Annotated in this window: 57 protein-coding genes and 1 pseudogene (2 of these 58 only partly in view); 37 read left to right on the forward strand and 21 right to left on the reverse strand. The window is 61.4% G+C overall.

Annotation, left to right across the window (positions count from 1 at the left end; all coding sequences use genetic code 11):
- From DTP52_RS21705 to DTP52_RS21735, 7 genes and pseudogenes are all read right to left on the reverse strand, one after another.
- Nucleotides 1-1,094, reverse strand: partial view of an ATP-binding protein gene (locus DTP52_RS21705; protein ID WP_109755175.1) — the 5' portion only. Its footprint begins 208 nt before the window's first position; only the first 1,094 of its 1,302 coding nucleotides appear in the window; the start codon lies at nt 1,092-1,094; its stop codon lies beyond the left edge, outside the window.
- 4 nt (nt 1,095-1,098) lie between these two features.
- Nucleotides 1,099-1,800: a response regulator transcription factor gene (locus DTP52_RS21710; protein ID WP_109755176.1), complete on the reverse strand. Its 702-nt coding sequence runs from the start codon at nt 1,798-1,800 to the stop codon at nt 1,099-1,101.
- A gap of 211 nt (nt 1,801-2,011) precedes the next feature.
- Entirely contained in the window at nt 2,012-3,196 is a 1,185-nt protein-coding gene (locus DTP52_RS21715) for a pyridoxal phosphate-dependent aminotransferase (protein WP_109755177.1), read from the reverse strand.
- 41 nt (nt 3,197-3,237) lie between these two features.
- Complete coding sequence (locus DTP52_RS31705) at nt 3,238-4,101, reverse strand: methyl-accepting chemotaxis protein (RefSeq protein WP_371925618.1); 864 nt, start codon at nt 4,099-4,101, stop codon at nt 3,238-3,240.
- A pseudogene (locus DTP52_RS31710) lies at nt 4,093-4,863 on the reverse strand (MCP four helix bundle domain-containing protein); the annotation flags it as partial. The gene DTP52_RS31705 and the pseudogene DTP52_RS31710, both read right to left, overlap by 9 nt.
- Before the next feature lie 178 nt (nt 4,864-5,041).
- The gene (locus DTP52_RS21725) at nt 5,042-6,178 is read right to left on the reverse strand and encodes a glycerate kinase (RefSeq protein WP_109755179.1); all 1,137 of its coding nucleotides are present in this window, start codon (nt 6,176-6,178) and stop codon (nt 5,042-5,044) included.
- 339 nt (nt 6,179-6,517) lie between these two features.
- A complete protein-coding gene (locus DTP52_RS21735; protein ID WP_109755181.1) occupies nt 6,518-7,642 on the reverse strand; it encodes a sugar diacid recognition domain-containing protein in 1,125 nt (374 codons plus the stop codon).
- Nucleotides 7,643-7,826: 184 nt separating this feature from the next.
- On the opposite strand from DTP52_RS21735, the gene DTP52_RS21740 reads away from it, so the two are divergent.
- The 3 genes from DTP52_RS21740 (at nt 7,827) to rarD (ending at nt 11,412) form a co-directional block, all read left to right on the forward strand.
- Nucleotides 7,827-9,137, forward strand: coding sequence for an MFS transporter (locus DTP52_RS21740; protein ID WP_109755182.1), 1,311 nt, complete (start codon nt 7,827-7,829; stop codon nt 9,135-9,137).
- A gap of 197 nt (nt 9,138-9,334) precedes the next feature.
- On the forward strand, nt 9,335-10,369 hold the full coding sequence (locus DTP52_RS21745; protein ID WP_109755183.1) for an aldo/keto reductase: 1,035 nt from the start codon (nt 9,335-9,337) through the stop codon (nt 10,367-10,369).
- A 158-nt stretch (nt 10,370-10,527) separates the two neighbouring features.
- A complete protein-coding gene (gene rarD, locus DTP52_RS21750) occupies nt 10,528-11,412 on the forward strand; it encodes an EamA family transporter RarD (protein ID WP_109755184.1) in 885 nt (294 codons plus the stop codon).
- A 175-nt stretch (nt 11,413-11,587) separates the two neighbouring features.
- On the opposite strand, the gene hppD is transcribed toward rarD, so the two are convergent.
- Nucleotides 11,588-12,664 carry a 4-hydroxyphenylpyruvate dioxygenase gene (gene hppD, locus DTP52_RS21755; protein ID WP_109755185.1) on the reverse strand — a complete coding sequence of 359 codons (1,077 nt, stop codon included), beginning with the start codon at nt 12,662-12,664 and terminating at the stop codon, nt 11,588-11,590.
- 250 nt (nt 12,665-12,914) lie between these two features.
- Complete coding sequence (locus DTP52_RS21760) at nt 12,915-13,859, reverse strand: DMT family transporter (protein WP_109755186.1); 945 nt, start codon at nt 13,857-13,859, stop codon at nt 12,915-12,917.
- Between the two features lie 237 nt (nt 13,860-14,096).
- On the opposite strand from DTP52_RS21760, the gene DTP52_RS21765 reads away from it, so the two are divergent.
- The 3 genes from DTP52_RS21765 (at nt 14,097) to DTP52_RS21775 (ending at nt 17,326) form a co-directional block, all read left to right on the forward strand.
- Nucleotides 14,097-14,960 (forward strand): LysR family transcriptional regulator, encoded by an 864-nt coding sequence (locus DTP52_RS21765; protein WP_109755187.1) that lies wholly within the window; start codon nt 14,097-14,099, stop codon nt 14,958-14,960.
- Nucleotides 14,961-15,192: 232 nt separating this feature from the next.
- Nucleotides 15,193-16,737: an EAL domain-containing protein gene (locus tag DTP52_RS21770; RefSeq protein ID WP_109755188.1), complete on the forward strand. Its 1,545-nt coding sequence runs from the start codon at nt 15,193-15,195 to the stop codon at nt 16,735-16,737.
- Between the two features lie 223 nt (nt 16,738-16,960).
- A complete protein-coding gene (locus DTP52_RS21775) occupies nt 16,961-17,326 on the forward strand; it encodes a histone-like nucleoid-structuring protein, MvaT/MvaU family (RefSeq protein WP_058544518.1) in 366 nt (121 codons plus the stop codon).
- Between the two features lie 105 nt (nt 17,327-17,431).
- On the opposite strand, the gene DTP52_RS21780 is transcribed toward DTP52_RS21775, so the two are convergent.
- Nucleotides 17,432-17,959, reverse strand: coding sequence for a DUF4946 domain-containing protein (locus DTP52_RS21780; protein WP_109755189.1), 528 nt, complete (start codon nt 17,957-17,959; stop codon nt 17,432-17,434).
- Between the two features lie 194 nt (nt 17,960-18,153).
- Here DTP52_RS21780 and gloA point away from each other — a divergent pair, with 194 nt between their 5' ends.
- Nucleotides 18,154-18,675 carry a lactoylglutathione lyase gene (gene gloA, locus DTP52_RS21785; protein WP_109755190.1) on the forward strand — a complete coding sequence of 174 codons (522 nt, stop codon included), beginning with the start codon at nt 18,154-18,156 and terminating at the stop codon, nt 18,673-18,675.
- Between the two features lie 240 nt (nt 18,676-18,915).
- Here gloA and ahpF read toward each other — a convergent pair whose 3' ends face one another.
- The 4 genes from ahpF to galU all read right to left on the reverse strand — a co-directional run bounded on the left by ahpF (nt 18,916) and on the right by galU (nt 23,865).
- Nucleotides 18,916-20,478 carry an alkyl hydroperoxide reductase subunit F gene (ahpF, locus tag DTP52_RS21795; protein WP_109755192.1) on the reverse strand — a complete coding sequence of 521 codons (1,563 nt, stop codon included), beginning with the start codon at nt 20,476-20,478 and terminating at the stop codon, nt 18,916-18,918.
- A 124-nt stretch (nt 20,479-20,602) separates the two neighbouring features.
- Nucleotides 20,603-21,166 (reverse strand): alkyl hydroperoxide reductase subunit C, encoded by a 564-nt coding sequence (ahpC, locus tag DTP52_RS21800; RefSeq protein WP_025213143.1) that lies wholly within the window; start codon nt 21,164-21,166, stop codon nt 20,603-20,605.
- A 173-nt stretch (nt 21,167-21,339) separates the two neighbouring features.
- On the reverse strand, nt 21,340-22,698 hold the full coding sequence (gorA, locus tag DTP52_RS21805) for a glutathione-disulfide reductase (protein WP_109755193.1): 1,359 nt from the start codon (nt 22,696-22,698) through the stop codon (nt 21,340-21,342).
- A gap of 327 nt (nt 22,699-23,025) precedes the next feature.
- Nucleotides 23,026-23,865, reverse strand: a complete 840-nt coding sequence (galU, locus tag DTP52_RS21810) for a UTP--glucose-1-phosphate uridylyltransferase GalU (protein ID WP_003182953.1) — start codon at nt 23,863-23,865, stop codon at nt 23,026-23,028.
- Nucleotides 23,866-24,099: 234 nt separating this feature from the next.
- Here galU and DTP52_RS21815 point away from each other — a divergent pair, with 234 nt between their 5' ends.
- The gene (locus DTP52_RS21815) at nt 24,100-24,315 is read left to right on the forward strand and encodes a hypothetical protein (RefSeq protein ID WP_109755194.1); all 216 of its coding nucleotides are present in this window, start codon (nt 24,100-24,102) and stop codon (nt 24,313-24,315) included.
- 114 nt (nt 24,316-24,429) lie between these two features.
- Nucleotides 24,430-24,711, forward strand: coding sequence for a hypothetical protein (locus DTP52_RS21820; protein ID WP_109755195.1), 282 nt, complete (start codon nt 24,430-24,432; stop codon nt 24,709-24,711).
- Between the two features lie 3 nt (nt 24,712-24,714).
- Here the strand turns inward: DTP52_RS21820 and DTP52_RS21825 are convergent, their stop codons facing one another.
- Complete coding sequence (locus DTP52_RS21825; RefSeq protein WP_109755196.1) at nt 24,715-24,945, reverse strand: hypothetical protein; 231 nt, start codon at nt 24,943-24,945, stop codon at nt 24,715-24,717.
- 109 nt (nt 24,946-25,054) lie between these two features.
- The gene (locus DTP52_RS21830; protein ID WP_109755197.1) at nt 25,055-25,408 is read right to left on the reverse strand and encodes a hypothetical protein; all 354 of its coding nucleotides are present in this window, start codon (nt 25,406-25,408) and stop codon (nt 25,055-25,057) included.
- A 202-nt stretch (nt 25,409-25,610) separates the two neighbouring features.
- Here DTP52_RS21830 and DTP52_RS21835 point away from each other — a divergent pair, with 202 nt between their 5' ends.
- From DTP52_RS21835 to ada, 5 genes are all read left to right on the forward strand, one after another.
- Nucleotides 25,611-25,913, forward strand: coding sequence for a DUF1883 domain-containing protein (locus DTP52_RS21835; protein ID WP_109755198.1), 303 nt, complete (start codon nt 25,611-25,613; stop codon nt 25,911-25,913).
- A 28-nt stretch (nt 25,914-25,941) separates the two neighbouring features.
- Nucleotides 25,942-26,112: a hypothetical protein gene (locus DTP52_RS31220; protein ID WP_162893818.1), complete on the forward strand. Its 171-nt coding sequence runs from the start codon at nt 25,942-25,944 to the stop codon at nt 26,110-26,112.
- A 276-nt stretch (nt 26,113-26,388) separates the two neighbouring features.
- Nucleotides 26,389-27,108: a 2OG-Fe(II) oxygenase gene (locus DTP52_RS21845; protein ID WP_109755199.1), complete on the forward strand. Its 720-nt coding sequence runs from the start codon at nt 26,389-26,391 to the stop codon at nt 27,106-27,108.
- Entirely contained in the window at nt 27,095-27,775 is a 681-nt protein-coding gene (gene alkB / locus DTP52_RS21850; RefSeq protein ID WP_109755200.1) for a DNA oxidative demethylase AlkB, read from the forward strand. The genes DTP52_RS21845 and alkB overlap by 14 nt, the downstream gene beginning before the upstream one ends.
- Before the next feature lie 88 nt (nt 27,776-27,863).
- Complete coding sequence (gene ada / locus DTP52_RS21855; protein WP_109755201.1) at nt 27,864-28,937, forward strand: bifunctional DNA-binding transcriptional regulator/O6-methylguanine-DNA methyltransferase Ada; 1,074 nt, start codon at nt 27,864-27,866, stop codon at nt 28,935-28,937.
- Here ada and DTP52_RS21860 read toward each other — a convergent pair.
- Nucleotides 28,901-29,389 carry a GyrI-like domain-containing protein gene (locus DTP52_RS21860; protein ID WP_109755202.1) on the reverse strand — a complete coding sequence of 163 codons (489 nt, stop codon included), beginning with the start codon at nt 29,387-29,389 and terminating at the stop codon, nt 28,901-28,903. The two genes, ada and DTP52_RS21860, sit on opposite strands and share 37 nt — an antisense overlap.
- Nucleotides 29,390-29,536: 147 nt before the next feature.
- On the opposite strand from DTP52_RS21860, the gene DTP52_RS21865 reads away from it, so the two are divergent.
- From DTP52_RS21865 to DTP52_RS21900, 8 genes are all read left to right on the forward strand, one after another.
- A complete protein-coding gene (locus tag DTP52_RS21865; protein WP_109755203.1) occupies nt 29,537-30,610 on the forward strand; it encodes a nitronate monooxygenase family protein in 1,074 nt (357 codons plus the stop codon).
- Nucleotides 30,611-30,960: 350 nt separating this feature from the next.
- A complete protein-coding gene (gene modA / locus DTP52_RS21870) occupies nt 30,961-31,713 on the forward strand; it encodes a molybdate ABC transporter substrate-binding protein (protein ID WP_109755204.1) in 753 nt (250 codons plus the stop codon).
- Nucleotides 31,714-32,394, forward strand: coding sequence for a molybdate ABC transporter permease subunit (gene modB / locus DTP52_RS21875; RefSeq protein ID WP_109755205.1), 681 nt, complete (start codon nt 31,714-31,716; stop codon nt 32,392-32,394). It begins immediately after the preceding gene.
- A gap of 3 nt (nt 32,395-32,397) precedes the next feature.
- A complete protein-coding gene (gene modC, locus DTP52_RS21880) occupies nt 32,398-33,477 on the forward strand; it encodes a molybdenum ABC transporter ATP-binding protein (protein ID WP_109755206.1) in 1,080 nt (359 codons plus the stop codon).
- Nucleotides 33,478-33,686: 209 nt separating this feature from the next.
- Nucleotides 33,687-34,742 carry a DNA topoisomerase IB gene (locus DTP52_RS21885; RefSeq protein WP_109755207.1) on the forward strand — a complete coding sequence of 352 codons (1,056 nt, stop codon included), beginning with the start codon at nt 33,687-33,689 and terminating at the stop codon, nt 34,740-34,742.
- Nucleotides 34,743-34,858: 116 nt separating this feature from the next.
- Nucleotides 34,859-35,422, forward strand: coding sequence for an ATP-dependent Clp protease proteolytic subunit (locus tag DTP52_RS21890; RefSeq protein WP_057450977.1), 564 nt, complete (start codon nt 34,859-34,861; stop codon nt 35,420-35,422).
- 126 nt (nt 35,423-35,548) lie between these two features.
- Nucleotides 35,549-35,728 carry a general stress protein gene (locus DTP52_RS21895; RefSeq protein WP_109755208.1) on the forward strand — a complete coding sequence of 60 codons (180 nt, stop codon included), beginning with the start codon at nt 35,549-35,551 and terminating at the stop codon, nt 35,726-35,728.
- A gap of 141 nt (nt 35,729-35,869) precedes the next feature.
- Entirely contained in the window at nt 35,870-36,340 is a 471-nt protein-coding gene (locus DTP52_RS21900) for an arsenate reductase ArsC (RefSeq protein ID WP_109755209.1), read from the forward strand.
- A gap of 4 nt (nt 36,341-36,344) precedes the next feature.
- Here DTP52_RS21900 and DTP52_RS21905 read toward each other — a convergent pair whose 3' ends face one another.
- The gene (locus DTP52_RS21905; RefSeq protein WP_109755210.1) at nt 36,345-36,878 is read right to left on the reverse strand and encodes a DUF3087 family protein; all 534 of its coding nucleotides are present in this window, start codon (nt 36,876-36,878) and stop codon (nt 36,345-36,347) included.
- A 217-nt stretch (nt 36,879-37,095) separates the two neighbouring features.
- On the opposite strand from DTP52_RS21905, the gene ppnN reads away from it, so the two are divergent.
- Nucleotides 37,096-38,469 (forward strand): nucleotide 5'-monophosphate nucleosidase PpnN, encoded by a 1,374-nt coding sequence (gene ppnN, locus DTP52_RS21910; protein WP_025213122.1) that lies wholly within the window; start codon nt 37,096-37,098, stop codon nt 38,467-38,469.
- 125 nt (nt 38,470-38,594) lie between these two features.
- On the opposite strand, the gene DTP52_RS21915 is transcribed toward ppnN, so the two are convergent.
- Together DTP52_RS21915 and DTP52_RS21920 are read right to left on the reverse strand one after the other, a co-directional pair.
- Nucleotides 38,595-39,242 carry an HAD-IA family hydrolase gene (locus DTP52_RS21915; protein ID WP_109755211.1) on the reverse strand — a complete coding sequence of 216 codons (648 nt, stop codon included), beginning with the start codon at nt 39,240-39,242 and terminating at the stop codon, nt 38,595-38,597.
- A gap of 211 nt (nt 39,243-39,453) precedes the next feature.
- A complete protein-coding gene (locus DTP52_RS21920; RefSeq protein WP_109755212.1) occupies nt 39,454-40,800 on the reverse strand; it encodes an MATE family efflux transporter in 1,347 nt (448 codons plus the stop codon).
- Nucleotides 40,801-41,531: 731 nt separating this feature from the next.
- Between DTP52_RS21920 and DTP52_RS21925 the strand changes: the two genes are divergently transcribed.
- The 9 genes from DTP52_RS21925 to DTP52_RS21965 are packed head-to-tail and all read left to right on the forward strand — an operon-like array spanning nt 41,532 to nt 49,933.
- Entirely contained in the window at nt 41,532-42,443 is a 912-nt protein-coding gene (locus DTP52_RS21925; protein WP_371925619.1) for a methyl-accepting chemotaxis protein, read from the forward strand.
- Nucleotides 42,444-42,454: 11 nt separating this feature from the next.
- Nucleotides 42,455-42,823, forward strand: a complete 369-nt coding sequence (locus DTP52_RS21930; RefSeq protein ID WP_003203044.1) for a response regulator — start codon at nt 42,455-42,457, stop codon at nt 42,821-42,823.
- A 15-nt stretch (nt 42,824-42,838) separates the two neighbouring features.
- Nucleotides 42,839-43,123 (forward strand): lipid asymmetry maintenance protein MlaB, encoded by a 285-nt coding sequence (locus tag DTP52_RS21935; RefSeq protein WP_109755214.1) that lies wholly within the window; start codon nt 42,839-42,841, stop codon nt 43,121-43,123.
- A gap of 36 nt (nt 43,124-43,159) precedes the next feature.
- Nucleotides 43,160-45,262, forward strand: coding sequence for a chemotaxis protein CheA (locus tag DTP52_RS21940; protein ID WP_109755301.1), 2,103 nt, complete (start codon nt 43,160-43,162; stop codon nt 45,260-45,262).
- Between the two features lie 33 nt (nt 45,263-45,295).
- Nucleotides 45,296-46,954 (forward strand): methyl-accepting chemotaxis protein, encoded by a 1,659-nt coding sequence (locus tag DTP52_RS21945; RefSeq protein ID WP_109755215.1) that lies wholly within the window; start codon nt 45,296-45,298, stop codon nt 46,952-46,954.
- 39 nt (nt 46,955-46,993) lie between these two features.
- A complete protein-coding gene (locus DTP52_RS21950; RefSeq protein WP_109755216.1) occupies nt 46,994-47,530 on the forward strand; it encodes a chemotaxis protein CheW in 537 nt (178 codons plus the stop codon).
- A complete protein-coding gene (locus tag DTP52_RS21955) occupies nt 47,527-48,363 on the forward strand; it encodes a protein-glutamate O-methyltransferase CheR (protein ID WP_162893817.1) in 837 nt (278 codons plus the stop codon). Before DTP52_RS21950 ends, DTP52_RS21955 begins: the two co-directional genes overlap by 4 nt.
- The gene (gene cheD / locus DTP52_RS21960) at nt 48,360-48,857 is read left to right on the forward strand and encodes a chemoreceptor glutamine deamidase CheD (protein ID WP_109755217.1); all 498 of its coding nucleotides are present in this window, start codon (nt 48,360-48,362) and stop codon (nt 48,855-48,857) included. The genes DTP52_RS21955 and cheD overlap by 4 nt, the downstream gene beginning before the upstream one ends.
- A gap of 2 nt (nt 48,858-48,859) precedes the next feature.
- On the forward strand, nt 48,860-49,933 hold the full coding sequence (locus DTP52_RS21965) for a chemotaxis response regulator protein-glutamate methylesterase (RefSeq protein WP_109755218.1): 1,074 nt from the start codon (nt 48,860-48,862) through the stop codon (nt 49,931-49,933).
- Between the two features lie 712 nt (nt 49,934-50,645).
- On the opposite strand, the gene DTP52_RS21970 is transcribed toward DTP52_RS21965, so the two are convergent.
- Entirely contained in the window at nt 50,646-51,023 is a 378-nt protein-coding gene (locus DTP52_RS21970) for a cytochrome c (RefSeq protein WP_109755219.1), read from the reverse strand.
- A 370-nt stretch (nt 51,024-51,393) separates the two neighbouring features.
- Between DTP52_RS21970 and DTP52_RS21975 the strand changes: the two genes are divergently transcribed.
- The 5 genes from DTP52_RS21975 to DTP52_RS21995 form a co-directional block, all read left to right on the forward strand.
- Nucleotides 51,394-53,142, forward strand: a complete 1,749-nt coding sequence (locus tag DTP52_RS21975) for an ABC transporter permease subunit (RefSeq protein ID WP_109755220.1) — start codon at nt 51,394-51,396, stop codon at nt 53,140-53,142.
- A gap of 10 nt (nt 53,143-53,152) precedes the next feature.
- A complete protein-coding gene (locus DTP52_RS21980) occupies nt 53,153-54,457 on the forward strand; it encodes an AAA-associated domain-containing protein (RefSeq protein WP_109755221.1) in 1,305 nt (434 codons plus the stop codon).
- 77 nt (nt 54,458-54,534) lie between these two features.
- The gene (locus tag DTP52_RS21985) at nt 54,535-55,578 is read left to right on the forward strand and encodes a sensor histidine kinase (RefSeq protein WP_178082496.1); all 1,044 of its coding nucleotides are present in this window, start codon (nt 54,535-54,537) and stop codon (nt 55,576-55,578) included.
- Nucleotides 55,565-56,203, forward strand: a complete 639-nt coding sequence (locus tag DTP52_RS21990; RefSeq protein ID WP_109755223.1) for a response regulator transcription factor — start codon at nt 55,565-55,567, stop codon at nt 56,201-56,203. Before DTP52_RS21985 ends, DTP52_RS21990 begins: the two co-directional genes overlap by 14 nt.
- Nucleotides 56,204-56,279: 76 nt before the next feature.
- On the forward strand, nt 56,280-56,427 hold the start of the coding sequence (locus DTP52_RS21995; protein WP_109755224.1) for a hypothetical protein. The gene runs 395 nt beyond the window's last position; only the first 148 of its 543 coding nucleotides appear in the window; it begins with the start codon at nt 56,280-56,282; its stop codon lies beyond the right edge, outside the window.

Consider the following 56,427-nt stretch of genomic DNA (forward strand, 5'->3'; position numbering starts at 1 on the left):
TCGTCGTCGACCCAGATCTCGCAGCCTTGCTCACCCACCCGCACGCCGACCTGGATGCGCTTTTCGCAATAACGCATGGCATTGCGCAGCAGGTTCTGCAACGCCCGTGCGGTCAGGCGTGGGTCCAGCACGAAACGCTCCAGGGCCCCATGCAACAGCACGTCGATCACCACGTCCGGTGCCGCCAGGTCCTCGTCGATGCTGCCCAGGATGCTGTCGATGAACTCGTCCAGCGCCACTTCGACCCGTTCGGGCAAGCGTTGCGGGTTTTGCAAGCGGCTATAGGACAGCAGTTCCAACACCAACTCATCCAGCTCGCGAATGTGCGCCACCAGCCCTTGCAGACGCTCGCGACTGGGCGCCGGCAGGTCATCGGACAGCGCCAGGGCCAGGCCGAAGTCGAGCCGCGTCAGGGGCGTGCGCAGTTCGTGGGACACGGCATTGAGCAAATCCCGCTGTTGGTTGAGCAGGTTCTCGATGTCCCCCGCCATCGTGTCGAACACGTGGGCCAGGCTGCCGATGTTCGAACTGGAGGCGATGTGCGTACGCTCCCCCAGATGACCTTTGCCGAAACGCTCGGCGGTGCGCCGCAGGCGTTCCAGGTCGCGCCAGTGGGGCCGCAACCAGAGCAACAGGCAGGCCAGCATCGTCGCGCCGATCAACACGTTGATGCTCCAGTACAACCAGCTGACATCGGCCGGGTCCGGCGGCACGACCATCTTCACCGCCGTGCGCTCATCCAGCGGCGCCGCCGCCAGGGTTCGCCAGGCCCAGTCGCCAAGGCGCACCACATTCTCGCCGCGCTTGAGCCGCGCCTGTTCATCGGCGCTGAAGCCCTGGTCATCGACAGCGGCCAGTTCGATGCGCAGCGGCTCGAACTCCTTGTCCATCTGCGCCGCCAGCACCGGCCACTGCTCGCTGGGCACGGCGCGGAACTGCTTGACCATCAAGGTTTGCAGGCCACGGGAGTAATCGAGGTTGTAGGTCAGGAAACGCTCGTGGAACAGGCGGATCACCAGTTCCGGCATCAGGTAGATCGCCGCGCTGTAGGACACGATGGTGACCAGGTAAAGGCGAATCAGCAGCTTCCACATCGGCTCAGCATTCCCACTCGGAACGACTGAACAGATAGCCCTTGCCCCACACGGTCTTGATCTTGCGGGCTTCGTCGGCGTTGTCGTCGAACTTGCGTCGCAACTTGGAAATCGCCACGTCCACCGAACGGTCGGTGCCGTTGAATTCGATACCCCGCAGGCGTTGCAGGATCTGGTCGCGGCTCAGCACTTCGCCGGAATGCCGGGCCAGCACCACCAGCAGGTTGTATTCGCCGCTGGACAACTCCACCGCTTGCCCGCGCCAGGTCACCGTGCGTTCGGACAGGTCGATGCACAGGTTGCCCATGAGGATGCGGTCGTTGGCCGTCTGCGGCTCGGTGAGGCTGCTGCGGCGCAACAAGGTGCGTACCCGCGCCAGCAACACCCGGGGCTCGCAAGGCTTGGTGACGTAGTCGTCGGCGCCCATTTCCAGGCCCAGGACCTGGTCATGGCTGTCGTCCCGGGCGGTGAGCATCAGGATCGGCAAGGTCGCCGAGTCGGCCCGCAGCAGGCGGCAGACTTGCAAGCCGTCCAGCCCCGGCAGCATCAGGTCGAGGATCACCAGGTCCGGCGGATCGACCCGCGCCCGTTCACGCACATGATCGCCACGGCTGAGCACGCTGACCTGATAGCCGTTGCGTTCCAGGTAGCTGGCGATCAGTTCGGAGAGCGCGGTGTCGTCTTCGACCAGGAGGATGTTGGGCATGGGTGTTTCCAGAAATGTGCTGTGGCGCCGGATAAATCGCTATCGCGAGCAGGCTCGCTCCCACATTGAGTCAACTCAGGTCCCTGTGGGAGCGAGCCTGCTCGCGATGAGGCCCTGCCAGGCGCAGAAAATCTCAAGCTGCCAAGGATATACGCCCTCACTCATCCACGAGCAAAACCCTTACACAATTTCACACAGCCTCTACAAAACTTTACCGCTGGGCCCGCAACAAATCCGCCGCGCACGAGGCGATCCGCTGGCACGCATCCGCCAGTTTCAGTTGATCGACCACCAACCCGATGCGGATATGCCCCGCCGCACTCGGCCCGAACGCCTCGCCGGCCAGCACCGACACGCCGTAGTCGTCCAGCAGCCGCTCGGCAAAAGCCTGGGCACCCAGGCCGGTCTGGCGCACGTCGACCATCACGAACATGCCGCCATCGGGCCGCACCGGCTTGAGGCCCGGGCAGTCATCGAGCATGGCGCAGACCAGGTCCCGGCGCTGGCGATACTCCTCGTGCATCTGCGCCACTTCCGGCAAGTCTCGCTCCAGCGCCACCTGGGCGGCCCGCTGCACGAAGTCCGGCAAGCCGAACAGCATGCACAAGGACAGGTTCGCCAAATGGTCGGCAAGGGACTCAGGGCCAATGACCCACCCGATGCGCCAACCCGTCATGGCGTGGGATTTGGACAGGCTATTGATTGTCGCGGTACGCTCGGCCATACCCGGCAGGCTGGCCGGGCTGATGTGTTCGCCGTCATAGAGCAGATCGCTGTAGACCTCGTCACTGATCAGCCACAGGTCATGGTCAATGCACAGCCGCGCCAATGCTCGCCAGGTGGACATTGGCAGGCTGGCACCGGACGGGTTGTTCGGGCTGTTGAGCAGTATCGCCCGGGTACGCGGGGTCACAAGACGGGCAACGTCCGCAGGCTCGACCCGAAAACCGTTCTCCGGGCGAACCGCCACCGGCACCACTTTCGCCCCGCAGGCACCGAACACCGCTTCATAGGTGACATACATCGGCTCGGCGACGATGACTTCGTCGCCAGGGTTGAGCAGGCATTGCGCGACCGCATACACCGCGCACTGCGCCCCTGGCAGCACGATGACCTGTTCGGCTCCCACCGGCTGGCCGCAGCGCAGGCGATGACGCCGGGCGATGCTGGCCCGCAAGGTGTGCAGGCCGCGGATGTCCGAGTAGTGGGTCTCCCCGGCCCGCAGGCTGGCCACGGCGGCGTCGACAATGGCACGCGGCGTGTCAAAGTCTGGATCGCCCACTGACAGCAACAGCACATCCTCGCCCTGTTCGCGCAGGGCCAGCGCCCGGTCGTGAATCTGCCAGGCGGCGGCGCCATCGCCGGTGATGCGTTGGGTCAAAGCTGAAAAGCGCATGTACGTCTCCTGATTGCGCGATGTCCAGCCTCAACCCTATCTCAAATCACAAACCGCGCCACCATCGCATTCAACCCCACCGCCAGGCGCGACAGTTCGTGGGTCGCGTCGCTGGTCTGTTTCGCGCCACTGGCCGACTGGGTGGCCAGGTCGCGGATGTTGACCAGGTTGCGGTCCACTTCACGGGAAACCTGGGCCTGTTCTTCCGAGGCGCTGGCGATGACCAGGTTGCGTTCGTTGATCTGGTTGATCGACTGAGTGATCTGCTCCAGCGCCACACCAGCGGCCCGGGCCATTTCCAGGGTGCTTTGGGTGCGCTGGTTGCTTTGCTGCATCGACTGTACGGCCTGGCCGGTGCCGTTCTGGATGCCGGCGACCATTTTTTCGATTTCCTGGGTCGATTGCGCGGTGCGATGGGCCAGGGCCCGGACTTCGTCGGCCACCACCGCAAAACCACGTCCGGCTTCCCCGGCACGGGCAGCTTCGATGGCGGCGTTGAGGGCCAGCAGGTTGGTCTGCTCGGCGATGGCGCGGATCACGTCCAGCACCTTGCCAATGTCGCGGCCCTGGACCGCCAGGCCTTCGATCATCGAAGCGGTGGCTTGCACGTCGTGGGTCATGGTCTGGATCGCGTCGACGGTTTCCACCACCCGCGAGCGACCTTCCTGGGCGGCTTGGGTCGATTGGTTCGAGGCTTCGGAGGTAGACACCGCGTTACGGGCAACCTCCTCGACAGCGGCGGTCATTTCGTTGACGGCGGTGGCGGCCTGTTCGATTTCGTTGTGCTGCTGTTGCAGTCCACGGGAGGATTCCTGGGTGACCGCGCTCAGCTCTTCGGCCGCAGCCCCCAGTTGGCTGGCGGAGCCGGCAATCTGCTCGATGGTCTGGCGCAGGCTGCCTTGCATGGCGGCCAGGGCCTGGAGCAAGCGGGCGGGCTCATCCTTGCCATCGTCGGCGATAACCTGTACCAGGTTGCCGCCGGCGATGGTCCGGGCCGCCTCCAGTGCACGATTGAGCGGGGTTACGATGCTGCGAGTCAGCAACAATGCCAGCACGATAGTGGCCAACGCAGCGATGATCGAGACGATGATGATACCGGTGATGGCGCTATTGTAGTTCTCACCCGCCTTGGCCGATGCTTCGCCAGCGCCTGCCACGTTTATCGCGATGAGCTTGTTGAGCTGCTCACCCATCAGGTCGGTGCCTTCCTTGATGCGCGTATTGATGTGGGTGCGCAACTGGTCGACCTTGTCCTGGCGCGACAGCTCCAGCATTTCCTGCTGAGCTTGCAGGTATTTTTCCAGGGTGGCCGAAAAGGCCTTGTACAGCTCGGCCTCCTCCGGTGTGGCCTGCAGTGCGGCGTAGCTGTCATTGGCCTTGTGCAGTTTCTCCACCAGCACGTTGATGCGGGTCTCGGCCTCTTTCAGGCTGGCCGGATCCCGGTTGACCAAAATCCGAAACGAGAGAATTCGCATACGCAGAACGCTTTCCATGACGTTGCCCAGGTACCCGACACTGGGTACTTGGTTCTGCTCCATGTTCAACGAAGCCTGGCGGATGATTGACATGCGATTGGCGGCGAACACGCCGAGGGCGACCACCAGCAAAGCGATGAAGGCGAAGCCTAAAAAGGCTCGGGGGGCGATATTCAGACTGCGTAGAGACATGGGAAGACCTCGCGACGTTGGAGTCGAGCATCCATGCCATCAGCGCACTGGTTGAAATAATTATGGATGCGCCTGACTCGTTATCGGCCGGGCTTTAGGCTTTTAACAGGGGGGACTGTAAAAATATTTCGCGAGGCTTTTGTGACGAGGGCGCCTGCTCCCTCGCCACTGGATCGTGTTACCGGGCGGCCACCCGCCACAGCCGGGCGATGTCCCGGGCGCGCTCGCTCAGCAGGCGCGGGGCATCGACGCAGGCTTGTTGCAAGGTCATCGGCCCGTTGGCCAGGGCAAAGGCGGCATCGATGCCATGGTCGTACAGTGCCTGGTAGCCCTCCCCCAGTGTGCCGGCGATGACCAGCACCGGTACGCCCTGCCGGCGGGCGATGCGGGCCACGCCGAAGGGCGTCTTGCCGCGCAGGGTCTGGGCGTCGAAACGGCCTTCGCCGGTGATCACCAGGTCGGCGCCACTGATCGCATCGGCCAGCCCGGTCAGTTGGGCGACGACTTCCACGCCGGTACGAAACTGCGCCCCCAGGAACGCCTTGGCCGCGAACCCCAGGCCACCGGCCGCGCCGCTGCCCGGTTCGTCGCGTACATCCCGCCCCAACACCTGGGCGCAACGGTCGGCGAAATGTCCCAGGGCCCGATCCAGTTCCTGCACCTGCTCGGCGCGGGCGCCCTTCTGCGGACCGAAGATCGCGGAAGCGCCATGGGGCCCGCACAGTGGGTTATCGACGTCGGCGGCGATCTCGAAACTGACCTGGGCCAGGCGCGGGTCGAGATCGCCCAGGTCGATGCGCGACAAGTTCGCCAGGGCCGAGCCACCGGGTCCCAGGGGTTGGCCGTGCTCATCGAGCAACGCCACGCCCAAGGCCTGCATCGCGCCGGCGCCGCCATCGTTGGTGGCACTGCCGCCGATTGCCAGGATCACCCGCCCGGCCCCTTCGTCCAGTGCGGCACGGATCAGCTCGCCGGTGCCGTAGGTGCTGCTGGAACAGGCATCGCGCTGCCCCGGCGGCACGAGTTGCAGGCCACTGGCCTCGGCCATCTCGATGATCGCGGTGCGGCTTTCGGCCAACCAGCCCCAGCGCGCCTCGACACTCCCCCCCAGGGGCCCGCGAACCCAGGTGTGACGCCATTGACCGTTGCAGGCTGCCAGCACCGACTCCACCGTCCCCTCCCCGCCGTCGGCCATCGGACACTTGATCAACTGTGCATCCGGCCAGACCTCGGCCAGCCCCTGGGCGATGGCATCAGCGACGCCCTGGGCGCTGAGGCTGTCCTTGAACGAGTCGGGGGCGATGATTATTTTCATATTATTCTCCGGTTCCGATGCACAGCATGCTGCCAGTTGACCGCAGCCATGACGCCGGTCCGCCGCACAAAAGACACCGGGCATTATTGTTCAATTTCACAAAGATCGGTTGGCCAAGGGGATTGTGGTCGAAAGTGAGGGCCTCATCGCGAGCAAGCTCGCTCCCACCGTTACGCTGCTCACTCAAGAAAAACGCTGCCCCCCGTGGCGAGGGAGCTTGCTCCCGCTGGGCTGCGAAGCGGCCCTTTCTGTGAGCGCTTCGCACTCAAGCGGGAGCAAGCTCCCTCGCCACAGGTTTGTCGACAACCTTAAGTGAGCGGCATTTCCCACAGTAGGGGGTCACGTGGGTTTATCGGCGGTCTGGGGTAGCAGCTGCACCCCCAGGTACAACACCAGCATCCCATCCAACCGCAACGGATCCACGCCGCTCAGTTCGGCGATGCGCTCCATGCGGTAGCGCAAGCTGTTGCGGTGGATACCCAAGGCTTCGGCGCAGGCCTGGCTCTGGCCGTCGTGTTCGCACCAACTGCGCAGGGTGGCGAGCAACTGGCCGTTGCTGTCCTTGGCGATGACCTTGCGCAACGGGGTCAGCAACTCGTCGAGGGCATCGTCACTGCGATGGCGCCAGAGCAGCACCGGCAGGCGGTAGCGGCTGAGGCTCAGCAAGCGCGATTGCGGCAACACATCGCGCCCGTAGGCCAGCAAGTCCGCCACCCGTCGATAGCAACGCCGCAGGCCCGCCAACCCTTCCGCCTGGCCGCCCACTGCGATGCGCAGGATGTTCCAGCCCAGCCCATCGAGCTTGCCCAGTAGCCGCTCGTTCTCCACCGAGGCGGTGACCGGGCGACACCAGAGCAAGGAAGATTTGGACGAGGTCAGGCACCAACTGTCCGGGTAGCGCGACATCAACCACGCGCTCAACGTCTCGACGGTCTGGCCGGGCCCATGTTCCAGCCCCAGCTCGAACAGATATGGCACCCGCGACAATTGCGGCTTGAGGCCCATTTGCCGGGCTTCGTCCAGCAATCGCGGCGAGTCCCCGGCGTCCCCCAGCAGCAACGCCAGCAAGTCATCGCAGCGCTGACGACGCCATTGCTGCTCGGCCTGCTGGTTACGCTGGCCCACCAGCATTTCGGCGGTCATGCGCACCAGTTCGGCGTAGGTACGCAGTTGCTCAGGCTCGCCGGTGATGCCCAGGACGCCGATCAGCCGTTGATCGAGCATCAACGGCAGGTTGATTCCCGGCTGCACGCCCTTGAGGTGCATCGCGGTGTGCTCGTCGATTTCCACCACCCGACCGTTGGCCAGGACCAGTTGCGCACCCTCGTGCCGGGTATTGACCCGCTCGCGCTCCCCGCTGCCGAGGATCAGGCCCTGGTTGTCCATGACATTGACGTTATACGGTAGGATCGCCATCGCCCGGTCGACGATGTCCTGCGCCAGGTCGTGATCGAGTTCGAACATGGGCGGTGTTCCTTGCAAGCGGCGTGGATTGTTGTTTTAGGCGTGGGTTTGGTCAGGCGCACAGGGTTTGAACGCAGACCCTGTGCTCAGGCACAAAGACACGGGGCCTTGGGCTGGCCGAGACTCAAGGGGCGGTCAACGTTACCCCTTGGCTCGCGAAAATCATAATAAAGAGAGACCCGCCATGTCCCAGAGCGCAATAGCCCTCCTGGCTACCCCCGACGAAAAAAATACCGTCTACAAGTGCATCACCCTGCGCTTGATCCCCTTCATTTTCATCTGCTACCTGTTCAACTACCTCGACCGGGTCAACGTTGGCTTCGCCAAGTTGCAGATGCTCGATGCCCTGAAATTCAGCGAAACCGTGTACGGCCTCGGTGCCGGGATTTTTTTCATCGGCTACGTACTGTGCGGCGTGCCGAGCAACCTGGCCCTGACCCGATTCGGCCCACGGCGCTGGATCGCGCTGATGATGATCACCTGGGGCACCCTGTCGACTTGCCTGCTGTTTGTCACTACCCCCACCGAGTTCTATACCTTGCGCTTGTTCACCGGCGCCGCTGAAGCCGGATTCTTTCCGGGTGTGGTGCTTTATCTCTCGCAGTGGTTCCCGACGTTCCGACGTGGCCGGATCATGGCCTTGTTCATGTCGGCCATTCCGGTGTCCGGCCTGCTGGGCAGCCCGTTTTCCGGATGGATCCTCAACCACTTCGCCGCGGGCCAGGGCGGCCTGGCGGGTTGGCAGTGGATGTTCCTGCTGCAAGGCATTCCGACGGTGATCCTCGGCGCGCTGGCGTTCTTCCTGCTCAGCGACACCTTCGCCAACGCCAAATGGCTGACCGACCAGGAACGCGCCGTGCTCACCGCCGACCACGCCGAAGACCTGGCCAACAAGCCAAAGACTGCCACCGACTCGCTGTTGGCGGTGTTCAAGAACCCGGCGATCTGGGCCTTCGGCCTGGTGTACTTCTGCATCCAGAGCGGCGTGTACGCGATCAACTTCTGGCTGCCGTCGATCATCAAGAACCTGGGCTTCAGCGATAACCTGGTGATCGGCTGGCTGAGTGCGATCCCTTATCTGCTGGCGGCGGTGTTCATGTTGCTGGTGGGCCGCTCGGCGGACTTGCACAAGGAACGCCGCTGGCACCTGGTTGTGCCAATGCTGATGGGCGCCGCCGGGCTGCTGATCGCCGTCAACTTCGCCACCACCCCGGCCATCGCCATCATCGGCCTGTCCATCGCCACCATGGGAGCCCTCACTGGCTTGCCGATGTTCTGGCCGGTGCCCACCGCCCTGCTCAGCGCCGGTGCCGCCGCCGGTGGGCTGGCCTTGATCAACTCCATGGGCCAGATGGCCGGGTTCCTGAGCCCGTACCTGGTGGGCTGGGTCAAGGACGCCACCGGCTCGACCGACGCGGCGTTGTACCTGCTGGCCGGGGTGATTGTCTGCGGCAGCCTGTTGGCGTTGCGCATGACCCGTACCCTGCGGGCCTGACACCCCTGTGCCCCCTGTGGGAGCGAGCCTGCTCGCGATGGCGGTGTATCAGTCGATATAAATGTTGGCTGACCTGACGCTATCGCGAGCAGGCTCGCTCCCACAGTGGATTTTGGTGGGGTTGAGAAAACGGTTGGATCCACGCGACGGTTCTGGTATTTGATTGAGCCTTTCCCCATGGATAAAAGGATCTTGTCATGAGCTACCGCACGCTAGGCCATTCCGGGTTGCAAGTCTCGACGTTGACCCTGGGCACCATGATGTTCGGCGAACAGACCAGCACCGAGGATTCGCTGCGGATCATCGACAAGGCCTGGGACCAGGGCATCAATTTCATCGACACCGCGGACGTCTACACCAACGGCCGCTCTGAAGAGATCGTCGGCGAAGCGATCGCCAGTCGCCGCCAGGAATGGGTGCTGGCCACCAAGGTCGGCTTCGGTCCGGCGGACGGCGTGCCCAACCGCAGCGGCCTGAGTCGCAAGCACATTTTCAATGGCATCGAGGCCAGCCTGACGCGCCTGGGCACCGATTACCTGGACATCTATTACCTGCATCGCGAAGACCACAACACGCCGCTGCATGTCACGGTGTCGGCCATCGGCGACTTGATTCGCCAGGGCAAGATCCGCTACTGGGGCCTGTCGAACTACCGTGGCTGGCGCATCGCCGAGGTGATCCGGATCGCCGACAGCCTGGGCATCGACCGGCCGGTAATCAGCCAACCGCTGTACAACATCGTCAACCGCCAGGCGGAAACCGAGCAGATCACTGCCGCGCAGAACTACGGCCTCGGCGTGGTGCCGTTCAGCCCCCTCGCCCGCGGCGTGCTCAGCGGCAAGTACGCCCCGGACGTGGCACCGGACGCCAACAGCCGCGCCGGCCGCCAGGACAAACGCATTCTGGAAACCGAGTGGCGGGTCGAATCCCTGCGCATTGCCCAGCAGATCCTGCAATACACCCAGGGCCGGGGCGTGGGCATCGTCGAGTTCGCCATCGCCTGGGTGCTGAACAACAGCGCCGTGACCTCGGCCATCGTTGGACCGCGCACCGAAGAACAATGGGATTCCTACACCAAGGCGCAGTCGGTGAAGATCAGCGCAGAAGACGAAGCCTTCATCGATTCGCTGGTGACACCGGGGCATGCTTCGACACCGGGGTTCAATGATGTGAGTCATTTCGTGCCGGGGCGCGTGCCTGTGGGAGCAGGGCTTGCCCGCGATGAACGATAACGCGGTTCACCTGTTGAACCGCGGCGTGGCTATCGCGGGCAAGCCTTGCTCCCACAGGTTTTGCTACCGCAGCAGGCCTTGCTCCCACATGACTCGCTCCCACAATCAACACCCTGCCACAGGTAGGGTGTTGGTTGATCGCCCCCAAGAGAATCACTGTGTCCAAAGGCATCGCTCTATCGGTCTCGGCCTCCGCGCTGTTCGCCGTCATGTACTACTACACCTCGCTGCTCTCACCCCTTACCGGCGTGGAAATCTTCGGCTGGCGCATGCTGCTGACAATGCCGTGCATGACCGCCTTCCTGCTGGTAACGCGGGACTGGAACCTGGTCACGGCGCTGATTCAACGCCTGGTCGCCACGCCACGACTGTTGATCGCAGCGATAGCCTCTTCGGCCCTGATGGGTGCGCAACTGTGGCTGTTCATGTGGGCGCCGCTCAACGGCTACAGCCTGGACGTGTCGCTGGGGTACTTCCTGTTGCCGCTGTCGATGGTTCTGACCGGGCGCATCGTCTATGGCGAACGCCTGTCCTACTTGCAGAAAGTCGCCGTATTCTTCGCCACCCTTGGCGTGTTCAACGAGTTGTACCAGGTGGGTGGGTTTTCCTGGGCGACCTTGCTGGTGGTGATCGGCTACCCGATCTATTTCATCCTGCGCAAACGCATCAAGACCGACAACCTGGGCGGGCTCTGGCTGGACATGACCCTGATGCTGCCCGTGGCACTGTGGTTCGTGCAAAGCGGCGAACAGGGTCTCGGCGTTTTCGATCAGTCCCCATGGCTGTCCCTGCTGATCCCGTTGCTCGGAGTGATCAGCGCCAGCGCGCTGGTGTCCTACATCGTCGCCAGCCGGCTGCTGCCGTTCAGCCTGTTCGGGTTGTTGAGTTATGTCGAACCGGTGTTGCTGCTGGGCGTTGCGCTGTTATTGGGCGAAAGCATCAAGGCCGGTGAATGGCTGACCTACATCCCCATCTGGATGGCGGTGGCAGTGCTGGTGTTCGAAGGGTTCAAGCACCTGGTGCGGCAGCAGCGCCGGAATTAAGGTCACCACTTAACCCTGTGGGAGCGAGCCTGCTCGCGATGGCGGTGGCACATGCCCCACTGATGTACCAACCAGATCGCAATCGCGAGCAGGCTCGCTCCCACATTTTGATCTGCGTCTGGCAACAAAAAGCCCGCCTGGCAATGACCTCAGGCGGGCTTTTTGGTCTCAGGCTTTACTCGGTAGCAAGCACGCCACGACGCACCTGGTCACGCTCGATGGACTCGAACAACGCCTTGAAGTTGCCTTCGCCGAAACCATCATCACCCTTGCGCTGGATGAATTCGAAGAACACCGGCCCCATCAGGGTTTCCGAGAAGATCTGCAGCAGCAGGCGCTTGTCGCCTTGCTCGGAAGCACCATCCAGCAGAATGCCCCTCGATTGCAGTTCCGCCACGGGCTCACCGTGGTTCGGCAGGCGGCCTTCGAGCATTTCGTAGTAGGTGTCCGGCGGCGCGGTCATGAAGCGCATGCCGATGCTTTTCAGCTTGTCCCAGGTCTTGATCAGGTCATCGGTGAGGAAAGCCACGTGCTGGATGCCTTCGCCGTTGAACTGCATCAGGAACTCTTCGATCTGCCCGGCGCCCTTGGACGATTCTTCGTTCAACGGAATGCGGATCATGCCGTCCGGGGCGGTCATGGCCTTGGAGGTCAGGCCGGTGTATTCGCCCTTGATGTCGAAGTAGCGGATCTCGCGGAAGTTGAACAGTTTCTCGTAGAAACCGGCCCAATAGGCCATGCGCCCACGATAGACGTTGTGGGTCAGGTGGTCGATGATTTTCAGGCCCGCGCCCACCGGGTTGCGGTCAACGCCCTCGAGGAAGACAAAGTCGATGTCATAGATCGAGCTGCCTTCGCCAAAACGGTCGATCAGGTACAGGGGCGCGCCGCCGATGCCCTTGATCGCCGGCAGATTCAGCTCCATCGGGCCGGTCTCGATGTGGATCGGCTGGGCGCCGAGTTCCAGGGCGCGCTTGTAGGCCTGTTGCGAATCCTTGACCCGGAACGCCATGCCGCACACCGACGGACCGTGCTCGGCCGCGAAGTACGAGGCCACGCTGTGGGGCTCGTTGTTGAGGATCAGGTTGATCGCGCCCTGGCGATACAGGTGCACGTCCTTGGAGCGGTGCGTGGCCACTTTGGTGAAGCCCATGATCTCGAAGATCGGCTCCAGGGTGTTGGGTGTAGGCGATGCGAATTCAATGAATTCGAAGCCCATCAGGCCCATGGGGTTTTCGTATAGATCTGCCATGTCGGCGCCTCATCATTCTGGTCAATTAACAAAAAAAGTTAGTTGCAAGCGATGCAGGGGACACGGGGCGGCGCGCAGGAAATGCCACGAACGCTGCGGGCGAGGAAATCGCCATAGATCAGTTGAAACCCAAGTATCTTCATTGTCGACCCAAGGCTCTTGCGGGCGAGGCTTCTGCTGCCAGAAGACGTTATTCTTATATGCGTAAATCGATTCTACACAGCGTAACCAGGTTTGTCCGCCTTCTGTATCAAATCGCCTTTTCCTTCGACCGCGCAAGGGGTTTGTTGCACAGGAAAATGCCCACCAGGATCACGCCCCCGCCGACACACATCAAGGCCGTGAGCCGTTCGTCGAGCAGCAGCGCCCCCAGCAGCACCGCCGTCAGCGGATTGAGTGCGATGAACACCCCGGAACGGGTCGCACCGATCCGCCGAATGCCGTCATACCAGGCGATGTAAGCCAGGGCCGAGCCCAGCACGCCGAGGTACAACAGGCTCAGCCATTGCTCCATGTCCAGTGCGCGCAAGGCCTCGAGGCGGATATCCCCCGCCGTTGCGCAGGCCAGCCACAACATCAACGTGCCCAGCAGAATCGACCAGGTCACGGTCTGCAAGGGGCCGAGGCTTTCATTCAGGTTCCTGGAAAACAGCGAATAGATGCCCCAGCCCAGCACGCAGCCAAAAATCAGCAGGTCACCGGCCCAGCCCTGTACTGCGTCTTGCAACAAGGCCGGATCACGACTGACGATCACCAGTCCCGCTCCGCCGATGCACAGCGCGATGCCCACCACTTTCAAGCGGCTCAGCCGCTCCTTGAACAACCACCAGGACGCCAGTCCGATCACCGCCGGGTTCAAGGCCACGATCAACGACGCCCGCGACGCATTGATGTACTGCAAGCCATAGAAGAAGCACAGGTTATAGAAAAAGATTCCGAAGAACCCCAGGGCGGCCAATTGCAACCCCTGCTTCACACTGGGCCTGACCAGCGGGATCCCGGCCAGGGCGAGAAACGACAGCAGCGCGATACTGGCCAGCAGAAAACGCAGGCTGGCGGCAAACATCGGAGCCAAGGCATCGGAAAGGATCCGGCCGGCCACGAAGGTCCCGCCCCAGATCATGGTGACCATGGCGAGCTTCAGATAGACCGGCAGGTCCGATGGGATTGGGACGGTTTGTTCGAGGGCTTTCATGGTTTCACCACGGCACGCTAATGAGAACGACACAACCTGTGGTGAAGGGATTGATTGTGGGAGCAAAGCTTGCTCGCGATGGAGGCGGCGCGATTCAGCAGGCAAACCGAGTCATCGTTCATCGCGAGCAAGCTTTGCTCCCACAGCCCCCACACCAGGGCGATGCTGCTTCCTGATTCAGGTCAGATACGTCAGTATTGGGGTCATGCTTGATCATCGTAAAATGAGCAATCCCTCATGACTCTCACCCAACTCGAAATCTTCTCCCTGGTCGCCGAGCTCCGTGGTTTCACGGCGGCGGCAATGCGCCTGGGCATCGGCCAGTCGGCGGTCTCCCACGCCATCAAATCCCTGGAACAGGAGTTGGGGGTGGAATTGCTCCGGCGTCATCAGTCGGCGGTGGAGCTCAGCGACATTGGCCAGCAGTTGCTGCTGCGGGCCCGGGCCATGCTCGGGTTGGCCAACACTTTGCGCCAGGAAGCCGCCGATGCCCGGGGCATGCGCCGAGGTACCTTGCGCATCGGCTCGTTCGGGCCAACTTCATCGATGAAACTGTTGCCCGGTATCCTGCGGCGCTATCGAGACTTGCATCCAGGAATCGAAGTACACATCGATGAAGGGCCTGACAGGCAGGTCATCCAGTGGTTGGACGAACGGCGGATCGACGTCGGCTTCGTGGTGCTGCCCGAGGACCGTTTCGATACGTTCATGCTGCTGGAAGATCAGATGGTCGCCCTGCTGCCCACTTCACACCCCCTCGCCACCCAGGCCAGCCTGAGCCTCAAGGATCTGTGCAACGACCCCTTCGTGCTCACCGAGGCAGGATCGTCGGAGCTGGTCACTCGCCTGTTCAATGCCGCCCGGCTGACGCCGAACGTGCGTTTCCGTTGCTCGCAACTGCTCAGCACCCTGGATGTCGTCAGGCGTGGCGAAGCGGTGAGCGTGGTTTCCGAAGGTTCGTTGCCGGACGTCGAGAGCCCGGGCTTCGTCGCGCGGCCATTGTCACCGCGAGTGCCGCGCCAGATTGGCCTGGCGGTATTGGACAGCCGCCAGGCCTCGCCCGCCACCCTGGCGTTCATCGAACTGGCCCGACAGCCATGAGCCCAGCACTGAACCTGTGGGAGCCTGGCATTGAACCTGTGGGAGCAAAGCTTGCTCGCGATGAAGGCACCTCGGTTCTCCAAGTGGACCGCATGATCGTTCATCGCGGGCAAGCCTTGCTCCCACAGACCTCGCTCCCACAGTCACACTGCTGTCAGCAAGTAACCGACAGGCCATCTATCATGGTCGGCATCCAACGTTTCCCCCTCATCCCCTTTTCCAGGTTGTGCCGATGCCCTTGACCGCTACCCGCTCGCACACCCGGCCCCGTCGCTATCTAGTCACCCTGCTTTGCGGCCTGGTGCCAATACTGTCAGGGCTGGCCATTTTGTACATGCAGGCCGAACGGACGCTGGCGCAACAAACCCGGCAGACTGCCGAGGAATCGGTCAGGCAGATCGAACTGATGCTCGACAATACCGCCTTGGCGGCTCGGGAACTATTGCCCCTGGCCGGCCAACCCTGCGAAGCGGTAAAGCTGGCATTACGCGAGCAAGTGACACGCCGGCCCTTTGTCCGCTCGACCAATCTTATCTGGGACAACAGCCTGTATTGCAGCTCGCTGTTCGGGGCCTTCGAGGAACGGGTCAACCCGGGCGACTACCATCAAGGCACGTTGTGGCTCATGGACGGCAACCCGGTCACGCCGGATACCGCGCTGCTGGTTTATCGGCTCAACGTGGGCCATCAAGGCGCCTTGGCCACGCTTGACGGGTATCACCTGGCCAACGTCTTGCGCTTGATCGGTCGCCAGACCCGCCTACGGTTGCAAGTCGGGCCGAACTGGCTGACGGCGGACGGCAAGGTCCGCCCAGCCCCGTTGCCCATGCTGCCGGTCACCCGGCATGAGCTGGGGTCATCGCGCTACGCCTTCAATGTGGAAGCCGGATTCGATAAGGGTGAAACCTGGCGCTACATGGCCCGGGAATATCCACCGCTGTTCAGCCTGCTGATCTTTTTTGGCGTCGTTGCCGGGACGCTCGGGCACTGGCTGCAAAAACGCGCCTCGTCACCCAGCCGTGAACTGCAACGGGCACTGGAAGCCGGCGAGTTCGTTCCGTATCTGCAACCGGTCGTGCACAGCGATAGCAAACGCTGGGCCGGCGTCGAAGTACTGATGCGCTGGAACCACCCCAAGGAAGGCCTGGTTCGCCCGGACCTGTTCATTCCCTTCGCCGAACACAGCGGCCTGATCGTAGCGATGACCCGGGCGCTGATGCAGCAGACCATGCACCTGCTGGTGCCGCTGGCGCCTCGACTCGAAGCGCCGTTTCATGTCGGCATCAACATCACCGCCCGTCACTGCCAGGACTTGGCACTGGTGGACGATTGTCGCGAATTTCTCGGTGCCTTCGCGCCAGGTACGATTACCCTGGTACTGGAGTTGACCGAGCGCGAACTGATCGAACCTACGCCCGTTACCCAGCAACTGTTTGGCCAACTGCAGGAACTGGGCGTCAAGATCGCCCTCGACGATTTCGGCACGGGTCATTCCAGCCTGGCGTACTTGCGTCAGTTCAATGTGGACTTCTTGAAGATCGACCAGAGTTTTGTCGCGATGATCGGTGCCGATACCCTGTCGCGGCACCTACTGGACAGCATTATCGAACTGTCGGGCAAGCTGGGCCTGGACATGGTTGCCGAGGGTGTCGAAACCGTCGAACAAAGCGACTACCTGAGCGCCCATGGGGTGAACTTTCTACAGGGTTACCTATTTGGTCGACCGATTAGCGGGCAGGCGTTCATTGAGACGTTGGCCGGCATTAATGGCAGTTAACCGCCGCCGATCTATTGACGACGATGCGCCAACTGGTAAAAACGTTTGCTGTTGTTACATAACGAAAAAGTTACGATTTACACTTTCCGGATTAACTACTACAATTTTTTCTACCTGTGCCAGATAGCAGGAGAGTCATTAACACTGAGTCGCTTCAAGGCGCTTAGCTTATAGCTTTGTTTGCGGTTGATATCAGCCAAATATTTTGATTGGAGTAACGATTTTGTCCAGACTCGCTGAATTTCGTGCAGCCGAAAAGGCCCTTCAAGAACAGCTCAAGCAGCTGGAGTCGCTGAAGAACGATGCCGGGCTCAAGAAGGAAATCGAATTCGAGGAAAAGCTCCAGGGACTGATGAAAACCTACGGCAAGAGCCTGCGCGACATCGTCGCGATCCTCGACCCGAACCCGTCCAAGGCAAGCCTGCAATCGACCAAACCCACCAAGACCCGCCGTGCGCGAGTGGTAAAGGTTTACCAGAACCCGCACACCGGCGAGTTGATCGAGACCAAAGGCGGCAATCACCGCGGCCTGAAAGCCTGGAAAGAACAATACGGTGCAGCGACCGTCGATTCCTGGTTGCGTGGTTGATAATGCGTGGCTGACAGCCTCCCTGCAAAAAGCCCTGAATACACTCAGGGCTTTTTTATGGGCTAAACTTCTGGATTAAATCCCGGGTGTATTACGCTGACGGCGTTATAGTTTCAAACTGTTTCGCACCGACTGTATTTCATCCTGGCTTTCAACAAACACCTGCGCCTGCCCTGCATAGGACAGCACATAAGCCTTGCCCTCATTTAGTGCCGCGACGAGGGCCTGAGACAATACATGTCGCCCGTTTTGCGTGATCGTACAAGTGGTTTCCAATGCAGTTACGCCGCCCAACATGGAGGCATGGATCTTAGTGCACACACTCTGGTAACCGCCCTGGAAAAAATCCTTCTGGATTGATTTGCGCATTTCCAACAATACGCCCTGTAAGTTGACCTGATGATCGGGCTCGACGGTGGTCGTGGTCAGTTCCATGACCATCACGGCATTGCCTGCCGAATCACTCTTGGTTGCACGTTGTCGCTGGGGGGCCGGCGCCGCAGAGGCCGATACATCGGCGGGCAGCGGCTCGACAACCCAACCCTGGGGCCAAGCGACCTGTGGTTCGGCCGCCTGGACACCACAAACACAGGCAAATAGCAGGACAAACAGCGAAAGGAACGGTCGAATCATTGCGTTGGCACCCAGGGACGAATCGTCAAGTCTGAAGCTCGAGGCAGGACCAGGCAAGAGCCACACGCGGTTTGGCGATGCCGCGCCCCTTGCGTATCATGGGCGCACCTGCAAGGACGCCGTTTGACGCAAGCCCAGGAACCGCCGCAGCAAGGTTGCGGCGTCGTTTGCCCCACTTATTTTCCGGAGGGCCCATGAGCCTGCACGAACTCAATACTTTCCCGGGCGTCACCGCCCAACCTGACGCCGCCACAGCCAAGTTCGTCTTCAACCACACCATGCTGCGGGTCAAGGACATCACCCAGTCGCTGGATTTCTACACCCGCGTGCTGGGTTTCTCGCTGGTGGAGAAACGCGACTTCCCGGAAGCCGAATTCAGCTTGTATTTCCTGGCTTTGGTGGATAAAAGCCAGATCCCAGCGGATGCCGCAGCACGTACCGAATGGATGAAGTCGATCCCTGGCATCCTCGAACTGACCCACAACCATGGCACCGAAAGCGACCCGGCGTTCGCCTACCATAATGGCAACAGCGACCCACGCGGCTTCGGCCACATCTGCATCTCTGTACCGGACATCGTCGCCGCCTGCGAGCGCTTCGAAGCACTGGGCTGCGATTTCCAGAAGCGCCTGAACGATGGCCGTATGAAAAGCCTGGCCTTCATCAAGGACCCGGATGGCTACTGGGTCGAAATCATCCAGCCTGCGCCGCTTTAACACTCACCAGCGCTCCCACATTTGATTGTCAGTGACGTGGATTTTTCGCCCCGCACAAATCCCCTGTGGGAGCGAGCCTGCTCGCGATGACGGCGGCACATTCAGCATTGATGCAGGCTGACCCACTGCTATCGCGAGCAGGCTCGCTCCCACATCGGTTAGTGGTGAGTGCGTGAAATAGCCAATAAAAAACCCCATGAGCCAGGCTCATGGGGTTTTGTTTTTGCTGCTATCGGTTGTTCAAGCCGGCGCAGAGGTACGGATCAGGTGATCGAAGGCGCTCAACGAGGCCTTGGCGCCCTCGCCCACGGCAATCACGATCTGCTTGTACGGCACGGTGGTCACGTCACCTGCGGCGAACACACCAGGGATCGAGGTTTCACCACGGGCATCGACAATGATCTCGCCCCGCGGCGACAGCTCGACGGTGCCTTTGAGCCAATCGGTGTTGGGCAACAGGCCGATCTGCACGAAGATCCCTTCCAGCGCCACATCCCGTACTTCACCGCTCGGGCGGTCCTTGTAGCGCAAGCCATTGACCTTCTGGCCATCCCCCGTCACTTCAGTGGTCTGGGCGTTGGTAATCACGGTGACGTTCGACAGGCTGTGCAGTTTGCGCTGCAACACCGCGTCGGCACGCAATTGCACATCGAACTCCAGCAAGGTGACATGGGCGACGATACCGGCCAGGTCGATAGCCGCTTCGACGCCGGAGTTACCGCCACCAATCACCGCCACGCGCTTGCCTTTGAACAGCGGACCGTCGCAGTGCGGGCAGTACGCCACACCCTTGTTACGATACTGCTGCTCGCCCGGCACGTTCATTTCGCGCCAGCGGGCACCGGTCGCCAGGATCACGGTCTTGGCCTTGAGGTTCGCACCGCTGGCGAACTTGATTTCATGCAGCCCGCCGTCCTTGCCCGGCACCAGGGCGTCGGCGCGCTGCAGGTTCATGATGTCCACGTCGTACTGCTTGACGTGTTCTTCCAGGGCGACGGCCAGTTTCGGCCCTTCGGTCTCCTGGACCGAGATGAAGTTCTCGATGGCCATGGTGTCGAGCACCTGGCCGCCGAAACGTTCGGCCGCCACGCCAGTGCGGATGCCTTTACGGGCCGCGTAGATCGCCGCCGAAGCGCCAGCCGGGCCACCGCCGACCACCAGTACATCAAAGGCGTCCTTGGCACTGATTTTCTCGGCCTGGCGTTCGATACCGCTGGTGTCGATCTTGGCGAGAATTTCTTCCAGGCCCATGCGGCCCTGGCCGAAGTTCACGCCATTGAGGTAAATGCTTGGCACGGCCATGATCTGACGTTCATCGACTTCGGCCTGGAACAGCGCGCCGTCGATGGCGACGTGGTGAATGTTCGGGTTCAGCACCGCCATCAGGTTCAGCGCCTGGACCACGTCCGGGCAGTTCTGGCACGACAGCGAGAAATAGGTCTCGAAGTTGAACTCGCCCTTGAGGGAGCGGATCTGTTCGATGACTTCGACACTGGCCTTCGAAGGGTGGCCGCCGACTTGCAACAAGGCCAACACCAGCGAAGTGAATTCGTGGCCCATGGGAATGCCGGCAAAACGCAGGCTGATATCGGCTCCCGGGCGATTCAACGAGAACGAAGGCTTACGCGCATCGCTGCCGTTGTCGAGCAAAGTAATCTGGTGGGAAAGACTGGCGACGTCTTGGAGTAACGCGAGCATTTCCTGGGATTTCGCACCGTCGTCGAGGGAGGCGACGATCTCGATCGGCTGGGTGACCCGTTCCAGGTATGACTTCAACTGAGCTTTAAGATTGGCGTCCAACATACGGGCGATTTCCATTTTTTGAATTTCAGAAAAAACAACGCCCGAGCGAATCTCGCCCGGGCGTTTTTTGGGGCGAAGCGGCTTACTTGATTAAGAGCGAATCGCCCTCGGATGACTCACAGACTCAGATCTTGCCGACCAGGTCCAGGGACGGAGCCAGGGTGGCCTCGCCTTCTTTCCACTTGGCTGGGCAGACTTCGCCAGGGTGAGCGGCAACGTATTGAGCGGCCTTGATCTTGCGCAGCAGCTCGGAAGCGTCACGACCTACACCGCCGTCGTTGAGTTCAACGATCTTGATCTGGCCTTCTGGGTTGATCACGAAAGTGCCGCGGTCAGCCAGGCCAACTTCTTCGATCAGCACGTCGAAGTTGCGGGAGATAACGTGGGTTGGGTCGCCGATCATGGTGTACTGGATCTTGCCGATGGCTGGCGAAGTGTTGTGCCAGGCCGCATGGGCAAAGTGGGTGTCGGTCGACACGCTGTAGATCTCGACGCCCAGTTTCTTGAACTCGGCGTAATTGTCGGCCAGGTCTTCCAGCTCGGTTGGGCAAACGAAGGTGAAGTCGGCTGGGTAGAAGAACACTACAGACCACTTGCCTTTCAGGTCGGCGTCCGATACCGGAACGAATTCGCCGTTTTTGAAAGCGGTAGCGTTGAACGGTTTAACTTGGCTGTTGATGATAGGCATCGATGTTTCTCCGTCAGGGTTGAAAGTTGATGGAGAGGATCTTAACCACTCATCCCCGGGCTGGCTCATTGGCAAACCTCATGTGAATGATTGGTTTTGGCTATCAGCAGCTAAATAGATAGAAGAAAACTTAATATGGCGAGCAGACTCGCTCGCCATCGGTTCGGCAGGGATCAGGAGGCCACGGGGGTACGCATCGTCACGAACTCTTCGGCGGCGGTCGGGTGCACGCCGATGGTTTCGTCGAAGTCGCGCTTGGTGGCGCCGGCCTTGAGGGCAATGGCCAGCCCCTGGACGATTTCCCCGGCATCCGGCCCGACCATGTGGCAACCCAGCACCTTGTCGGTCTTGGCATCCACCACCAGTTTCATCAGGGTGCGCTCCTGGCAGTCGGTCAAGCTCAGCTTCATCGGCCGGAAGCGGCTTTCGAAAATCTCTACCGTATAGCCCTCCTCCTCGGCCTGCTCCTGGGTCAGACCCACCGTACCAATGTTCGGCAGGCTGAACACGGCGGTGGGAATCATCCGGTAATCCACCAGGCGATACTGCTCGGGCTTGAACAGACGTCGCGCCACCGCCATGCCTTCGGCCAGGGCGACGGGGGTGAGCTGGACACGACCGGTCACGTCGCCAATGGCCAGGATCGACGGTTCAGTGGTCTCGTATTTTTCGTTGACCTGGACAAAGCCCTTCTCATCCAGCGTGACGCCAGTGTTTTCCAGCCCCAGATTGTCGAGCATCGGCCGCCGGCCGGTGGCGTAGAACACGCAATCGGTGATCAACGTCTTGCCATCCTTGAGCTCGACACTGAGGCTGCCATCGTCGAGTTTTTCGATGGATTTGATGTCGGCGTTGAACTGCAGGTCCAGGCCACGGCGGGTCAGCTCTTGCGCCAGGTGCATGCGCACCGCACCGTCAAAGCCGCGCAGGAACAGCTCACCGCGGTAGAGCAACGACGTCTGCGCGCCCATGCCGTGGAAAATCCCGGCGAACTCCACCGCAATGTAGCCACCGCCCACCACGATGACGCGCTTGGGCAGTTCCTTGAGGAAAAATGCCTCGTTGGAGCTGATGGCATGCTCGCGCCCCGGAATGTCCGGGATCACCGGCCAGCCGCCGGTGGCGATCATGATGTGCTTGGCGCTGTAACGCTGGCCGTTGATCTCGACCTCATGGGGCCCGGTGATCCTGGCGTGACCTTCGTGCAGCACCACGCCGCTGTTGACCAGCAGGTTGCGGTAGATGTCGTTGAGGCGATTGATCTCCCGGTTCTTGTTGGCGATCAGCGTGGCCCAGTCGAAACTCGGCTCCCCCGCCGTCCAGCCATAGGCCGACGCTTGTTCGAAGTCTTCGGCGTAATGCGCGCCATAGACCAGCAGCTTCTTGGGCACGCAGCCCACGTTCACGCAGGTGCCGCCCAGGTAGCGGCTTTCCGCCACGGCAACCTTGGCCCCGAAACCAGCGGCAAACCGCGCCGCCCGTACACCACCGGAACCGGCGCCAATCACATACAAGTCAAAATCGTAGGCCATCTTCTATCTCCTTCGGCAGGTCATCAGCATACCTGCTGTTTTCACCTGAGGCAGCGTTGCGATGGTTATGGGGGCGGAACCTGAAAAGCCAAACGGCATCTTTCGCAGCTTGCCTTAGTGGCGAGGGAGCTTGCTCCCGCTCGGCTGCGAAGCAGTCGTAAAACCTGCTGGCGCGGTCTACCCGAAAGAACGCGTCAGTGAGTTTGGGTCGGCTTCGCCGCCCAGCGGGAGCAAGCTCCCTCGCCACGGGATCTTCAGTGCCTGCGATTTGTAGAAAAAAAACGCCCCGAACCAGTCGGGGCGTTTTTCAAGGCGCGGCGCAGGCTATCAGTAAGCCTTGCCGGTCTTGTAGAAGTTCTCGAAGCAGAAGTTGGTCGCGTCGATGTAGCCTTCGGCGCCACCGCAGTCGAAACGCTTGCCCTTGAACTTGTAGGCCATGACGCAGCCGTTCTGGGCCTGCTTCATCAGGGCGTCGGTGATCTGGATTTCACCGCCCTTGCCTGGCTCGGTCTGTTCGATCAGGTCGAAGATGTCCGGGGTCAGGATGTAGCGACCGATGATCGCCAGGTTCGACGGTGCGTCTTCAGGTTTTGGTTTTTCAACCATGCTGTGGACGCGGTAGATGTCGTCGCGGATCATTTCGCCGGCAATCACGCCGTACTTGTTGGTTTCCTGCGGATCGACTTCCTGGATCGCCACGATGGAGCAGCGGAACTGCTTGTACAGCTTGACCATCTGGGTCAGTACGCCGTCGCCTTCGAGGTTGACGCACAGGTCGTCCGCCAGGACCACGGCGAACGGTTCGTCACCGATCAGTGGGCGACCGGTCAGGATCGCGTGGCCCAGGCCTTTCATTTCGGTCTGGCGGGTGTAGGAGAACGAGCACTCATCCAGCAGTTTGCGGATGCCGACCAGGTATTTTTCCTTGTCGGTGCCCTTGATCTGGTTTTCCAGCTCGTAGCTGATGTCGAAATGGTCTTCCAGCGCGCGCTTGCCGCGGCCAGTCACGATGGAGATTTCAGTCAGGCCCGCATCGAGGGCTTCTTCGACGCCGTACTGGATCAGTGGCTTGTTCACCACCGGCAGCATTTCTTTGGGCATGGCTTTAGTCGCTGGCAGGAAGCGAGTACCGTAACCGGCTGCTGGGAACAAGCATTTCTTGATCATATAAGTCCTTGAAAAGGCGGTGTGTACGAGTTTCGGCGCAGTCTAATCAGGCGACGGGCACCTTACAATGCCCGCACTGGCCAACCGATGCCATCATAGAGAAATAAAAAACGACGGATAGTTCAATCGCCTTTCGTTTCGATGGCTGCAGCGGCCCCACTCTACGCCAGTAAGCGCTGTTTGCGAGCATTTGACGTATCATGGCGGCCTTGATCACGCCAATGAGGCAACTAGATGTCGGCAACAAGAAACGCAAACGGTTATTCGGTCAGCCAGGACAAGGACGGCCAATGGTGGATTATCAACTACCACGGTGAGCAGGTCGCCGGCCCCTTGCCCAGCAAGGCCATGGCCGTGGAAGTGGCCGCGGTTTTCCAGGACGAACGCGCCGCGCCTGCGGCGAAAGAACGCGACACCGCCCCCGCACGCAGCCCCCGCCGCAAGAAGTAAACAGACAAGCCTCAAGTAAATGACGCACGGCATTGAACGGGGCTTTGTTTATCTGTACCGGAATGGCCATTCGCTATATTCTCGCGCCTGCCCTCCCTTCCTGATGACGATTCCATGAAAACACTTTTGGCGCTGTTTGCCGTCCTGGCCTTGGCGGGCTGTGCCTCTGCCGAAAAAACCTACCTGGCAAATGGCGAGCAGGGACTGGCCATCGATTGCTCCGGCGAAGCCAATGACTGGGCCACCTGTTATGAAAAAGCCGATGCGTCCTGTGCCGGCACCGGCTACCGCATCGTCGGCACCGATGGCACACCGCAGGCCAAGGAAAGCGAAAAGACCCTGGGTGTCGACGTCGGCAACTACACCAGCCGCAGTGTCGTGGTGGTGTGCAAGTAAGAACTACATGTGGATCTCGGCGAACTTGATACCCAGGCCGCGTATGGTCTCGATCAGTTCGTCGAGGCTGCTGAAGGATTCGACTTCGTCCTGCTCATCCACCAGGAAAAAGCTGCGCCCGGCGCTTTTCTTGAAGAACACGATCCATTCGCCCGGGCTCGCCGGATTCTGGATCACATGAGTGGCAGATATAAGACCTTCTGCATGGCGCTCACGCACCTGCTCGCGCTTCATCGACTGACTCCATAAATGACAATGCCGCCAACGTTGACCGTGGCGGCATTTTTTGTCGAGGGCAACAGTTTATCCGATGCCCGGCCCGCTCGTCAGGCGCAGCCTGCGATCAGCCGGAAATGCAGGCGTTGGCCGCATCCTGCACGTCGCCCGGACGTACCGGTACGTTGGACATGCTTTCGTGCAGCTTGATGCTGCTGCCACTGGAGCGCTCGTCAATGTCGAACACCGCAGCCGGCAGGGTCGACAGTTTGCCCGGGACGATCAGCCGCACACCACCATTCTTGTGCGGCTCCACTTGCAATGGACCACGGCTGCTGGCCAGTTTGTCAGAAACACACTTGGCATATTCGTGGGGTTTCTTTCCGGAAATGACGCTCATGGTGGGCGGCGTCTGGTTGATGTCCGATACCGATGCACATCCACTCATGGCCAATGCCAACACCCACACGCTGCGCTTCATATGATTCCTCCAATAAAGACCCTCCGACAGTGCAGATGCCGTTTTTCTCCGGTACCGCACCGCTTTTTTTATCCCGCTTCCTGCGATAAATGAACAAAGCCTGGAGCGCGGGCCGGATATTAACACTCGGGGCTGATAAACTGCGCATCATTGCCCTTGCTATCGTTTTGATTTGGTAGAAAAAGCCCTCTGGAGGCGCCCCATGAAATTCATTCACCAGCGCGAGCACCTGAACGAAGACGACATCGTCGTCATCGAATGCTCCCAAATGTGCAACATCCGTTTGATGAACGACGCCAACTTCCGCAGCTTCAAGAACGGCGGCCGGCACACTTATCACGGCGGCGCGTTCGACACCTTCCCGGCCAGGATCACCGCCCCTAGCACCGGTTTCTGGAACATCACCATCGACACCGTCAACCGCCGTGCAATCAGCGTCACGCGCAAGCCGAACCTGACTCACAAGATCAAAATCATCCGGCGTTCCAGCTCGAAACTGAGCTGAGCATCGCCCCTTCAAGAAAGGTAAAACCGTGGCCCAGACGACCAAATACGTCATCAAGTACAAGCTCAACGGCGAACGCCGCTTCGAATTCGCGCAACTGGAAAACGGCACCGAGGAAGAAGCCAGGGCCGCGTTGCAGAAACTGCATGGCGAAACCGACGATGTGATCAGCGAAATCGGTGTCAGCAAAGCGCTGTAACGGCTCATCCCGATTGATTTCAGCTGATGGCCCCATGGCCAGTGAACGCCATGCTCTTGTGGCGAGGGAGCTTGCTCCCGCTCGGCTGCGCAGCAGTCGTAAAACCTGCTGGCGCGGTCTACCTGAAAGAATGCGTCAGTGAGTTTGGGTCGGCTTCGCCGCCCAGCGGGAGCAAGCTCCCTCGCCACAGGGAATGGCTGCGCACCGCAAGAATCGGAGTGCCCGGCAACGCAGCACTACGCAGACTGAACAGTCCTTCCCAACAGGATTGCTATCGTGCCCCCTACGCCTTCCCTGCCCCAACACCTCGCCGACCTTGACTGGCCCGCCCTGGAACAGAGCCTCGACCAGGACGGCTGTGCAATCATTCGCAACCTGCTGCCGCCAGCGCAATGCCGGCTGCTCAGTGATTTGTACGCCGAACCCGGGCTTTTTCGTTCCCGGGTGATCATGGCCCGCCATGGATTCGGGCGCGGCGAGTATCAGTATTTTCGCTATCCGTTGCCCGACCTCGTCCAGCAATTGCGTCAATCCTTGTATCCGCAGCTGGTACCGCTGGCGAACCGCTGGAACGAATGCATGGGCCTTGAGGTGCGATACCCCGACGAGCACGCAGACTTTATTCAACGCTGCCATGTCGCCGGGCAGCAACGTCCTACGCCGTTGTTGCTGCAATACGGCCCCCAGGACTACAACTGCCTGCACCAGGATCTGTACGGCGAGCAGGTGTTCCCACTGCAAGTCGCGATCCTGTTGTCGGAACCGGGCCGGGACTTCAGCGGCGGTGAGTTCGTGCTGACCGAGCAACGCCCGCGCATGCAATCGCGGCCGCAGGTCATCGATCTGAAACAGGGCGATGCAGTGGTATTTGCCGTGCATCAACGGCCGGTCAAAGGCGTTCGCGGTTATTATCGGGTGAACATGCGTCATGGCGTCAGCTGCGTGCACAGCGGCAGGCGGCACACCTTGGGAATCATTTTTCATGATGCGCAGTAGTGACACACCGCTCACATTGGACCTGTTCGCCGACCAGGCGCCCACCACGCCCGGCCAGGTCGAACAGATCGGCCAACAATCCTTCGTGCTACGCGGGTTCGCCCTGCCCTGGCTGGAGCATTTGCTGCCGGCCCTGGAAAGCGTCTTGCAGGCCGCGCCGTTCCGGCAGATGGTCACGCCCGGCGGCTTTACCATGTCGGTGGCCCTGAGCAGTTGCGGCGCGCTGGGCTGGACCACCGACCGCAGCGGCTATCGCTACACCGCCCATGACCCGCAGACCGGCCAGCCCTGGCCCGAGATGCCGGCGGTGTTTCGCGAGCTGGCCCAGGCCGCCGCCCGGCAGGCACAGTTCGAGCATTTCGAGCCCGACAGCTGCCTGATCAACCGCTACGTGCCCGGCGCGCGGATGTCGCTGCATCAGGACAAGAACGAACGTTCCCTCGCCGCCCCCATCGTCTCGGTGTCCCTGGGCTTGCCAGCGGTGTTCCAGTTCGGCGGCTTCGAGCGCAGCGACAAGAGCCTGCGCATCCCGTTGCTGCACGGCGACATCGTGGTCTGGGGCGGCGTGGACCGCTTGCGTTACCACGGCGTGCTGCCCCTTAAGGAAGGACAGCATCCGCGCCTGGGCAGCCAGCGGATCAACCTGACGTTTCGCACCGCCGGATGACGGTGCAGAATTCAACCGCAAGACCCGGAGTGTTGCCACCCCACAGGCTCGCTACTGTAGACAAAACGGGCCAATGGACATAACGACCATGAACAGCACTTCGAACAATCTCGCCCCTGAACTGGATCCGCGCTGGGCCGCCGTGCTCGCCCGGGATCCGCGCGCCGATGGGCAATTCGTCTATGGCGTGAAAACCACCGGCATCTACTGCCACCCCAGCAGCCTGTCTCGGCTGCCCAACCCGCGTAACGTCGAGTTCTTCGACACCCCGGAACAAGCCCAGGCAGCCGGTTATCGCCCCAGCAAGCGCGCGGCCAGGGACCAGACCCAGGTCGCCGCCCAACAAGCGGCCCGGGTCGCGGCGGCCTGCCGGCAGATCGAGGCGGCCGAGGAGCTGCCGGGGCTGAATGAACTGGCAGCCAGCGCCGGCTTGAGCCCCTTCCATTTTCATCGGATCTTCAAGGCCATCACCGGCCTGACCCCCAAGGGTTACGCCGCCGCCCATCGCTCACGCAGGGTGCGCGAGCGCCTGGCCGATGGTGGGACGATCACTGATGCGCTGTACGACGCCGGTTTCAATTCCAACAGCCGCTTCTATGAAGCCGCCGACAAAGTCCTCGGCATGAAACCCACCGCCTACCGCGCCAAAGGCCAGAACACCGACATCCGTTTCGCCGTCGGCCAATGCTCCCTCGGGGCGATCCTGGTGGCGCAAAGCGAACGTGGCGTGTGCGCGATCCTGCTGGGAGACGACCCGGACACGCTGGTGCGGGACCTGCAAGACAAATTCCGTCGGGCCAATCTCATCGGTGCCGACCGCGAATTCGAGCAGTTGATCGCCCAAGTAGTGGGCTTTATCGAAGCCCCGGCGCTGGGCCTGGACCTGCCCCTGGACCTGCGCGGCACCGCGTTCCAGGAGCGGGTCTGGCAAGCCCTGCGGGACATTCCACCGGGCAGCACCGCCAGCTACGCCGAGATCGCCCAGCGCATCGGCATGCCCAAGGCCGTGCGCGCCGTGGCCCAGGCCTGCGGTGCCAACAGCCTGGCGGTGGCGATCCCTTGTCACCGGGTGGTGCGCAGCGACGGCAACCTGTCGGGCTATCGCTGGGGCGTGGAACGCAAGCGTCAGTTGCTGGCGCTGGAACGCTCGTCCGCGGACTGAACGCCAATGTAGATCGCCACGGATTCGTCGCCGCTGTAGACCTCGAAATCGGTGGTGAAGCGACGCAGTGTCTGCGGGTTATCGGCGAAGTACGCCCAGATCAGGCCCCAGGTCTGGATTACGCAATCGGGCATCGGCCCTTTGGCCGCAAACATCAGGTAGTCCCCGCCTTCGATGTCCACGGCGGGGTAGCCTGCGCTGGTCGCATCCACCTGCACCCCGGCCGTCACGTCGAAATAGCCGGTGGCGTCGGACTCGTAATTGGAATACACCCCGTAGACGAACGACTCCGACTGCCTGGCCGGAATCGTGTCGAACAGCTCTTCGGTGAAGAACTGCTGCCACATCGGACCGATCCTGGCCGTGTCGGGTTGCTGCTCGTCGGTGTTGCGGGTACGCACCTGCAGGCCGGCCACGGTGAAAGGTTCGACGGTCTTGAGTTTCACTTCCATGAGTCAGGCTCCTTGATGAATGAAGCCGCATGGTAACCCTCCCGTTGTGGGGATCAAGTTACGGTGCGCCATTGAAAACTCGACTGGCCTTGGCCGGGGTACACCTGCTAAAAACGCTGTTTCCTTTCTGCCGTCGGAGACCCGCACATGAGCCAGTGGCCAGATACGCGCATTCTTGACCTGCTCGGAATCGAGCTGCCGATTATCCAGGGGCCGCTGGCCGGGGTGACCGGGCCGGCCATGGTGGTGGCGACCTGCAATGCCGGCGGGCTGGGTTCGATGCCGGCGGCGATGCTGGATGTCGAGCAACTGCGCCAGGCACTGACGACCATCGGTGAACAGACCGACAAGCCATTCAATGTGAATTTTTTCTGTCACCAGCCGCCGGCGTTCGATGAACAGCGGGCCGAGGCCTGGAAGCAGCGGCTCAAGCCGTACTACCAGGAACTGGGCGCGGACTTCGACGCGCCGACGCCGGTGTCCAACCGCACGCCGTTCGATGATGCGGCCTGCCGTGTGCTGGAGGAGATGCGTCCGAAAGTGGTCAGTTTCCACTTCGGCCTGCCGGAAAAATCCTTGCTGGATCGAGTGAAGGCCACTGGCGCGAAAATCCTTTCGTCGGCCACCACCGTCGAGGAAGCCATCTGGCTGGAACAGCACGGTTGCGACGCGATCATCGCCATGGGCTATGAAGCAGGCGGGCATCGCGGGATGTTTCTCAGTGACGACCTCAATACCCAGGTCGGGCTGTTCGCCTTGTTGCCCCAGGTGGTGGACGCGGTGAAGGTGCCGGTGATCGCTGCTGGCGGAATCGGGGATGCGCGGGGAGTCGTCGCCGCGTTCGCCCTTGGCGCCTCGGCGGTGCAACTGGGCAGCGCCTATCTGTTCACGCCCGAGGCCAAGATCAGCGCGTCCCATCACCGGGCGCTGCGCACAGCCAAGGAAAGCCAGACCGCCGTCACCAACCTGTTCACCGGCCGCCCGGCCCGGGGCATCGTCAACCGGGTGATGCGCGAAGTGGGCCCGATGAGCCCGCTGGCCCCGGCCTTTCCCCTGGCCGGCGGGGCCTTGATGCCGTTGCGCGCCAAGGATGAAGCGGACTTCAGCAACCTCTGGGCCGGCCAGGCGTTTCCCCTGGGTCGCGAGTTGTCGAGCGCCGAGCTGACCCGGCGGCTGGCCGAGGAGACATTGGCCCGATTGAACAGCCGTGGCAGTTCCTGACTCATCATCGCCTGTCAGGCCGCCATCGCGAGCAGGCTCGCTCCCACAGAGGATCTGTGGCGAACACAGCACTTGGTAGACCTGTGGGAGCGAGCTTGCTCGCGATGGCGGTGGATCAGCTTGCATCAGTGCTGAATGTGCTGCCGCTATCGCGAGCAAGCTCGGCTCCCACAGGGTTGGTGTTGGGCACAGACCTTGCGAACACTCGAAATCCAATGTGGGAGCGAGCCTGCTCGCGATGGCGGCAGTCCTCTCACACCAATGTCCCCGACAAATTGCCGCGTTCCGTTTGCCAGTCATTCGCTATATATTCTGGTATATAGCGAATATGACCCTACGGAGCCGTCCCCATGCCCTTTCCCCGCTTCGCGCCGTTGCTGCTGACCACACTGTTTACCGTTGGCACCGTCCAGGCCGATGAGGTGCAAGTGGCGGTTGCCGCCAATTTCACCGCCCCGCTCCAGGCCATCGCCGCCGATTTCGAAAAAGACACCGGGCACAAAGTGGTGGCCGCCTACGGTGCGACCGGACAGTTCTACACGCAGATCAAGAACGGCGCGCCGTTCGAGGTCTTCCTCGCTGCCGACGACAGCACCCCGGCCAGACTCGAAAGCGAAGGCGACACCGTCAAGGGCTCGCGCTTCACCTATGCCGTCGGCACGCTGGCGCTGTGGTCGGCCAAGGACGGTTATGTCGACGGCCAGGGCCAGGTCCTCAAGGGCAACGCTTTCCAGCACCTGTCCATCGCCAACCCGAAGGCCGCGCCCTATGGCTTGGCCGCGACCCAGGTACTGGACAAGCTGGGGTTGGCCGCGCAGGTCAAGAGCAAGATTGTCGAAGGCCAGAACATCACCCAGGCCTATCAATTCGTTTCCACCGGCAACGCCGAGCTAGGCTTCGTTGCACTGTCCCAGGTGTACAAGGACGGCAAGGTAACGGGGGGGTCGGCCTGGATCGTCCCGGCCGAACTGCATGACCCGATCAAACAGGACGCGGTGATCCTTGGCAAAGGCCGTAACAATCCGGCCGCCGTGGCGCTGGTGGATTACCTCAAGGGACCGAAAGCCGCCGCCATCATCCAAGCCTACGGTTATCAACGCTAAATGCCACTGACCAGTGCCGACTTCGCAGCGATCTGGCTGACCCTGAAACTGGCGTCGTTGACCACGGTGATCCTGCTGCTCATCGGCACGCCCATCGCCTTATGGCTGTCGCGCACCCGCTCCTGGCTGCGCGGGCCGGTGGGTGCGGTGGTGGCGTTGCCGTTGGTATTGCCGCCCACGGTGATCGGCTTTTACCTGTTGCTGGCGTTAGGGCCTAACGGCTGGATCGGCCAGCTCACCCAGACCCTCGGGTTGGGCACCCTCACCTTCAGCTTCACCGGGTTGGTGATCGGCTCGGTGATCTATTCCATGCCGTTTGTGGTGCAGCCATTGCAGAACGCCTTTTCCGCCATCGGTAACCGCCCCCTGGAAGTCGCCGCCACCCTGCGGGCCAGTCCCTGGGATACTTTCTTCAGCGTCGTCCTGCCCCTGGCCCGCCCCGGTTTTATCACTGCGGCGATTCTCGGCTTTGCCCACACCGTCGGCGAATTCGGCGTGGTACTGATGATCGGCGGCAACATCCCGGAGAAAACCCGGGTGGTGTCAGTACAGATCTACGACCATGTCGAAGCCCTGGAATATGCCCAGGCCCACTGGCTGGCGGCGGCGATGCTGGTGTTTTCATTCGTTGTGCTGCTGGCGCTGTACTCCAGCCGCAGAACCCGTGCCGGTTGGAGCTGATCGATGATTCACGCGCGTTTGCAGCTCGACCATGGGGCTTTTTCAATGGACCTGGATGTGCAACTGCCAGGCCGTGGCGTGACCGCACTGTATGGGCCTTCCGGTTCCGGCAAAACCACCTGCCTGCGCTGCATCGCCGGGCTGGAGCGGCCGCCCCGTGGTTTTATCGAGGTCAATGGCGACGTGTGGCAGGACAGCGAACACGGTGTATTCGTGCCGCCCCATAAACGGCCAGTGGGGTATGTGTTCCAGGAGGCGAGCCTGTTCGCCCATTTGTCGGTGCGGGCCAACCTGGCGTTCGGCCTCAAGCGCATTGCGCCGGCTCAACGACGGGTGGATATGGACCAGGCGACCGACTTGCTGGGCATCGGCCCCTTGCTCGATCGGCCGCCGCACAACCTGTCCGGCGGCGAACGCCAGCGGGTGGGCATCGCCCGCGCCTTGCTCACCAGCCCGCGGCTGTTGTTGATGGATGAGCCGCTGGCGGCCCTCGATACCCGGCGCAAAAACGAAATCCTGCCGTATCTGCAACGGCTCCACGATGAGCTGGATATCCCGGTGCTGTACGTCAGCCATTCCCAGGACGAAGTGGCGCGCCTGGCCGACCACATCGTGCTGCTCGATGCTGGCCGCGCTCAGGCCAGCGGCCCCATCGGTGAGACCCTGGCCCGGCTCGACCTGCCATTGGCCCTGGGGGATGACGCTGGGGTGGTGATCGAGGGCAAGGTCAGCGGTTATGACCCGACTTATCAATTGCTGACCCTGAACCTGCCCGGCAGCCAACTGAACGTACGTGTGACCCACACGTCCCTGGCCCTCGGCCAGCCGCTGCGCTTCAAGGTCCAGGCCCGGGACGTCAGCCTGAGCCTGGCAAACGACGCCCAGACCAGCATCCTCAATCGCCTGCCAGTGACCGTGGTCAGCGAACAGGCCGCCGACAACGCCGCCCATGTGCTGATCCGTCTGGAAGCCGCCGGCACGCCACTGTTGGCGCGTATCACCCGGTATTCGCGCGACCAGTTGAAGCTGCATCCGGGGCAGGTGTTGTGGGCGCAGATCAAGGCGGTGGCGGTGTTGGCGTAGGACCCCGTAGCCAGATGATCTCACTGTGGGAGCGAGCCTGCTCGCGATAGCGGTGGTTCAGTCAACATTGATGTGGGCTGGTCTGACGCCATCGCGAGCAGGCTCGCTCCCACAGGGGTTCCTGTCCCCTTCAGAAACTTGGCACGTCCGCAACAGCCTGCGGTCAATGAATTCACAGGCCACCGGATTCGCTGCCAAGGACTTTTTTCATGCCCGACACCCTGCCCCCGGACGCACTGCCGGCCGACCTGCATTACGTCGACGACACCGCCCCGGGCATCACCCGGCGCAAATTGCGCGGCAAGTTCTGCTACTTCGACCCGCAGGGCCAGCGGATTACCGACGCCGCCGAAATCCAACGCATCAACGCCTTGGCCGTACCGCCTGCCTACACCGATGTGTGGATCTGCACCGACCCACGCGGCCATCTCCAGGCCACCGGTCGCGATGCCCGGGGCCGCAAGCAATACCGTTACCACGCGCGCTGGCGTGAAGTGCGCGATGCGGACAAATACTCGCGCATGCTCGAATTCGGCCGCACCCTGCCGCGCTTGCGCAAACGCCTGGAAGAGATCCTGGCCCAGCCCGGTTTCAGCCGCGACAAGGTCATGGCCACGGTCATCACCTTGCTGGACGTAACCCTGATCCGCGTCGGCAACACCCAGTACGCCCGAGACAATCGCTCCTACGGCCTGACGACCCTGCGCAGCAAACATGTCGAGGTCAACGGCAGCGCCATCGCCTTCCAGTTCCGCGGCAAGAGCGGCGTCGAACACCAGATCACCGTGAAAGACCGGCGCCTGGCACGGATCATCAAGCGCTGCCAGGAGATCCCCGGGCAGAACCTGTTCCAGTATCTGGACGAACACGGCGAGCGCCACGCCATCACTTCTTCGGACATCAACGCCTACCTCAAGACCCTCACCGGTGCGGACTTCACCGCCAAGGACTACCGCACCTGGGCCGGCAGTGCGGCGGCCCTGGCCGGGCTGCGGACGCTGCGTTGGGAAACCGAGACCGAGGCCAAGAAACACGTGGCCGAGATGGTCAGGCACGTCGCCCGGCAACTGGGCAACACGCCGACCGTCTGTCGCAAGTGCTACATTCATCCTGCAGTGGTCGAGGGTTTCCTGCTCGGCGCCCTGGGGGAACTGCCCAAACCCCGGGCACGCAAAGGGCTCAGTGAGGAAGAAGCCGGGTTGACGCTGTTCCTGCAGCGCATGACAGACGCCGCCCAGGCGTGCGAACAACAGCAACCGGCTTGATGCGTCCATGGGCTGCTAGCCCTGGATGAGGAACATCCGCAGACCGCTGGACTCCCAACTGTACAGCGCCACCGTTGCGCAGGCACGTCAACGGATGAAGTCGACAGGAGTTTCAGATGTCCGAACACATTGTCCATTTCCATTGCCAGATCGATCAGGGCACCACGGAACGCTTCCGGGACAATTGCCTGGAAGCCATCGAAAAAGGCGCCGATTCGCTGATGCTCAATCTCTCCACGGTCGGTGGCAGTACCAACTTCGGTTTCACCCTCTACACCTTCATCAAGTCCCTTCCGGTGCCAGTACGTGCGGTGAACGCCGGCAACATAGAGTCGATGGGCATCGTCATGTACCTGGCCGCCAGCGACCGCACCACCACCCCGCACTCGCGTTTTCTGATCCACCCGATGAACTGGTACTTCGGCCAGAAATCGGTGGACCATTCACGCTTGCGCGAATACCTGTCCAGCCTGGACAACGACGTGGCGCGCTATGTGGAAATCTACGTCAAGGAGACCGCCGGCGCCGCGACACAGCTGGATATCTTCAAATGCCTGTGCGCCGAGGAACGGGTCATTCCGGCGGAAAACTCCCTGGCATTCGGCATTGCCCATCGAGTCGAGCAAGTGGTTTTTCCGACAGATGCCAAGCATTGGAAAGTCAGCGGCGGCGAGGATTAGAACTACACATCCACGGGCTGACCATTCGTCGCCAGCCAGAGAGTTTTTTTAAACTTCCCCCGGCCATTTTCTTTCCCAAATAATGCGAGGCACGTTGCTCGCTCAACCAAAATGAGGATTCTCGAGATGGCCAGTAGCGGAAACAAAAACCCAGGCAACTTCGCAAACGATCGTGAAAAGGCATCTGAAGCCGGCAAGAAAGGCGGACAAGCGTCGGGCGGCAACGTTGCCAACGACCGGCAAAAAGGCACCGGCGCCGGTAACAAAGGCAGTGAACGCGGCCAAGGCGGCGGCAGAAAATCGTAACTCTCCCAACCGCTGGGGCGCAGGCATCCTGCGCCCTGGTGCTATCTGCTCATATCCTCATCACAAATACGAAATTCCATATATTCGATTGTCCGCATATACTCCGGCGCAGCCCTACCTTGCGCTTATCGGAGCCGATCGATGAAAGTCCTCTTCATGTGCACAGCCAACAGCTGTCGCAGCATTCTCAGCGAAGCGATGTTCAACCACCTGGCTCCCGTCGAGTTCGAAGCCGTCAGCGCCGGCAGCTTCCCCAAGGGCCAGGTGCTGCCGCGCAGCCTGAGTACCTTGCAGGAGGCCGGCATCAGCATCAAAGGCTTGCGCAGCAAGGGCAACGACGCCTTCGAAAGCAACCCGCCGGACATCGTCATCACGGTGTGCGACAACGCCGCCAATGAAGCTTGCCCGGTGTACTTTGGCCCGGCGATCAAGACCCATTGGGGCCTGGCGGATCCGTCGGAAGTCCAAGGCAGCGACGATCAGATCAGCCAGGCTTTCCACAGCACGCTGGACCGTATCGAAACCCGCTGCAGGGCCTTTTTCGCCCTGCCCTTCGACCAGCTCGACGCCCAGGCCTTGAAAGCCGAGCTCGACCGCATCGGCACCCTCTGAGCGATCAACCTGCGCGATAAGCCTGCTTCAGCGTCTCGATCCAGCTCGGGTCCAGGCGCGACTGTTCAGGATCCAGGCCCAGCGCCTGCATCTTCGCCAAGTGCGCGTCGGCCTCCCGGGCCAGCGAGCCCTGGGCGCTGGAGTTGGCATCCAACTGATGCATCTGGGCCAACCCCAGGTGGTAGAAACGCAGCAATTTCATGGCGGTGGGGTCTTGGGCCTGCACGCCGGCGGTCACCTGATGCATCACGTTGGTGATTTTCATCAGGCTGCGCTTGAGCTGCCAACCGTACACCGCCGCGGCCATCCACGGCTGCGACCAGAAATACAGGCGCATCAGCGCCGCCATCGCCAGCACCGCGACAATCACCCCGCCGAGATTGAAACGAAAGTTAGCGCCCCCCGGCGTACCGAACAGCATCACCGCCAGGCTGGACAGCAGCATCGCCAGGGCCAGGAACACCACCGCGATGATCAGGGTGCTGCGGCGGGTCTGCTTGCGGTAGGTGTCGCCATCCCACGGTTTGATCTCGAACATCGCGGTGCAATTTCCTTGTACGGCATCAAAAGAGTCACGCATTATCGCCTGCCCGGTCGATTTAGCTATGCTGGGGCTCATTTTGTAGCGCAACCGACTCGCCGGGTCCGGATCAAAGTCCATGGCGATAGCGCAAGGATCGTGCGATCTTTCTGCGTGGACGTTTTTTTCAAGATGCCGTCGTTGTGTGCATGGCATCGTTTTCAAGGAAAGCTGAATGACTCAAAGACATGTAATCAACGCCTCGGTAAGCCCCAAGGGCAGCCTGGAGACCTTGTCCCAGCGCGAAGTCCAGCAACTGAGCGAAGCCGGTTCCGGCAGTATCTATACCCTCTTCCGCCAGTGCGCCCTGGCCATCCTCAACACTGGCGCCCATGTTGATAACGCCAAGACCATCCTGGAAGCCTACAAGGACTTCGAGATCCGTATTCACCAGCAGGACCGCGGTGTGCGCCTGGAGCTGCTGAACGCGCCAGCCGATGCGTTCGTCGACGGCGAGATGATCGCCAGCACCCGCGAGATGCTCTTCAGCGCCCTGCGCGACATCGTCTACACCGAGAACGAACTGGACAGCCAGCGCATCGACCTGAGCTCGTCCCAGGGCATCAGCGACTACGTGTTCCACCTGTTGCGCAACGCCCGCACCTTGCGCCCTGGCGTGGAGCCGAAAATCGTCGTGTGCTGGGGCGGTCACTCGATCAACACCGAAGAATACAAATACACCAAGAAAGTCGGCCACGAACTGGGCTTGCGCAGCCTGGACATCTGCACCGGTTGCGGCCCCGGCGTGATGAAAGGCCCGATGAAAGGCGCCACCATCGCCCACGCCAAGCAACGCATCCATGGCGGTCGCTACCTGGGCCTGACGGAGCCGGGCATCATCGCGGCCGAAGCGCCGAACCCGATCGTCAATGAGTTGGTGATCCTGCCGGACATCGAGAAGCGCCTGGAAGCCTTCGTGCGCGTCGGCCACGGCATCATCATCTTTCCGGGCGGTGCCGGTACGGCGGAGGAATTCCTCTATCTGCTGGGCATCCTGATGCACCCGGCCAACCAGGACCTGCCCTTCCCGGTGGTCCTCACCGGGCCGAAAAGCGCCGCGCCGTACCTCGATCAGTTGCACGCGTTTGTCGGTGCGACCCTGGGCGAGGCGGCGCAGAAGCACTACCAGATCATCATCGACGACCCGGCCGAAGTGGCACGGCAGATGACCCAGGGGCTCAAGGAGGTCAAGCAGTTCCGCCGCGAGCGCAACGACGCCTTCCACTTCAACTGGCTGCTGAAGATCGACGAAGGTTTCCAGCGCCCGTTCGACCCGACCCACGCCAACATGGCCAGCCTGGGCCTGAGCCGCGACCTGCCCGCCCACGAACTGGCGGCCAACCTGCGCCGGGCGTTCTCGGGCATCGTGGCGGGTAACGTCAAGGACAAGGGCATCCGCCTGATCGAAGAGCACGGCCCGTACGAAATCCACGGCGACGCCGCCATCATGGAACCCCTCGACCGCCTGCTCCAGGCCTTCGTCGCCCAGCACCGCATGAAACTGCCGGGCGGCGCGGCGTATGTGCCGTGCTATCGCGTGGTGACCTGAGCCGCAAAGTCCTCGCTCCCCTGTGGGAGCGAGCCTGCTCGCGAAGGCGTCGGCACATCCAATATTGATGCAAGCTGACCCACCGCTATCGCGAGCAGGCTCGCTCCCACAGAGGACTTGTGCGGTTACTGAATCCGTATCAGGCCGGCTTCATTCATCTCAACAGCAAGCCCAAGGTAATCCTTGATCTGCGGATGGTGGGTGACCACCGGGTGCGTATGGGTCGCCGTCACCACCATCACGTCGGCCCCTGATGCCTCGCCAGCGCGGATGCCGGCATCTGCGTCTTCAAAGACCAGACATTCCTGCGGCGCCACTTGCAAGCGCTCTGCGGCCAGTCGATAGCAGGCCGGGTTGGGCTTGCCATCGTTGACATCTTCGGAAGTGACCATCACCAAGGGGCGTGGAATCCCGGCGGCGTCCATACGCCGCAAGGCCAGTGCCATCGGCGCCGAAGTGACAATCGCCCATTGGCTAGGCGGCAGGCCTTTCAGAAACGCAGCCGCACCGGCCACTTGCACCACGCCTTCGACATCCTCGATTTCCTCCCGGGTAATCTGCTCAGCCTCGGCCTGGGCATCCACCCCCGGCAGATGCTGGCGGGCGATGGTGTCGATGGCGCGCACGCCATGGATCGTCGGCAGGAACGTCGCCACGTCCACGCCGTGGCGCAGGGCCCAGCGTGTCCAGATGCGCTCGGCGGCGGCGATGGAATTGAGCAGGGTGCCGTCCATGTCGAAGAGGAAGGCGCGGTAGGAACGGTGGTCTGGCATCGGATCCTCAATGATGAAGGGGTGGATAACAGCCACTGTAACATCGCCAGGCACCGAACCTGTGGGAGCAGAACCTGTGGGAGCAAAGCTTGCTCGCGATAGCGGTTTCAAAGCCCATGGGGGGCGTTGTATGTGACGACGTCATCGCGAGCAAGCTTTGCTCCCACAGGTTCGCACACAGGGCGTTTGTGTTGTTTTACAAAACGGCGATCTAAACGAGGCGCTCGATCGGCTGATGCTGCCACACCAGCTTGTAATACAGCGTCTGCAACAACAGCATGCCCAGGTAAGCCACCGGGAACGCCATCCACACCCCTTGCAGCCCGAAGTGAGCGTCCAACAGGTACGCCGCTGGCACCTGCACACCGACAATGCAGAAGATCGAGATGGCGACCGGCACCAGCACCGTGCCGCTGGCCCGCATGATGCCGCCGACAATCGCCTGGAAGCCGAACACCAGCAAGCTCCAGAGCATGATATGCAGCAAGTGTTCGGCCTGGACCCGGGCCGCCGGGTCGGTGATGAACAGCCCCAGCAGCCAGTGGGACAGCAGATAGCCCAGCAGCACCAGTCCACCGGTGAGCCAGAGGTTGAATACAAGCCCCATGCGCAGGATCGGCCCCAGGCGCTCCAGGCGTCCGGCACCGATGGCCTGGGCGCCAAGGATCGAGGCGGTGATGGCAATCGACAGCGCCGGAAACTGCACATAGTTGACGATCTGCGTCACCGCGCCGTAAGCCGCCGTGGCCTGGGAACCGTGGCGGTTGACCAGCGCCAGGATCACCAGCTCCGACAACGAAATCACCACCATCTGCAACCCCGTGGGCAGGCCGATGCGCAGCACCTTGCCAAGGATGTCCATGTCCAGGCGCATCGCCGCGAACAACGCACGGTCCGGTGCCAAGGCGTGCGCGCGACGGTTCAGGCGCCACGCCAGCATCAGCATCGCCGACGTCGTCCCCGCCAGCCCCGCCAATGCCGCGCTCTGGATGCCCATCTGCGGCAGCCCCAGCCAGCCGCGAATCAACGCTGGCGTCAGGATCAACCCGACACTGGTGGACACCAGCAACGCCAACATCGGTGACACCGTATCGCTCACCCCGCGCAGCAGTTGGGTGAACAGCACAAAGACCAGCAACATCGGCAGGATCCACAGCATCACCCGGGCATAGGAAACGGCGTCCTCCAGCACATCGGCCGGCGTGCCGAGCCCTTGCAACGCCTGGCGCGCAAAGACGCTACCCAGCACCGCCGCCACCAGGCCGATGATCGCCCCCAGCAACAAGGTCGAACCAGCAATCGCCTTCACCGTGCCGGTTTCGCCGGCGCCATAGGCCTGCCCGATCAGTACCCCCGCCCCCGCGCCCAGGCCGATCACCAGAGCGATGAAGAAAAACACGATGGGAAACATGCCCGACACCGACGCCAAGGCCTGGGTGCCAAGCATCTGGCCGATGTAGATGCTGTTGAATGTGCCGGACATGGACTGCAGGAAGTTGGACAGAACCATGGGGATCAGGAACAGGAGATAGGTTTTCCAGAGGGGCTGGGTGGGCATGGGGACTCTGATGGCAGGTTCGAAAATCCGATGCGGGGTAATTTAGCTCAATCCATTGCGTCTGTTTCAAAGAATCAACTGGAGAACACTCTTGTGGCGAGGGGATTTATCCCCGCTGGGTTGCGAAGCGACCCCAAACCCGACACCTCGCTATGACAGATGGATTGCGCTCATCTTGCAGGGGGGCTGCTTCGCACCCCAACGGGGATAAATCCCCTCGCCACAAAGTCACCCGACCTTCGTCGGGTGCATTCGACATTTTCCAGACTGCGTCTAATCTGAAGTAGCACAGTGCCACGTACTGCGTAGGTCAATGCCTACAGCAATACCGGAATCGGACAGCCGGTCTTAAAGTCCGAACGAGGGTCGCAGATAACCAGTTATTCGCAAATAACCTGTTGGCAACACTGTTCAAGGACCGAACCATGACGTCGTATTCTCACGGTCATCCCCTTTCCCAATCAAAACCACGCATCCTCTGGAGTGCTGTGCTAGTGGCCATTGCCGCGAGCATTGGCGTGCTGGCGCTCAATGGTGCGAGTGGGCAAAACATCGGTTTGAGCGTGGCGATCCTGGCCTTGGGCGTCGGTGCTGGCGTATGGGGTGCGCGTTCGCAACGCCAGCAGTTCGACAGCGCCCTGGCCGCCGCCATGGCCCACCACGACCTGCAAGGCAGCGAGCAGCTGGCCCATAAAACCCACGCACAACTCAACGAAGTCATTCTCGGGGCCATGCCGATCTGGGCCAAGCAGGTCGAAAGCTCCCGGCAACAGACCGAAACCGCAATCGTCTCCCTGACCAGCCGCTTCACCGGCATTTCGTCACGCCTGGAAGACACCGTGCAGGCTTCGCAACTGGCCGCCGGTGAACTGGCCGGCAGCAGCGGTGGCGGCGCCGTGCAAGTACTGGCCCAGAGCGAAGGTGAACTGGTCAAGGTCATCGACTCGCTGAAAGCCACCCAGGCCAGCCGCGATGAAACCCTGGCCCAGGTGCGTAACCTGACGGCCTATACCGGCGAGCTGCGGACCATGGCCGCCGATGTCGCGGCGATTGCCGCACAGACCAACCTGCTGGCGCTCAACGCCGCCATCGAAGCCGCCCGTGCCGGCGAAGCCGGGCGTGGCTTTGCCGTGGTGGCCGACGCCGTGCGCAGCCTGTCGAGCAAGTCCAGCGAGACCGGCCAGCAGATGTCGGCCAAGGTCGACATCATCAACACCGCCATCACCCAACTGGTCCATGCCGCGTCCAGCGGAGCCGACCAGGACAGCCATTCGGTCAGTGCCTCCGAGCAAAGCATCCAGCAGGTGCTGGAGCGCTTCAAGAGTGTCACTGGCCGGTTGGCCGACTCGGCCGACATGCTGCAGCGGGAAAGCTTCGGCATTCGCGATGAACTCACCGAAGTGCTGGTCAGCCTGCAATTCCAGGATCGGGTCAGCCAGATCCTCAGCCACGTGCGCGACAACATCGAGGACCTGCATGTGCACCTGCATCAGGCCAGTCAGTCGCCCGACCAGGCCGTCTCCATCGATGCCCGCCAATGGCTGGCGCGCATGGAGACCACTTACGCCACCGACGAGCAACGCCGCAACCACCACGGCGACTCGAGTGCGCAACAGGTTTCACAGGAAATAACCTTCTTTTAGGAGAGCCTTTCATGGCTAAAAGTGTATTGGTTGTCGACGACTCCGCGAGCGTTCGGCAGGTGGTCGGCATCGCGTTGAAAAGTGCCGGCTATGACGTGATCGAGGCGAGCGATGGCAAGGATGCGCTGGGCAAGCTCAATGGCCAGAAAGTGCACCTGATCATCAGTGACGTGAACATGCCCAACATGGACGGCATCACCTTCGTCAAGGAGGTCAAGAAGCTGGCCAGCTACAAGTTCACGCCAATCATCATGCTGACCACCGAATCCCAGGAATCGAAGAAACAGGAAGGCCAGGCCGCCGGGGCCAAGGCCTGGGTGGTCAAGCCGTTCCAGCCGGCGCAGATGCTGGCAGCGGTATCCAAGCTGATTCTTCCCTGATGACCGGAGGCTCCAATGCCGTTGCACTACGAAACACAGGATGACACCGCCCAGGTGCACATCGACGGCGAGCTGACGATCTACACCGCCGCCGACCTGGCCGCGCAATGGTTACCGCACCTGGGCGCAACACCGCGAATGGCCCTCGATCTGTCGCAGATCACCGAGATGGACGGGGCCGGCCTGCAACTACTGCTGATGGTGCAGCGCGAGGCGTCCCGGGCCGGGACCCAGCTGACACTGACCGGCCAAAGCAAGGCAGTTACGCAAACACTTGCCCTGTGCAACCTGGTTGCCTAGGGCTGCAATACGTCGGACACGACAAAGGATATGAGCGTGAGCATCAATCTGGATCAGGCACAGCAGACCTTCATCGTCGAGGCACGGGAACAGTTGCAAGCGATGGAAGAGTCGCTGCTGCAACTGGAAACCGACCCCGGCGACGACGACGCCATCGGCGCGATCTTTCGGGCGGCCCACACCATCAAGGGCTCGGCCGGGCTGTTTGGCCTGGAACCGATCGTCAGCTTCACCCACATCGTCGAAGACGTGCTCGATCGCCTGCGCAACGGCAGCGTCGAGGTGGACGCCGGCCTGATCGCGGTGCTGCTCAAGTCCAGCGATCACATGCTGGAACTGATCAACGTGGCCGCCAACCAGGGTGGAGCGCTGCCGCCACCGGCCCTGCAGCGGGAAGTGGAACTGTGCCAGATCCTGCAGGAGTACCAGGCGCCCTCGCCCGCTGCGGCCCCGACGCCTGCCCATGAAACCGCAACCAGCGAACCCGGCGAAACACGGCTCTGGCACATTTCCCTGCGCTTCGGCCACGACGTGTTCCGCAACGGCATGGACCCGCTGTCATTCCTGCGTTATCTGCAAACCCTGGGTGAAATCGTCGACATCGTCACCTTGACCGACGCCCTGCCCGCCGCCGACGCCTGGGACGCCGAGTCCTGCTACCTGGGCTTCGACATCGAGTTTCGCTCCGCCGCCAGCCATGGGGCGATCAACGAAGTGTTCGACTTCGTCCGGGAAGACTGCGTGATCGAGATCGTTGCCCTGGATGACGACGTCGCCCCCCAAGCCAACACTGGCATGGTGACCACATCGCCGGAACCGGCCGAGGAAACCACCGCGTTGGTCGCCACCGGCGAGTTGCTGTCCGACCAGCGCAAGACGCCGCGCATGCCCGCCCAGATCGCCACCGACAAACAGGCGGTGACCAGCGACAGCAAGGCCAAGGACGGCACCTATGTACGGGTCAATGCCGACAAGCTCGACGAGCTGATCAACCTGGTGGGGGAACTGGTCATCGCCAGCGCCGGCGCCAGCCTGCTGGCCCGCACCTGCCACAACGACCCGTTGCAGGAAGCCACCTCATCCGTGTCCGGGCTGGTGGAAGAAATTCTCGACGGCGCCCTGCGCCTGCGCATGATCCCCATCGGCGAAACCTTCAACCGTTTCCGTCGGGTGGTGCGCGATGTCAGTCAGGAACTGGGCAAGGACATCGACCTGATCATCAGCGGTGCGGAGACCGAGCTGGACAAGACCGTGGTGGAAAAAATCGGCGACCCGCTCATGCACCTGCTGCGCAACGCCATGGACCACGGCATCGAAACCGCCGAGGCGCGGCGGGCGGCGGGCAAACCGGCCAAGGGGCATTTGCACCTCAACGCCTATCACGACTCGGGCAGTATCGTGCTGGAGATCGCCGACGACGGTGCCGGCCTGAACCGCGACCGAATCCTTGAAAAAGCCCAGGAGCGTGGCCTGGTGACGCCGGGGGCCAGCCCCACCGACCAGGAAATCTACAACCTGATCTTCGAGCCCGGCTTCTCCACCGCCCAGGCCGTGACCAACCTTTCGGGGCGCGGCGTGGGCATGGACGTGGTCAAGCGCAACATCACCCTGCTACGCGGCACCGTCGACCTGGACAGCCAACCTGGCAAGGGCACCGTGGTGCGCATCCGCCTGCCGCTGACCCTGGCGATCATCAACGGTTTTCTGGTGGGCATCGGTCAGTCGACCTACGTCATTCCGCTGGACATGGTCCAGGAATGCATCGAGCTGAGCGAAGACGATGGACTCGCCAGCCGCGAACAAGGCTACCTCGACCTGCGCGGCGAGGTGTTGCCGCTGGTTTACCTGCGCGATCACTTCAGCCATGAAGGCCCGGCCGCGCGCCGGCAGAACGTGGTGGTGGTGCGCTACGCCGAACTCAAGGCCGGGCTGGTGGTGGATGACTTGCTGGGTGAATTCCAGACCGTGATCAAGCCGCTGGGCAAGCTGTTCGGCGCCCTTCGCGGCATCAGCGGCTCGACCATCCTGGGCAGCGGCGCCGTGGCGTTGATTCTCGACGTGCCGGCGCTGCTCACCCAGATCGCCCAAGTGGAAAACCGCTACACCCCAACTCAATTACAACAAGCCAACGCTCGCTGACGCTTTAGCAATTCCATGGAGAGGTACTTCCCAATGAAATGGTTCTACGACCTGAGAATCGCCACCAAACTGATCACTTCATTTCTTGTGGTGCTGGCGCTGACAGCCGTCATGGGAGTGTTCTCGATTATCCAACTGGGCCAGGTGAACGACACCGCCCTTGAAATCCGCGAAAACTGGATGCCCTCCATGCGCGCGGCCTCGGGCATGCGCTTCTTTGGCGCAAGCTACCGCCTCAAGGAAAATCGCCACATTACCGCCGACTCCGAGCCGGAGCGCGCGACCCTTGAACAGGAAGCCGACGAAGCCAAAAAGGCATTCGAAACTCGCTTGGCGACGTATGAAAAACTGTTGTCCAACGCCGAAGACCGCCAGTTGTTCGAAACCACCCGCAACGACTGGAACACTTACCTGACCATCAGCAAAGACCTGCTCGCGCTGTCTCGGCAAAACCTGACCGAGCAGGCCCACGCGCTGCTCAAGGGCGAGTCGAAGCGTCAGTTCGACCTGGTGACCTCCGACTTGCAAAAACTGGTGGAACTCAATGACGCCGGTGCGGGCGCCGCCAGCGAGAAAGGCACCGCACTGTATGAAAAAGCGCGCCTGTCGATCATCGTGGTACTGGTTGCCGCCTTGCTGGCGGGCCTGGGCCTGGCGCTGTTCATTTCGCGCATCATCTCCCGCCCATTGAGACAGGCCGCAACCGTCGCCGAGCAATTGGCCGAAGGCAACCTGAACGCGAAAATCGAAGGCGGCTCCAAGGACGAAACCGGCATGGTGCTCAACGCCATGCAGAACATGGTCGGCAAGCTCTCGCACATCATCGGTGAAGTGCGCAACGCCGCGGATAACCTGGCCAGTGCTTCGGAACAAGTCAGCGCCACTGCGCAATCCATGAGCCAGGCCACCAGCGAACAGGCGGCCAGCGTCGAGGAAACCAGTGCGTCCATCGAGCAGATGAGCGCCAGCATCAACCAGAACACCGAGAACGCCAAAGTCACCGACGGCATGGCCAGCAAGGCTGCCAAGGAAGCCACCGACGGCGGCGAATCGGTGCAGCAGACCGTGGTGGCGATGAAAAAAATCGCCCAGCGCATCAGCATCATCGACGACATCGCCTACCAGACCAACTTGCTGGCGCTCAACGCGGCCATCGAAGCGGCCCGCGCCGGCGAACACGGCAAAGGCTTCGCCGTCGTCGCCGCTGAAGTGCGCAAACTGGCCGAACGCAGCCAGGTCGCGGCCCAGGAAATCGGCGAGCTGTCGTCCAGCAGCGTCGATATGGCGGAAAAGGCCGGGAACCTGCTCAACGAGATGGTCCCTTCGATCAACAAGACGTCGGACCTGGTGCAGGAAATCAGCGCCGCCTCCGAAGAACAGGCCGCTGGCGTGGCGCAGATCAACACCGCCATGACCCAGCTCAACCAGGTGACCCAGCAGAACGCCTCCAGCAGCGAAGAGCTGGCCGCCACCGCCGAAGAGATGAGCAGCCAGGCCGAACAGCTGCAACAGGCCATGAGCTTCTTCACCCTGGACACGCCGCCCAAGTCGGCCAGCCAGCCCCTGAAGGTGGACAACACGCCGGGGCCGTCCAGCCGCAAGCCGGCTCGAGCTGCCGTGCCTGCGCTCCCCAAGGCCTTTGCCTACAGCATGGCCAGCGCTCCGGACGAATCCGAATTCACCCGGTTCTGACGGTCCGTTCCCACAGGCTCGCTTAAAGGAGATAAAGGCATGGGCGCCATCGCGACCACACGTCAAACCGCCATCGCGGTCGAGGAAGAAGCGCAGTACCTGACGTTTATGCTCGGCACGGAGATGTTTGCCATCGGCATCCTGTGCATCAAGGAAATCATCGAATACGGCAACCTCACCGTGGTGCCGATGATGCCGGCCTTCGTGCGCGGGGTGATCAACCTGCGGGGCGCAGTGGTGCCGGTTGTGGACCTGTCGGCCCGTTTCGGCCGACCGAACTCGGCGATCAGTCGGCGCAGTTGCGTGGTGATCATCGAGGCGGCCAGTGCGGACGGCCAGGCCCAGGACATTGGCTTGCTGGTGGACACGGTCTCGGCGGTCCTGGAAATCCCGGCCTCGCAGATCGAGCCGCCACCGAGCTTCGGGGCGAAGATCCGCGCCGATTTCATCAGTGGCATGGCCAAGGTCGATGGCAAGTTCGTCATCGTGCTGGAGGTGGACCGCGTACTGTCCATCGACGAAATGTCCCAACTCGCAGAAACCAGCCCGAACGCGCTGGAAGTGGATGCCCAGTGAACGCCGATACCTGCAAGGAACGCACGGTGAATTCACTGGCGCTCAGTGACCGCGAGTTCGGTCAGTTCCAGTCCTGGCTGTACCAGGCTGCCGGCATCAGCCTGTCCGAAGCCAAGAAAGCCCTGGTGGCCGGGCGTTTGTTCAAGCGCCTCAAGCACTATGGGCTGGACAGCTACGGCGAGTATTTCAAGCTGATCATGAACGGCCAGCGCACCGATGAATTGCAGGTGGCGCTGGACCTGCTCACCACCAATGAGACCTATTTTTTCCGCGAACCCAAGCATTTCGATTTCCTGCGCCAACACGTGCTGCCCCACGCGACACCGGGCAAGACCTTTCGCTTGTGGAGCGCGGCCAGCTCATCGGGCGAAGAGCCCTACAGCCTGGCCATGACCTTGGCCGAAGGATTGGGCACCACGCCTTGGGAGGTCATCGGTTCAGACATCAGCAGCCAGGTACTGGCCAAGGCACGCTCAGGGCACTACCCAATGGAACGCGCCAGCAACCTGCCCCATCCGCTGCTGGTGAAGTACTGTCTCAAGGGCACTGGCAGCCAGCAAGGCACGTTCCTCATCGACCGGGCGTTGCGTAACCGGGTCCACTTTATCCAGGTCAACCTCAACGACACCTTGCCGGAGCTGGGGGAGTTCGACGTGATTTTCCTGCGTAATGTCATGATCTATTTCGACCAACCCACCAAAAGCCGAGTGGTCGCCCGCTTGATCCCCCGGCTCAAGCCCGGCGGCTATTTTATTGTGAGCCATTCGGAGAGCCTCAACGGCGTGTCCGATGCGTTGAAACTCGTATCGCCTTCGATTTATCGCAAACCATGAGCGTCGCGATGAGGGAAGTGGCCGAGATGTACCTGGCGCCGGGGGAGTTTCGCTTCGCCACCTGCCCGACCCGGCTGCGTACCATCCTCGGTTCTTGCGTGGCGATCACGCTGTGGCATCCCGAACGCAGGATCGGCGGCATGTGCCACTTCATGTTGCCCAGTCGGATGCGCTGCTCCAAGGCGCTCAATGGCATGTACGCCGACGAAGCCATCGAACTGTTCCTGCGCCAGGCAAAGGCCCATCACACTGAACCCGAGGACTATCAGCTCAAGCTGTTCGGCGGCGGCGAAATGTTCCCTGAACTGCAACGCCACGTGCCCTACGGCGATGTGGCGCGGATGAACGTCAATGCCGCGCTGGAAATCGCCGCCCTCTATCGCCTGGACCTGATCGCCCAGGACATGGGCAGCACCGGCCACCGCAGCATCATCTTCGACCTTTGCAGCGGCGATGTGTGGGTCAGGCACCAACCGATAAGGACCCGGCATTAACCATGTCAAAAAAGATCAATGTACTGCTGGTGGATGACTCCGCCGTGGTTCGCCAGGTGTTGCTGGCAATCCTCAGCGACACGCCGGACATCCACGTCATGGGCGCGGCGTCCGACCCGATTTTCGCCATGGACAAATTGGCCAAGGAATGGCCCGACGTCATCGTGCTGGACGTGGAAATGCCGCGCATGGACGGCATCACCTTCCTGAAGAAAATCATGAGCGAGCGCCCGACACCAGTGGTGATCTGCTCGTCCCTGACGCCCCGGGGCGCGGAAACCACCTTGCAGGCGATGGCCGCCGGCGCGGTGGAAATCATCACCAAGCCCACCACCGGCCTGAAGAACTTTCTATTGGAATCGGCGCCGGAACTGGTGGCGGCGATCCGCGCCGCCGCCCAGGTCAATGTGCGCAACCTGGGCAAGCGCCCTGCCCCGACCGCACTGACGCCGGCCACCAAACTCACCGCCGACGCCATGCTGCCCGCCGCCAACGGCCACGCCATGGCGCAGACCACCGAACGAATCGTCGCCCTGGGCACTTCCACTGGCGGCACCCAGGCCCTGGAAGCGGTGCTCACCGCCCTGCCACGGGTGTGCCCGGGCATCGTCATCGTCCAGCACATGCCGGAAAAATTCACCGCCTCGTTCGCCGCCAGGCTTAACAGCCTGTGCCAGATCGAAGTGCGCGAAGCCCGCAACAACGACCGCATCCACCCCGGCCTGGCGCTCATCGCCCCCGGTGGCAAACACATGATGGTGACCCGCAGCGGGGCGTTCTACCACGTGCAGGTGGTGGACGGCCCACTGGTCAACCGCCACCGTCCTTCAGTGGATGTGCTGTTCCGCTCCGTGGCCAAATTCGCCGGCCGCAACGCCACCGGCATCATCATGACCGGCATGGGCGACGACGGTGCCCGTGGACTGAAGGAAATGCTCGACGCCGGCAGCAGCACCGTGGCCCAGGACGAAGCCAGCTGCGTGGTCTTCGGCATGCCCAAGGAAGCGATCAAACTCAACGCCGCACAGCGGGTGATGGGGTTGCAGGAGATTGCGCAGGTGATTTTGCATAAGTAAGGAGCTGAGGACTGTTCCCCCGATCCACACAGAACTCATTGTGGGAGCAAGACTTGCCCGCGATGGCATTGGCACATTCAACATGAATGCAAGCTGACCCACCGCTATCGCGAGCAAGCTTTGCTCCCACAAATAAATCCCCTTGCCACAAAAACAGTTGAGTTCACATCCATTCGCCCCACACACCAATCACCTGTGGCGAGGGGATTTATCCCCGCTGGCTGCGAAGCAGCCCAAGAGGCTTGCAGCTGATCGACCGGTGGATCGGGGGATGAGCTTTAGGGCTGCTTCGCTGCCAACGGGGATAAATCCCCTCGCCACAGGGTTCGCTTCAGTATTGGGTTGCCTTGTCTGTGGGCCGGTGGCTACACCGGCGAAATCGTCGCCAGCACGCCGATCAAAAGAGTCAGGGCCAAAAACCCACCTAGAAAAATCGCCATCTTCGCCATGAGCACTCCTGAAGCAAAAAATTGCAGTACACGGGCGGTCTGATAGGCAAACCGCGCGGTTATTCTGGGCTGGGGATTGGGTTCATTACAGAGGCAGCTGTAACAGCAAAATACAGATCAGACGAAAAACCTAGCCCTCGCCGCGCAGCTTTTTGTGAGCCAATCTGGCCTGCGCGACTCCGGTTTTCTACATGGTTTTTCATCGACGCTGAATCACCACGTCGCGGGTACTCATAGGAAAAAGAAGTTGCCTCATCTCAAAATCATCGACTTTTTGCAATCACACCACTCATGTACTGATTTAAATCGCGCAAGCTCTCAACCCCCCAGGCGTGCGGCGGTAGTTTTATACCATTCTCTCGCAAAGTTCTTGGAATCAAGTCTCCATTTGGACGAAGTATTATCGAGGACACGATTACACCCGGATAATCATTCAGCCGCTTCTTGAAAACGGACGTTGTAAGATCAGGCGTGGGAGGATTGCTTTTATTAGCCAACGGCCCTGTTCCCTTGAGATCCGCTCCATGGCACATGGCACATCTTTGCAAATAGAGTTTTTTCCCATTGGCATTATCGGCGAGGGATAACGATGTTTGAATGAGCGATAACATTCCTAGCGAAACGATGAATAATTTTTTCATTTTCGTTTTCATGTGGCCTTGGTGTAAAAATCAGATCTGAATCAGGGGCAGCAGACGCTTGAGCAAAGCCTGCGACCGTGGTTAGAAGTCGGCATTCTCTCTTCGGGAGGCCCTTACTTGCAAGGATCGTCCAGAGAGGCCAATGAACAATTTCGGCTAGAACCAAGGAACCTTAAACCAAGGGAACTTACCCTCCGATATACCAAAGTATATTTCCATGCCCCAAGGCATTCTGGCGATCTTCGAAGACGCCCCTTAATCTAGCCGGACATTTAACGCGCCAGGTCGAGCACACTTTAATTTCATGACTTCCAATGACTGCTGGCGAGGTCGCAGCCCTGGCTTTTAATCGTGTAAACAGAGGTGTTCAATGCGCCCTTCGTTCCCTGCGCCGGCACTTACTTCCCTGAGAAACAGGGAGCAAGCCGCAACCACTTCCTGGTGGGCGGATATTGCGCTATTCAGCATTCTGCTGCTCTTGGCGGCGTTTATAGTGTATGGCCTCGATCAAATGAGCCAGCCCCTCGGCGCCCTTGATTCCTCGCCGTTGTCCCTGGATCTGGTCCACCTGCCGGAATACACCTTGCGCACCACTCTGCGCATGTTCATTGCCTTGTTCGCTTCGTTTGTTTTTTCCTTGGTCGTCGCCACGCTGGCCGCAAAAAGCCGCAAGGCGGCAATCGTTATCCTGCCCGCGTTGGATATTCTCCAATCGGTGCCAGTACTTGGGTTCCTCACGTTTACCGTCGTGTTCTTCATGGGGCTCTTCCCCGGCAAGGAAACGGGCGTGGAATGCGCGGCCATCTTCGCCATCTTCACCAGCCAGGTCTGGAACATGACCTTCAGTTTCTATCAATCGTTGAGAACTGTGCCCAACGATCTTTACGACGTCAGCCGACAGTTCTCGTTTTCCCCATGGCAACGCTTCATCAGGCTGGAGCTGCCCTTCGCCACGCCGGGCCTGGTGTGGAACATGATGATGTCGATGTCGGGCGGCTGGTTTTTCGTGGTCGCTTCCGAGGCCATCACCGTCGGCGATACCACCGTCAGCCTGCCAGGTATCGGCTCATGGCTGGCACTGGCAATCGAGCAGCAAAATATCGCCGCGATTGCCTGGGCAGTGCTGACCATGGTCGGGGTGATCATTGCGTATGACCTGCTGTTTTTCCGGCCGATCGTCGCCTGGGCGGACAGGTTTCGCTTCGAACAGACCGCCTCCCAGAAGCGCCCACGGTCCAGGGTCTACGACCTGCTGCGTTCGACGCGTCTTGTGCCCTGGGTGCTGCAAGCACTGGCCGGCATCAAGACTTCGTTATTCCTGGACAAACTTCCCCGGATGCCTCGGATCGGGTTCAAGAGCAGTGCCCGCTTCAACCGTGCATCTGACTTGATCTGGATCGCCCTGGTCATCGCGGCCTGTATGGCTGGCATCCTGCAACTATCGCGCTTCATTGGCAGCACCCTGGGTTTGGAGGACGTGATCAGCACCTTTGGCCTGGGCCTGGCCACCCTGCTGCGAGTCGCCGTGCTGATCGTCCTGGCCAGCGTGCTTTGGGTGCCCATCGGTGTCTGGATCGGCTTGAACCCGCGCTGGGCCGAGCGCTTGCAGCCCGTCGCACAGCTGCTGGCGGCGTTCCCGGCCAACGTCCTGTTTCCGTTTGCGGTGATCGCCATCGTCGCCCTGAAGCTCAACCCGGATATCTGGCTGTCGCCGCTGATGGTGTTGGGCACCCAGTGGTACATCCTGTTCAACGTGATCGCCGGAGCCAGCGCGTTGCCCACCGATTTGCGCGAGGCGGCGCGCAGCTTCCACGTGCGCGGCTGGCAGTGGTGGCGCCAATTCGCCCTGCCCGGCATTTTCCCCTACTACATCACCGGCGCCCTCACCGCAGCGGGCGGCTCGTGGAACGCCAGCATCGTCGCCGAGGCGGTTTCCTGGGGCAACGAGCATCTCTACGCCTCCGGGCTGGGGTCCTATATCGCCCAGGCCACCGCGGCGGGGGATCTGCAACGGGTGGCGCTGGGGGTTTCGGTCATGTCGATTTTCGTGGTGGGTTTCAACCGGTTGCTATGGCGTCCGCTGTACGGTTTTGCCGAGCGTCGGCTTCGAATTGATTGAGGGTCAAGCAATGGAAGTGATAGACAAGCGTTGCCTCGTCGACGTGCAGCAACTGGGACACGTCTATGGCACGGCGGGCGGTGCCGAGCGAGTAGTGTTGGACAACGTCTGCATGCGCCTGGACGACGGGGAAATCGTCGGCCTGCTGGGGCGTTCGGGGTCTGGGAAGTCGACCCTGCTGCGCTCCATCGCGGGCCTGATTTCACCCACCACCGGCATGGTTGATTTTCCGGCCAACGCTCAAGGGGTTTCGAGCTCGGTACGCATGGTATTCCAGAGTTTCGCCCTGTTCCCCTGGCTGACCGTACTGCAGAACGTCGAGATCGGCCTCGAGGCCCTGGACGTGGCGGCCCCGGAGCGCCGGCGTCGGGCCTTGGCCGCCATCGACATGATCGGTCTCGATGGTTTCGAAAGCGCTTTCCCGAAAGAATTGTCCGGCGGTATGCGCCAACGCGTCGGCCTGGCCCGGGCCCTGGTGGTCGCCCCGGATGTGCTGTTGATGGACGAGCCGTTCTCCGCGCTCGACGTATTGACCGCCGAAACCCTGCGCACTGACCTGCTGGATTTGTGGGGCGAAGGACGGATGCCGATCAAATCGATATTGATGGTCACCCATAACATCGAAGAAGCCGTACTGATGTGTGATCGGATCCTGATTTTTTCCTCCAACCCGGGACGGGTCATGCAAGAAATCAGCGTGGACCTGCGTCAGCCGCGCAATCGCACGGACCCGGCCTTCCAAGCCTTGGTCGAACACATCTATGTACAAATGGCAGGGGGAACGAACGTCGGTTCACCACGCCAGGGCATGTTTGCCGGCACCGGCACGGGCATGGTCTTGCCGGCGATTTCCACCAACGCCCTGGCCGGGCTGATCGAGGCGGTGCAGGCTCAGCCGTTTGCCGGCCAGGCGGATCTGCGCGAGCTCGCCGGAGTGTTACGCTACACCGCCAGTGATTTGTTTCCGGTGGCTGAGGTACTGCAACTCATGCGTTTGGCCGACATGCAGGACGGCCACATAACGCTGCTGCCGGCCGGGCAACGCTACGCCGATTCAACAGTGGATGAGCGCAAGCAACTGTTTGCCCAGCACCTGCTTAAATACGTGCCGCTGGTGGGTCATATCCGCAGGGTGCTGGACGAGCGCCCTACCCGCACGGCACCGGCCAGGCGTTTCCGCGATCAACTGGAAGATTTCATGTCCGAGCACGACGCCGCCCATACCCTGGATTGCGTCACGCAATGGGGACGCTACGCCGAGTTGTTCGCCTATGACGAAGTGGCCGATCTGTTCAGCCTCGACAATCCATCCTGAGTGGGCGGTATAAACTGCGTGGATCAGGCCCAAGCGTTGGAGCGATGCGAGATGAACACCCCATGAGAAGCACCCGGATGACGCTTCGCCTGCTGCTGTTACTGGGCTTGGCGCTGGGCATTGCCGCGATCGATACCGTCACCGATCTGGAAATTGCGGTCGGGGTGTTCCAGATCGCCGTGGTGCTGATCGCCGTGCGGATCCTGCCGACGCGGGCGGTGGCCGGCGTCTCGATCGTCTGCATGATTTTGACGATCCTGAGTTATCGGTTCACCCGTTTTGGCGACACCGAGGCCGGACTGATCAATGTCTTGATCAGCCTTGCGGCGATCGCCGGCACGACGTATCTGGCGCTGCGCCTGTCCGCCGCGATCCGTACGGTGCATCAGACCCGCGCCCACCTGGCGCACATCACCCGCATCAACATGCTCGGCGAACTCGCCGCCTCGATTGCCCATGAAGTCAACCAGCCATTGGCTGCGGTGGCCACCAGCAGTGGCGCCTGCCTGCGCTGGATGGCCACCGAGCAGCCCAACCTGATCAAAGCCCAGCAAGCGCTGGAGCGGATCATCGCCGACACCCATCGGGCCAGCGACATCATTGCCCGCTTGCGCGGCATGGCTCGGCATCAAGCGCCGACCAAGCAATGGCTGAACGTCGCTGACACGCTCAACGCCGCGCTGCGGTTGTTGGCGGGAGAGCTGAACGAACAGAACGTCACCTTGCGCGTGCATGTCGAGGAAGGCCTGCCGCCGATGCTCGCCGATGAGGTGCAGATCCAACAAGTCATCCTCAACCTGGCGATGAACGCGGTCGAGGCGATGCGCCAGGTAGACCTCGAGCGTCGGATCCTGCAATTTGATGTGGTGCTGGAGTCACGCCAGCAACTGCTGTTTTCGGTTTCCGACCAGGGCAGCGGTCTGTCGGCAAGTGATCGCGAGCGAGTGTTCGAGGCCTTCTACAGCACCAAGCGGGATGGCATGGGCATGGGGTTGGCGATCAGCCGTTCAATCATCGAAGCCCATGACGGTCGTCTCTGGGCCTCAAGCGACCCACAGACCGGCGCGACTTTCCACTTCACCCTGCCAGCCGTCACAAGGGAATCCGATGAGCCAAACTGACGTTCACGACCTGGCCGAATCGATGATCTACATCGTCGACGATGACAGCTCGGTGCGCGAATCGCTGCAAGACCTGTTGGCCTCCGTAGGCCTGGCGAGCCGGGCATTCGGCTCGGCCCGCGAGTTCATGAACGCCGATCTGCCGGATGTCCCGGCGTGCCTGATCCTCGATGTGCGGATGCCGGGTTTGAGCGGGCTGGATTTCCAACAGGAAATGACCCGATTGAATATTCGCGTCCCGGTTGTGTTCATCACCGCCCATGGCGACATCCCCATGTCGGTCAAAGCCATGAAGGCCGGGGCCCTCGAATTCTTGACCAAGCCATTCCGTGAACAGGACCTGCTCGATGCAATCAGCCTGGGCCTGGGCCGTGACAAGGAACGGCGCAAGGCCTCGGCGCTGGTCGACGACTTGAAACGCCGTCATGCCGGGCTGACTGACGGCGAACGCGAGGTGATGGAGTTAGTCGTGTCAGGGCTGCTGAACAAACAGGTGGCCGGCCAACTGGGTTTGAGCGAAGTGACCGTGAAAGTGCGCCGCGGGTCGTTGATGCGCAAGATGAATGCGGACTCGTTGGCAACGCTGGTGAAGATGTCGGAAAAACTCAAGGAAGCAGATCGCTAGCGGCCCCTGATCACGGCTATCATTGCCGTTCGCCCAGTTGACGGGCGATGTCGCAGCCCCCCTCAAGGACTCAGGTATGACTCTTCTGCCGTCACGCTCCACCCTCTTCGTCTCCAGCCTCCTGCTAAGTTCCCTGTGCTTTGCCGAAGGCGAGCCGGCGGACGGCAGCCTCATCAAGGACTCGACCAAAGCAGCCGTCTCAACGTTCATTACTGCCGGCAAAA

The sequence above is a fragment of the Pseudomonas sp. 43mfcvi1.1 genome (assembly GCF_900115935.1).
In the GTDB taxonomy this organism is placed as follows: Bacteria; Pseudomonadota; Gammaproteobacteria; order Pseudomonadales; family Pseudomonadaceae; genus Aquipseudomonas; species Aquipseudomonas bijieensis.

Coding starts and splice junctions, on each gene's coding strand:
- DTP52_RS21710 (WP_109755176.1), bottom strand. CDS start 1,800: ATGCCCAACATCCTCCTGGTCGAAGACGACACCGCGCTCTCCGAACTG.
- DTP52_RS21715 (WP_109755177.1), bottom strand. CDS start 3,196: ATGCGCTTTTCAGCTTTGACCCAACGCATCACCGGCGATGGCGCCGCC.
- DTP52_RS31705 (WP_371925618.1), bottom strand. CDS start 4,101: ATGCAAGGCAGCCTGCGCCAGACCATCGAGCAGATTGCCGGCTCCGCC.
- DTP52_RS21725 (WP_109755179.1), bottom strand. CDS start 6,178: ATGAAAATAATCATCGCCCCCGACTCGTTCAAGGACAGCCTCAGCGCC.
- DTP52_RS21735 (WP_109755181.1), bottom strand. CDS start 7,642: ATGTTCGAACTCGATCACGACCTGGCGCAGGACATCGTCGACCGGGCG.
- DTP52_RS21740 (WP_109755182.1), top strand. CDS start 7,827: ATGTCCCAGAGCGCAATAGCCCTCCTGGCTACCCCCGACGAAAAAAAT.
- DTP52_RS21745 (WP_109755183.1), top strand. CDS start 9,335: ATGAGCTACCGCACGCTAGGCCATTCCGGGTTGCAAGTCTCGACGTTG.
- hppD (WP_109755185.1), bottom strand. CDS start 12,664: ATGGCAGATCTATACGAAAACCCCATGGGCCTGATGGGCTTCGAATTC.
- DTP52_RS21760 (WP_109755186.1), bottom strand. CDS start 13,859: ATGAAAGCCCTCGAACAAACCGTCCCAATCCCATCGGACCTGCCGGTC.
- DTP52_RS21765 (WP_109755187.1), top strand. CDS start 14,097: ATGACTCTCACCCAACTCGAAATCTTCTCCCTGGTCGCCGAGCTCCGT.
- DTP52_RS21770 (WP_109755188.1), top strand. CDS start 15,193: ATGCCCTTGACCGCTACCCGCTCGCACACCCGGCCCCGTCGCTATCTA.
- DTP52_RS21780 (WP_109755189.1), bottom strand. CDS start 17,959: ATGATTCGACCGTTCCTTTCGCTGTTTGTCCTGCTATTTGCCTGTGTT.
- gloA (WP_109755190.1), top strand. CDS start 18,154: ATGAGCCTGCACGAACTCAATACTTTCCCGGGCGTCACCGCCCAACCT.
- ahpF (WP_109755192.1), bottom strand. CDS start 20,478: ATGTTGGACGCCAATCTTAAAGCTCAGTTGAAGTCATACCTGGAACGG.
- ahpC (WP_025213143.1), bottom strand. CDS start 21,166: ATGCCTATCATCAACAGCCAAGTTAAACCGTTCAACGCTACCGCTTTC.
- gorA (WP_109755193.1), bottom strand. CDS start 22,698: ATGGCCTACGATTTTGACTTGTATGTGATTGGCGCCGGTTCCGGTGGT.
- galU (WP_003182953.1), bottom strand. CDS start 23,865: ATGATCAAGAAATGCTTGTTCCCAGCAGCCGGTTACGGTACTCGCTTC.
- DTP52_RS21815 (WP_109755194.1), top strand. CDS start 24,100: ATGTCGGCAACAAGAAACGCAAACGGTTATTCGGTCAGCCAGGACAAG.
- DTP52_RS21820 (WP_109755195.1), top strand. CDS start 24,430: ATGAAAACACTTTTGGCGCTGTTTGCCGTCCTGGCCTTGGCGGGCTGT.
- DTP52_RS21825 (WP_109755196.1), bottom strand. CDS start 24,945: ATGAAGCGCGAGCAGGTGCGTGAGCGCCATGCAGAAGGTCTTATATCT.
- DTP52_RS21830 (WP_109755197.1), bottom strand. CDS start 25,408: ATGAAGCGCAGCGTGTGGGTGTTGGCATTGGCCATGAGTGGATGTGCA.
- DTP52_RS21835 (WP_109755198.1), top strand. CDS start 25,611: ATGAAATTCATTCACCAGCGCGAGCACCTGAACGAAGACGACATCGTC.
- alkB (WP_109755200.1), top strand. CDS start 27,095: ATGATGCGCAGTAGTGACACACCGCTCACATTGGACCTGTTCGCCGAC.
- ada (WP_109755201.1), top strand. CDS start 27,864: ATGAACAGCACTTCGAACAATCTCGCCCCTGAACTGGATCCGCGCTGG.
- DTP52_RS21860 (WP_109755202.1), bottom strand. CDS start 29,389: ATGGAAGTGAAACTCAAGACCGTCGAACCTTTCACCGTGGCCGGCCTG.
- DTP52_RS21865 (WP_109755203.1), top strand. CDS start 29,537: ATGAGCCAGTGGCCAGATACGCGCATTCTTGACCTGCTCGGAATCGAG.
- modA (WP_109755204.1), top strand. CDS start 30,961: ATGCCCTTTCCCCGCTTCGCGCCGTTGCTGCTGACCACACTGTTTACC.
- modB (WP_109755205.1), top strand. CDS start 31,714: ATGCCACTGACCAGTGCCGACTTCGCAGCGATCTGGCTGACCCTGAAA.
- modC (WP_109755206.1), top strand. CDS start 32,398: ATGATTCACGCGCGTTTGCAGCTCGACCATGGGGCTTTTTCAATGGAC.
- DTP52_RS21885 (WP_109755207.1), top strand. CDS start 33,687: ATGCCCGACACCCTGCCCCCGGACGCACTGCCGGCCGACCTGCATTAC.
- DTP52_RS21890 (WP_057450977.1), top strand. CDS start 34,859: ATGTCCGAACACATTGTCCATTTCCATTGCCAGATCGATCAGGGCACC.
- DTP52_RS21895 (WP_109755208.1), top strand. CDS start 35,549: ATGGCCAGTAGCGGAAACAAAAACCCAGGCAACTTCGCAAACGATCGT.
- DTP52_RS21900 (WP_109755209.1), top strand. CDS start 35,870: ATGAAAGTCCTCTTCATGTGCACAGCCAACAGCTGTCGCAGCATTCTC.
- DTP52_RS21905 (WP_109755210.1), bottom strand. CDS start 36,878: ATGTTCGAGATCAAACCGTGGGATGGCGACACCTACCGCAAGCAGACC.
- ppnN (WP_025213122.1), top strand. CDS start 37,096: ATGACTCAAAGACATGTAATCAACGCCTCGGTAAGCCCCAAGGGCAGC.
- DTP52_RS21915 (WP_109755211.1), bottom strand. CDS start 39,242: ATGCCAGACCACCGTTCCTACCGCGCCTTCCTCTTCGACATGGACGGC.
- DTP52_RS21920 (WP_109755212.1), bottom strand. CDS start 40,800: ATGCCCACCCAGCCCCTCTGGAAAACCTATCTCCTGTTCCTGATCCCC.
- DTP52_RS21925 (WP_371925619.1), top strand. CDS start 41,532: ATGCCGATCTGGGCCAAGCAGGTCGAAAGCTCCCGGCAACAGACCGAA.
- DTP52_RS21930 (WP_003203044.1), top strand. CDS start 42,455: ATGGCTAAAAGTGTATTGGTTGTCGACGACTCCGCGAGCGTTCGGCAG.
- DTP52_RS21935 (WP_109755214.1), top strand. CDS start 42,839: ATGCCGTTGCACTACGAAACACAGGATGACACCGCCCAGGTGCACATC.
- DTP52_RS21945 (WP_109755215.1), top strand. CDS start 45,296: ATGAAATGGTTCTACGACCTGAGAATCGCCACCAAACTGATCACTTCA.
- DTP52_RS21950 (WP_109755216.1), top strand. CDS start 46,994: ATGGGCGCCATCGCGACCACACGTCAAACCGCCATCGCGGTCGAGGAA.
- cheD (WP_109755217.1), top strand. CDS start 48,360: ATGAGCGTCGCGATGAGGGAAGTGGCCGAGATGTACCTGGCGCCGGGG.
- DTP52_RS21965 (WP_109755218.1), top strand. CDS start 48,860: ATGTCAAAAAAGATCAATGTACTGCTGGTGGATGACTCCGCCGTGGTT.
- DTP52_RS21970 (WP_109755219.1), bottom strand. CDS start 51,023: ATGAAAAAATTATTCATCGTTTCGCTAGGAATGTTATCGCTCATTCAA.
- DTP52_RS21975 (WP_109755220.1), top strand. CDS start 51,394: ATGCGCCCTTCGTTCCCTGCGCCGGCACTTACTTCCCTGAGAAACAGG.
- DTP52_RS21980 (WP_109755221.1), top strand. CDS start 53,153: ATGGAAGTGATAGACAAGCGTTGCCTCGTCGACGTGCAGCAACTGGGA.
- DTP52_RS21985 (WP_178082496.1), top strand. CDS start 54,535: ATGACGCTTCGCCTGCTGCTGTTACTGGGCTTGGCGCTGGGCATTGCC.
- DTP52_RS21990 (WP_109755223.1), top strand. CDS start 55,565: ATGAGCCAAACTGACGTTCACGACCTGGCCGAATCGATGATCTACATC.